General features: G+C 70.1%; 50 protein-coding genes and 1 tRNA gene (2 of these 51 only partly in view). 24 read left to right on the top strand and 27 right to left on the bottom strand.

The features are described 5' to 3' along the window. Together MLE42_RS07220 and thrC are read left to right on the top strand one after the other, a co-directional pair. On the top strand, positions 1-592 hold the 3' portion of the coding sequence (locus MLE42_RS07220) for a homoserine kinase (RefSeq protein WP_243287208.1). Its footprint begins 422 nt before the window's first position; 592 of the gene's 1014 nt are visible here — the last part of the coding sequence; its start codon lies off the left edge, out of view; it ends in the stop codon at positions 590-592. Further along, entirely contained in the window at positions 589-1881 is a 1293-nt protein-coding gene (gene thrC, locus MLE42_RS07215; protein WP_243287207.1) for a threonine synthase, read from the top strand. Before MLE42_RS07220 ends, thrC begins: the two co-directional genes overlap by 4 nt. A 15-nt stretch (positions 1882-1896) precedes the next feature. Here thrC and MLE42_RS07210 read toward each other — a convergent pair whose 3' ends face one another. The 3 genes from MLE42_RS07210 to MLE42_RS07200 form a co-directional block, all read right to left on the bottom strand. After that, positions 1897-2319, bottom strand: a complete 423-nt coding sequence (locus tag MLE42_RS07210; protein ID WP_243287206.1) for a c-type cytochrome — start codon at positions 2317-2319, stop codon at positions 1897-1899. A gap of 198 nt (positions 2320-2517) precedes the next feature. After that, entirely contained in the window at positions 2518-3000 is a 483-nt protein-coding gene (locus MLE42_RS07205) for a hypothetical protein (RefSeq protein WP_243287205.1), read from the bottom strand. Beyond that, the gene (locus MLE42_RS07200) at positions 2990-3664 is read right to left on the bottom strand and encodes a glycerophosphodiester phosphodiesterase (RefSeq protein ID WP_243287204.1); all 675 of its coding nucleotides are present in this window, start codon (positions 3662-3664) and stop codon (positions 2990-2992) included. Before MLE42_RS07200 ends, MLE42_RS07205 begins: the two co-directional genes overlap by 11 nt. 81 nt (positions 3665-3745) lie before the next feature. On the opposite strand from MLE42_RS07200, the gene MLE42_RS07195 reads away from it, so the two are divergent. Next, positions 3746-4906: an MFS transporter gene (locus tag MLE42_RS07195; RefSeq protein ID WP_275975768.1), complete on the top strand. Its 1161-nt coding sequence runs from the start codon at positions 3746-3748 to the stop codon at positions 4904-4906. A 4-nt stretch (positions 4907-4910) separates the two neighbouring features. Here MLE42_RS07195 and nuoE read toward each other — a convergent pair whose 3' ends face one another. The 10 genes from nuoE to MLE42_RS07145 form a co-directional block, all read right to left on the bottom strand. Continuing rightward, on the bottom strand, positions 4911-5465 hold the full coding sequence (gene nuoE, locus MLE42_RS07190; protein ID WP_243287203.1) for an NADH-quinone oxidoreductase subunit NuoE: 555 nt from the start codon (positions 5463-5465) through the stop codon (positions 4911-4913). Beyond that, positions 5462-7225 (bottom strand): NADH-dependent [FeFe] hydrogenase, group A6, encoded by a 1764-nt coding sequence (locus MLE42_RS07185; protein WP_243287202.1) that lies wholly within the window; start codon positions 7223-7225, stop codon positions 5462-5464. The genes nuoE and MLE42_RS07185 overlap by 4 nt, the downstream gene beginning before the upstream one ends. Positions 7226-7234: 9 nt before the next feature. Then, positions 7235-9415, bottom strand: a complete 2181-nt coding sequence (locus tag MLE42_RS07180) for an NADH-ubiquinone oxidoreductase-F iron-sulfur binding region domain-containing protein (protein WP_243287201.1) — start codon at positions 9413-9415, stop codon at positions 7235-7237. Positions 9416-9536: 121 nt separating this feature from the next. Further along, complete coding sequence (gene hydE / locus MLE42_RS07175; RefSeq protein ID WP_243287200.1) at positions 9537-10637, bottom strand: [FeFe] hydrogenase H-cluster radical SAM maturase HydE; 1101 nt, start codon at positions 10635-10637, stop codon at positions 9537-9539. Continuing rightward, complete coding sequence (hydF, locus tag MLE42_RS07170) at positions 10621-11838, bottom strand: [FeFe] hydrogenase H-cluster maturation GTPase HydF (protein ID WP_420843086.1); 1218 nt, start codon at positions 11836-11838, stop codon at positions 10621-10623. Before hydF ends, hydE begins: the two co-directional genes overlap by 17 nt. A 1-nt stretch (position 11839) precedes the next feature. After that, positions 11840-13237: a [FeFe] hydrogenase H-cluster radical SAM maturase HydG gene (gene hydG, locus MLE42_RS07165; protein WP_243287198.1), complete on the bottom strand. Its 1398-nt coding sequence runs from the start codon at positions 13235-13237 to the stop codon at positions 11840-11842. Between the two features lie 98 nt (positions 13238-13335). Beyond that, positions 13336-14208, bottom strand: a complete 873-nt coding sequence (locus MLE42_RS07160) for a DMT family transporter (protein WP_243287197.1) — start codon at positions 14206-14208, stop codon at positions 13336-13338. A gap of 29 nt (positions 14209-14237) precedes the next feature. Beyond that, positions 14238-15029: a cupin domain-containing protein gene (locus MLE42_RS07155; RefSeq protein WP_243287196.1), complete on the bottom strand. Its 792-nt coding sequence runs from the start codon at positions 15027-15029 to the stop codon at positions 14238-14240. Then, entirely contained in the window at positions 15026-15646 is a 621-nt protein-coding gene (locus MLE42_RS07150) for an RNA polymerase sigma factor (RefSeq protein ID WP_243287195.1), read from the bottom strand. Before MLE42_RS07150 ends, MLE42_RS07155 begins: the two co-directional genes overlap by 4 nt. Further along, positions 15643-16866, bottom strand: coding sequence for a sensor histidine kinase (locus tag MLE42_RS07145; RefSeq protein WP_243287194.1), 1224 nt, complete (start codon positions 16864-16866; stop codon positions 15643-15645). The genes MLE42_RS07150 and MLE42_RS07145 overlap by 4 nt, the downstream gene beginning before the upstream one ends. Positions 16867-16912: 46 nt before the next feature. Here MLE42_RS07145 and MLE42_RS07140 point away from each other — a divergent pair, with 46 nt between their 5' ends. Together MLE42_RS07140 and MLE42_RS07135 are read left to right on the top strand one after the other, a co-directional pair. Further along, positions 16913-18394, top strand: coding sequence for a sensor histidine kinase (locus MLE42_RS07140; RefSeq protein ID WP_243287193.1), 1482 nt, complete (start codon positions 16913-16915; stop codon positions 18392-18394). 84 nt (positions 18395-18478) lie between these two features. After that, the gene (locus tag MLE42_RS07135; protein ID WP_243287192.1) at positions 18479-19693 is read left to right on the top strand and encodes a DegT/DnrJ/EryC1/StrS family aminotransferase; all 1215 of its coding nucleotides are present in this window, start codon (positions 18479-18481) and stop codon (positions 19691-19693) included. 13 nt (positions 19694-19706) lie between these two features. On the opposite strand, the gene MLE42_RS07130 is transcribed toward MLE42_RS07135, so the two are convergent. The 8 genes from MLE42_RS07130 to MLE42_RS07095 all read right to left on the bottom strand — a co-directional run bounded on the left by MLE42_RS07130 (position 19707) and on the right by MLE42_RS07095 (position 27015). Further along, the gene (locus tag MLE42_RS07130; RefSeq protein WP_243287191.1) at positions 19707-21176 is read right to left on the bottom strand and encodes an HAD-IG family 5'-nucleotidase; all 1470 of its coding nucleotides are present in this window, start codon (positions 21174-21176) and stop codon (positions 19707-19709) included. 29 nt (positions 21177-21205) lie between these two features. Then, positions 21206-22546, bottom strand: coding sequence for an FAD-binding oxidoreductase (locus MLE42_RS07125; RefSeq protein ID WP_243287190.1), 1341 nt, complete (start codon positions 22544-22546; stop codon positions 21206-21208). 12 nt (positions 22547-22558) lie between these two features. Continuing rightward, positions 22559-23263 carry a UMP kinase gene (pyrH, locus tag MLE42_RS07120; protein WP_243287189.1) on the bottom strand — a complete coding sequence of 235 codons (705 nt, stop codon included), beginning with the start codon at positions 23261-23263 and terminating at the stop codon, positions 22559-22561. 80 nt (positions 23264-23343) lie between these two features. Next, on the bottom strand, positions 23344-23994 hold the full coding sequence (tsf, locus tag MLE42_RS07115) for a translation elongation factor Ts (protein ID WP_243287188.1): 651 nt from the start codon (positions 23992-23994) through the stop codon (positions 23344-23346). Positions 23995-24082: 88 nt separating this feature from the next. Beyond that, positions 24083-24835, bottom strand: coding sequence for a 30S ribosomal protein S2 (gene rpsB, locus MLE42_RS07110; protein WP_243287187.1), 753 nt, complete (start codon positions 24833-24835; stop codon positions 24083-24085). A 153-nt stretch (positions 24836-24988) separates the two neighbouring features. Beyond that, a complete protein-coding gene (gene rpsI, locus MLE42_RS07105; protein WP_243287186.1) occupies positions 24989-25381 on the bottom strand; it encodes a 30S ribosomal protein S9 in 393 nt (130 codons plus the stop codon). Between the two features lie 13 nt (positions 25382-25394). Then, positions 25395-25829 (bottom strand): 50S ribosomal protein L13, encoded by a 435-nt coding sequence (gene rplM / locus MLE42_RS07100; protein WP_243287185.1) that lies wholly within the window; start codon positions 25827-25829, stop codon positions 25395-25397. 106 nt (positions 25830-25935) lie between these two features. Beyond that, positions 25936-27015: a hypothetical protein gene (locus MLE42_RS07095; protein ID WP_243287184.1), complete on the bottom strand. Its 1080-nt coding sequence runs from the start codon at positions 27013-27015 to the stop codon at positions 25936-25938. Positions 27016-27133: 118 nt separating this feature from the next. Between MLE42_RS07095 and MLE42_RS07090 the strand changes: the two genes are divergently transcribed. Beyond that, positions 27134-27859, top strand: a complete 726-nt coding sequence (locus MLE42_RS07090; protein ID WP_243287183.1) for a DUF4190 domain-containing protein — start codon at positions 27134-27136, stop codon at positions 27857-27859. A 3-nt stretch (positions 27860-27862) separates the two neighbouring features. On the opposite strand, the gene MLE42_RS07085 is transcribed toward MLE42_RS07090, so the two are convergent. Both MLE42_RS07085 and MLE42_RS07080 read right to left on the bottom strand, forming a co-directional pair. Beyond that, positions 27863-28444 carry a gamma carbonic anhydrase family protein gene (locus MLE42_RS07085; protein ID WP_243287182.1) on the bottom strand — a complete coding sequence of 194 codons (582 nt, stop codon included), beginning with the start codon at positions 28442-28444 and terminating at the stop codon, positions 27863-27865. Between the two features lie 20 nt (positions 28445-28464). After that, entirely contained in the window at positions 28465-29418 is a 954-nt protein-coding gene (locus MLE42_RS07080) for a YeiH family protein (protein WP_243287181.1), read from the bottom strand. A gap of 80 nt (positions 29419-29498) precedes the next feature. Here MLE42_RS07080 and MLE42_RS07075 point away from each other — a divergent pair, with 80 nt between their 5' ends. The 5 genes from MLE42_RS07075 (at position 29499) to MLE42_RS07055 (ending at position 33326) form a co-directional block, all read left to right on the top strand. Continuing rightward, complete coding sequence (locus tag MLE42_RS07075) at positions 29499-30422, top strand: LysR family transcriptional regulator (RefSeq protein WP_243287180.1); 924 nt, start codon at positions 29499-29501, stop codon at positions 30420-30422. A gap of 8 nt (positions 30423-30430) precedes the next feature. Then, positions 30431-31645 carry a pyridoxal phosphate-dependent aminotransferase gene (locus tag MLE42_RS07070; protein WP_243287179.1) on the top strand — a complete coding sequence of 405 codons (1215 nt, stop codon included), beginning with the start codon at positions 30431-30433 and terminating at the stop codon, positions 31643-31645. Between the two features lie 82 nt (positions 31646-31727). Beyond that, positions 31728-31802, top strand: a tRNA-Val gene (locus tag MLE42_RS07065). A 79-nt stretch (positions 31803-31881) separates the two neighbouring features. Beyond that, positions 31882-32448, top strand: coding sequence for an elongation factor P (gene efp, locus MLE42_RS07060; protein WP_243287178.1), 567 nt, complete (start codon positions 31882-31884; stop codon positions 32446-32448). Between the two features lie 203 nt (positions 32449-32651). Then, positions 32652-33326, top strand: coding sequence for a Crp/Fnr family transcriptional regulator (locus MLE42_RS07055; protein WP_243287177.1), 675 nt, complete (start codon positions 32652-32654; stop codon positions 33324-33326). 47 nt (positions 33327-33373) lie between these two features. Here MLE42_RS07055 and MLE42_RS07050 read toward each other — a convergent pair whose 3' ends face one another. After that, on the bottom strand, positions 33374-34498 hold the full coding sequence (locus tag MLE42_RS07050; RefSeq protein ID WP_243287176.1) for a molybdopterin molybdotransferase MoeA: 1125 nt from the start codon (positions 34496-34498) through the stop codon (positions 33374-33376). Positions 34499-34561: 63 nt separating this feature from the next. On the opposite strand from MLE42_RS07050, the gene MLE42_RS07045 reads away from it, so the two are divergent. The 4 genes from MLE42_RS07045 to MLE42_RS07030 all read left to right on the top strand — a co-directional run bounded on the left by MLE42_RS07045 (position 34562) and on the right by MLE42_RS07030 (position 38585). After that, the gene (locus MLE42_RS07045; RefSeq protein ID WP_243287175.1) at positions 34562-36346 is read left to right on the top strand and encodes a sensor histidine kinase; all 1785 of its coding nucleotides are present in this window, start codon (positions 34562-34564) and stop codon (positions 36344-36346) included. Further along, a complete protein-coding gene (locus tag MLE42_RS07040; protein WP_243287174.1) occupies positions 36321-36953 on the top strand; it encodes a response regulator in 633 nt (210 codons plus the stop codon). The genes MLE42_RS07045 and MLE42_RS07040 overlap by 26 nt, the downstream gene beginning before the upstream one ends. A 123-nt stretch (positions 36954-37076) precedes the next feature. Then, the gene (locus tag MLE42_RS07035; protein WP_243287173.1) at positions 37077-38222 is read left to right on the top strand and encodes a tellurite resistance/C4-dicarboxylate transporter family protein; all 1146 of its coding nucleotides are present in this window, start codon (positions 37077-37079) and stop codon (positions 38220-38222) included. A gap of 9 nt (positions 38223-38231) precedes the next feature. Then, positions 38232-38585, top strand: a complete 354-nt coding sequence (locus MLE42_RS07030; protein ID WP_243287172.1) for a hypothetical protein — start codon at positions 38232-38234, stop codon at positions 38583-38585. Positions 38586-38600: 15 nt separating this feature from the next. Here the strand turns inward: MLE42_RS07030 and MLE42_RS07025 are convergent, their stop codons facing one another. The 3 genes from MLE42_RS07025 to MLE42_RS07015 form a co-directional block, all read right to left on the bottom strand. Beyond that, entirely contained in the window at positions 38601-40106 is a 1506-nt protein-coding gene (locus MLE42_RS07025; protein ID WP_243287171.1) for an MFS transporter, read from the bottom strand. 21 nt (positions 40107-40127) lie between these two features. Next, positions 40128-41678, bottom strand: a complete 1551-nt coding sequence (locus tag MLE42_RS07020) for an MFS transporter (RefSeq protein ID WP_243287170.1) — start codon at positions 41676-41678, stop codon at positions 40128-40130. Between the two features lie 101 nt (positions 41679-41779). Then, on the bottom strand, positions 41780-42265 hold the full coding sequence (locus MLE42_RS07015) for an RrF2 family transcriptional regulator (RefSeq protein ID WP_243287169.1): 486 nt from the start codon (positions 42263-42265) through the stop codon (positions 41780-41782). Positions 42266-42603: 338 nt separating this feature from the next. On the opposite strand from MLE42_RS07015, the gene MLE42_RS07010 reads away from it, so the two are divergent. From MLE42_RS07010 to MLE42_RS06970, 9 genes are all read left to right on the top strand, one after another. After that, entirely contained in the window at positions 42604-43425 is an 822-nt protein-coding gene (locus MLE42_RS07010; RefSeq protein ID WP_243287168.1) for a c-type cytochrome, read from the top strand. Positions 43426-43540: 115 nt separating this feature from the next. Next, the gene (locus MLE42_RS07005; protein WP_243287167.1) at positions 43541-47242 is read left to right on the top strand and encodes a nitrate reductase subunit alpha; all 3702 of its coding nucleotides are present in this window, start codon (positions 43541-43543) and stop codon (positions 47240-47242) included. A gap of 10 nt (positions 47243-47252) precedes the next feature. After that, complete coding sequence (gene narH / locus MLE42_RS07000; RefSeq protein WP_275975767.1) at positions 47253-48749, top strand: nitrate reductase subunit beta; 1497 nt, start codon at positions 47253-47255, stop codon at positions 48747-48749. A gap of 2 nt (positions 48750-48751) precedes the next feature. Beyond that, entirely contained in the window at positions 48752-49285 is a 534-nt protein-coding gene (locus MLE42_RS06995) for a nitrate reductase molybdenum cofactor assembly chaperone (protein WP_275975766.1), read from the top strand. Beyond that, positions 49275-49949, top strand: coding sequence for a respiratory nitrate reductase subunit gamma (gene narI, locus MLE42_RS06990; protein ID WP_243287166.1), 675 nt, complete (start codon positions 49275-49277; stop codon positions 49947-49949). The genes MLE42_RS06995 and narI overlap by 11 nt, the downstream gene beginning before the upstream one ends. A 2-nt stretch (positions 49950-49951) precedes the next feature. Further along, positions 49952-50530 (top strand): cytochrome c3 family protein, encoded by a 579-nt coding sequence (locus tag MLE42_RS06985; protein WP_243287165.1) that lies wholly within the window; start codon positions 49952-49954, stop codon positions 50528-50530. Positions 50531-50539: 9 nt separating this feature from the next. After that, entirely contained in the window at positions 50540-53452 is a 2913-nt protein-coding gene (locus MLE42_RS06980; protein ID WP_243287164.1) for a 4Fe-4S dicluster domain-containing protein, read from the top strand. Beyond that, complete coding sequence (gene nrfD / locus MLE42_RS06975) at positions 53442-54842, top strand: NrfD/PsrC family molybdoenzyme membrane anchor subunit (RefSeq protein WP_243287163.1); 1401 nt, start codon at positions 53442-53444, stop codon at positions 54840-54842. The genes MLE42_RS06980 and nrfD overlap by 11 nt, the downstream gene beginning before the upstream one ends. Beyond that, positions 54829-55640 carry the 5' portion of a quinol:electron acceptor oxidoreductase subunit ActD gene (locus tag MLE42_RS06970; protein WP_243287162.1) on the top strand. Its footprint extends 373 nt past the window's final position, so only the first 812 of its 1185 coding nucleotides appear in the window; the start codon lies at positions 54829-54831; its stop codon lies beyond the right edge, outside the window. The genes nrfD and MLE42_RS06970 overlap by 14 nt, the downstream gene beginning before the upstream one ends.

Raw genomic sequence — 55640 nt, 5'->3', positions numbered from 1 at the left:
GCGGGCCGAGGGCAGCACCAGCGGCGGCATCCACCTGGACAATGTGGCGCCCTCCCTGCTGGGCGGCCTCCAGCTGACTGTTCCGGGCCGGGACGGGAAGCCCGCGGCCCGGCGCCTGCCTTGGCCCACCGACCTGCTCCTGGTGGTGGCCCATCCGGAGTTCCAGCTGCCCACGGCGCAAAGCCGGGCGGCCCTGCCGCCGCGCCCGGCCTGGGCCGACACCGTGGATTTCGCGGGCAACCTCGCGGGCCTCGTGCACGCCCTGCACACCGGCGATCGGGCCCTGCTGGCCCGCTGCCTGCGCGATCCCCTGGTGGAGGCCCACCGCGCCCCCCTGGTGCCGGGCTTCCGGGCCGCCCAGACCGGGGCCCTGGCCGCCGGGGCCGTGGGCTGCACCCTGTCGGGCTCCGGGCCGTCCGTCTTTGCCGTGGCCGGGGACGAGGCGGATGCGGGCGCCGTGGGGGCGGCCCTCCAGCATGGCTTCGCCCAGGCCGGCCTGCCCAGCCGCGCCTGGATCTGCGCCCTGGACCTGGAAGGCGCCCGCCTCCTCTCGCCCGTGCCCCGCCCCCTCTTCCTCGAGGCCCAGCCATGAAGCTCGCCAGCACCCGGACTGCCGCCATCCAAGCCACGTTCCTGGAGGCCGCCCACCAGGGGCTGGCCCCGGACGGCGGCCTCTTCGCCCCGGTCGAGATCCCGCGCTTCGCCGACGTGGCGGATCTGCTGGAGCTGGACTTCCAGACGCGGTCCGTGGAGATCCTCCACCGGTTCCTGCGCGAGGAGCTGTCCCGCGCCGAGGTGGAGGGCCTGGCGCGCGCCGCCTTCACCTTCCCCGCGCCCCTGGTGCCCGTGCGGCCCGGCATTTCCGCCCTGGAGCTGTTCCATGGCCCCACCCTGGCCTTCAAGGATTTCGGCGCCCGCTTCCTGGCCCGGGTGCTGGCCCTCGATGCGGAGGCGAAGCCGCGCACCGTGCTGACGGCCACCTCCGGCGACACGGGCGCGGCCGTGGCCAGCGCCTTCCTCGGCGTGCCTGGCGTCCGGGCCGTGGTGCTCTACCCCGCGGGTCGCGTGTCACCCCTGCAGGAACGCCAGTTCGCCACCTGCGGCGGCAACGTGCTGGCCCTGGCCGTGGACGGCGCCTTCGACGACTGCCAGCGCCTGGTGAAGGGAGCCTTCGAGGATCCTGATCTGGTCGAGGGCCTGGGCCTCACGTCCGCCAACAGCATCAACATCGCCCGGCTCCTGGCGCAGCTGCTGTACTACTACGAGGCCGCGGCCCAGGCGCTGGTCCAGGCGCCGGTCCAGGCTCAAGGGGGTGGCCCCCTCGTGGTGGCCGTGCCCAGCGGCAACTTCGGCAACCTCTATGCGGGGCTCCTGGCCCAGGCCACGGGCGCGCCCATCGCCCGCTTCGTGGTGGCCACCAACGCCAACCGCGTGGTGCCGGACTACCTGGATACGGGCGAGTACCGCCCACGGCCCTCCGTGGCCACGCTCTCCAACGCCATGGACGTGGGCGCGCCCAGCAACTGGGAGCGCATCCACGCGCTGTTCCGCGGCGACCACGACGCCATGGCCGCGGCCCTGCGCTGGGGCAGCCGCACGGACGCGGAGACGCGGCAGATGGTCCTCGACCTCGACCGCGAAGGCTACCTGGCGGATCCCCACGGCGCCGTGGCCTGCGGCGTGCTCCAGGCGCGGCTGCGCGCGGGAGAGCAGGGCATCTTCCTCGCCACCGCGCACCCCGCGAAGTTCCGCGAGTCCCTGGAGCCCACCCTGGGCCGGGAGATCCCGCTGCCCAAGGTCCTCCGTGACCTGCTGGAGAAGCCCCTGCTCAACGAGCCCCTGGCCGCGGACCAGGCGGCGCTCAAGCGGCGGCTGGGCTGAGCGACCTGCGCGAGGTCACTTGGCCTGAAGGCTCTCGATGTGCCGGGCCAGGTTGGCCACGCGCATGCGGACGACCGGTTCCTGGCTGTTGTTCAGGCTTCGGAAGACGGGGCCCCACACGGGCATGTTCTGGAGGCCATGGGTCCCGGCGCTCTCTTCGCCGCAGATGACCTGGGACACGTGGTCCTTGGGGAAGGTCCCCTGGTTCCGTTGGTTCAGGGTGGTCAGGTCGGGGACGGGGTGCTTGAGATGGACCGCCGCGGGCCCGTCACCCAGGCCCTTGGATCCGTGGCAGCTGGCGCAGTAGGCCCGGTACATCTCGGGCCCCGAGGCGGGTGAGGTGTAGCGCGCGGGGACGCTTTGGATGGCCGGTTCTTGGGCCAGGGCGGGCAGGGCGAGGGTGGCGACGCAGATGAACGAGGCGGCGCGAGAGAGCATGGGCTTCTCCTGGAGCTTGGGTGGAACGGGACATGCGTCCGCCCTTCGGGGCGGAGCGGGCACTCGGCTGCAGCCGCGGCCCAGGCCAGGCATGAAGATAGACCCCGGGATGATTCAAACAAGACCTTTGGATCATGTTCGACGGGAAGGGCGGCCGTACCCGAGGTCAGGCTCACAAAGCGTCAAGTCCGACGGGCTTCACCAGAGAGCGTAGGGGACCTCGCGGTGCCACTGGCCGCCGGGGAGGCCGTGACGCGTGATCTCGTGGGAGGCCAGATCGAACGTGTAGGCCTGCCGGAAGGGCTGGAAGCGGCTCGTGCAGTAGAGGCGCAGGTAGCGGGCCCGGGCCAGGGCTGCCCCGCGCATCAGGATCCAGGTCTTGTCGAAGCACGCAGCGTGGACCAGCACCTGTTCCCCCAGGGCCGGGTCTTGATCCACCAGCCGGTACTGGGGGTCGTCGAGGATGGCCTGGAGCACTTGGGCATAGGGCCGCGTGGCCTTCAGAGCCTCATGATCCGCCATGGCCTGTTTGACTTGGCTGCGGCCGGCCTCGGTGTCGGCCAGGGTGGAGAACCAGAGGTTCCCCAGCCAGCCGAAAAGCCAGAGATCCGCCAGGCTCCGCCAGAGCGAGCGCAGGCCCTGACCGCCCTCGACGACGCGGAAACCAGCTTCAGACGCCATCGGTGATGAGCACGGCCGGCATGAAGGGCAGGTCCTTCGCCTCGGCGGGGGTCTTCATGCCCCAGATCGCCAGGCGCTCGGCGTAGGGCTGCCAGAGGCGGGGCTGGGCCTTCACGGCCTTGAGGGGCGGGTGCAGCCAGAGGGCCTCCGGCAGATCGGCCAGTTCCTCGGGTGTGAGATCCATGGCCTCGTCCGCCTCCCACAGGAAGCCGCAGCGGGCGGTCTCGCAGGCGGCCCAGAGCTGGAGCACCTCGCTGTGCTCGAAGCTGCTGAAGAGTACGCGGTCCAGGGCCTCGGCGGCCTCCACCGTGGCCAGGGCCTGCTGCCAGCCGGGCTCTCCCTTCAGCTCCACGTTGATGAGCTTCGCGGGCAGCTCCAGCGCGTCCGCCAGGCGGGGCACGGGCTCGCCGTTCTTCAGGGCGGGCAGCTCGGCGGCCCTCATCTTCCGCAGGGTCCCCGAGCCGTTCGCGGTGCGCGCCAGGTCGTCATCGTGGAGGATGGCGCAGACGCCGTCGCGGGTGGGCTGCACGTCCAGCTCGAAGCCGTCCATGCCCGCGGCCAGGGCCGCTCGGAATGCCTCCAGGCTGTTCTCCAGGTGCTTCGAGGAGAGCCCGCGGTGACCGAGGATGAGGGGGCCGAGAGTGGAAGAACGTGGCGCGGCCATGGCGACTCCAGAGGACGGACCCAGCATAGCGGAGCCGCGCAAGCCCGCCGCCCGCCGAGCGGGGAGGGCTATGCTGGGAGGATGTCCCGCGACCCGTTCTCCAGGCTCCAGTGGCTGGTCTTCGCCCTGGTCAGCGCGGTGTTCACCACGGTCTACATCCCCCAGCCGGTGCTGCCGGTGCTGAGCCGGACCTTCGGCGTGGGCGAAGGCACGGCCTCGCTCACCGTGTCTGCCGTGGTGCTGGGCATCGCCCTGGCGAACCTGCCCTTCGGCGCCCTGGCGGATCGCATGGCCATCCGGCCCATCCTGCTCACGGGTGGCCTGGTGGTGGCTGCCGCCGGGGTGGCGTCGGCCCTGGCGCCGACGCTGCCCCTGCTCGTGGCCGCCCGGTTCGTCCAGGGGCTCTTCGTGCCGGCCCTCACCACCTGCCTGGCCGCCTACCTGGCCCGGGAGATGCCCGCGGAGCGGCTCAACGTGGTGATGGGGTCATATGTCTCCGCCACCGTGGTGGGTGGACTGTCAGGCCGCCTGCTGGGTGGGTTCGTGCTGCCGCCCGCCCATTGGCGCTGGGCCTTCCTCGTGGCGGCGATCCTGCTGCTGGCCGCCACCCTGGCGGCCCATGCGGGCCTGCCGAGGGAGGATCGCGGGGCGGTCCATGGCGCGGAGACCGTGCGCTTCCGCGACGTGCTGTTCCGCCACGACCTGTTCCGCATCTACTGCGTGAGCGGCGGCGGCTTCTTCGTGTTCTCCTCGGTCTTCAACTACATGCCCTTCTACCTCCACGGGGCGCCCTTCCACTGGTCCACGCGCGCCGTGACGCTGCTCTACCTCTCTTACATCGTGGGGGTGGTGGCCGGGCCCCTGGCGGGCCGTCTCAGCAACCGCATCGGCAATGGCACGGCCATGGTGGTGGGGTCGCTGGTCTTCGGGGCGGGGCTCGCCGTCACCCTGGCGCCCCGGGGCTGGGCCATGGCTCTGGCCCTGGCCCTGGTCTGCGCGGGCTTCTTCACCATCCACGCCTCGGCGGCCGGAGCCCTGAACCGGAGGCTGGCCGCCGGCCGGGGAAGGGCCAACGCCTTCTACGTGCTCTTCTACTACCTGGGCGGGGCCGCGGGCATCACCCTCAGCGGCCACGCCTACCACCTGGCGGGATGGCACGGGGTGGTGGGCCTGGCGGCGGGCGTGCTCCTGGTGCCGCTGAGCACCGGGCTCGTGGAGATGCGGGCCTCGGGGAGGCCGTGACCCTTCAGACCTTCGCCATCTCCTCGGCGGCGCGGGCGAGGTAGCTCTCCAGCAGGGCGGGGACCTGGCCGGGGGTGAGTGGACCGTGGACCTCCTCGCCGATCATCACCACCGGCGCCAGGCCGCAGGTGCCCACGCAGCGGGTGCTCTCCAGGCTGAAGATGCCGTCCTTGCTGGTCTCGCCGAAGTGGATGCCCAGTTCGTCCATGAGCTTCTGCGCCACCTTCTCCGCGCCCTTCACGTAGCAGGCGGTGCCGAGGCAGACATTGATGAGGTACCTCCCCCGGGGCTGGAGTCGGAAATAGTGGTAGAAGGTGGCCACGCCCGTGACCTTGGCCAAGGGGATCTGCATGAGCTGGGCCACGGCCTCGAGGTGGCCGGGGCCCAGGTGGCCGAGGTGGTCCTGGACCATGTGGAGCGTGGCGATGAGCAGGCTCTCGCTGTGCGGTTCGCCCCGGTGGGCGTCGATGAAGGCGAGGACGTCCTCCGGGAGCATGGCGCGGTAGCCCCGCTCCAGCTCGGGCCAGTTGTCGGTGGGGCAGTGCGGGCAGGCGGTCATCGGATCCCCCTAGGGGTGCGGGCGGTGTAGTGCGTGTGGAGCAGGGCGTGCGCGGTGGGGCTGAGGGGCTCGCCCAGGAACGCCTCGTAGAGCTTCTGCACGTCGGGATTGTCGTGACTGCAGCGGAGGGTCTTGCCCGAGTCGATGCCGTAGAGGGCGCGGGCGCGGCCCTTCGCCAGGTCCCGGTTCATGGTGTAGCTGCCGATCGGAGGATAGGGCTGGCCGCCGCCGCAGATGCAACCCCCGGGACAGGCCATGATCTCGATGAGGTGGTACTGCTTCTCGCCCCGCTTCACCGCGTCCAGAAGGACCTTGGCGTTCTGGAGGCCGTTGGCCACGGCCACGTTGAGCGTCCTCCCGGCCAGGGTCACCGAGGTCTCGCGGATCTCGCCGGCGGCGCCGCGCACCTCGGTCAGCTCGAGATTCCCGAGGTTCCGGCCGGTGAGCTTGTAGGCCGCGGTGCGCAGGGCCGCCTCCATGACGCCGCCGGTGGCCCCGAAGATGTCGGCGGCCCCGGACGAGGTGCCCAGGGGATGGTCGAACTCGCCGTCGGGAAGCCGGGTGAAGTCGATGCCGTAGGACTTGATCATCTGGGCCAGCTCGCGGGTGGTGACGACGGCATCGGTGGTGGGGCGGCCGTCGAGGGTGTGCTCGGGCCGGGCCGCCTCGAACTTCTTGGCCACGCAGGGCATGACCGAGACCACGTAGATGTCCTTGGGGTCGAGCCCCTTCTGTTGGGCGTAGTAGCTCTTGATGAGGGTGGACTGCATCTGCATCGGGCTCTTGCAGCTCGACATGTGGGGAATCATCTCGGGGTAGAACTTCTCCAGGAAGCTGACCCAGCCCGGGCTGCAGGAGGTGAGCAGGGGCAGGGGGCCGCCGCCCTCCATCCGCTTCAGCAGCTCGTGGGCCTCCTCCATGACGGTGAGATCCGCGCTGAAGTTGACGTCGAAGACCGCATCGAAGCCCATGCGGCGGAGGGCCGTCACCATCTTCCCCGTGACCGGGGTTCCGACCGGAAGTCCGAAGGCCTCACCCAGGGCCGCGCGGATGGCCGGCGCGGTGGTGGCCACCACGTGCTTCTCCGTGCGGGGATGGCCCAGGGCCTCCCAGACCCGCTCAGTGTGGTCCTGCTCCAGGAAGGCGGCGGTGGGGCAGACGCTCACGCACTGGCCGCACTGGATGCAGGCGCTCTCGTCCATGGGGGCCAGGTTCGCGGGACCCACCACCGTGGTGAAGCCGCGGCCGTGCTGGCTGAGGTTGGCCACGCCCTGGATCTCATCGCAGACCCGGATGCAGCGGCCGCAGAGGATGCACTTCTCGGCATTCCGCACCACCGAGGCGCCGCTGTCGTCGACGGGAAACTGCTTGCGCCGGCCCTCGAAGTGGCGCTCCCGCACGCCCAGCCGGTAGGCCAGGTTCTGCAGCTCGCAGACGCCGTCGCGGTCGCAGGTCTGGCAGTCCCTGGGGTGGTTGTCCAGCAGCAGCTCCACGATGTCGCGCCGGGCCTGCCGGATGACCGGGCTGTTGGTCTGAACCTCCATGCCCTCCCAGGCCGTGGTGGCGCAGGAGGCCAGGCAGTGGTCGAATCCCTCCACCTGCACCACGCAGACGCGGCAGCTGCCTTCGAGGCTGAGGTTCGGGTGGTAGCACAGCCGCGGGATGTGGATGCCGAGCCGCTCCGCCGCGTCCATGACCGTGGTGCCGGCGGGGACCAGGATGGTTTCGCCGTCAATCGTGAGGTTGATCATCTCGGACATGGCGCGCTCCTACACCCGGTCGACCGCGGCGAACTTGCAGACGTCGAAGCAGTTTCCGCACTTCACGCAGGCGGCCTGGTCGATGACGTGGGCTTCCTTCCGGGCGCCGGCGATGCACGCCACGGGGCAGTTCCGGGCGCAGATCGTGCACCCGACGCACTTCTCCGGGTTGATCTCGTAGTGGATCAGGGCCACGCACTTCTTCGCCGGGCAGTGCCTGTCCACGATGTGGGCCAGGAACTCCCCGCGGAAGTGCTTGAGGCTGGACAGCACGGGGTTCGGCGCCGCGCGGCCCAGGCCGCAGAGGCTCGTGCGCTGGCACAGGCGGGCCAGGCGCTCGAGCTTGTCCAGGTCGGAGAGCTCCCCCTTGCCCTGGGTGATGCGCTCCAGGATCTCCAGGAGGCGCGTGGTGCCCTCGCGGCAGGGTGTGCACTTGCCGCAGCTCTCGTCCTGGCTGAATGCGATGTAGAACTTGGCGATGTCGACCATGCAGTCGTCCTCGCTCAGGACGATCATCCCGCCGGAACCCATGATGGAGCCGGCCTTCTGCAGGGGCTCGAAGTCCACTTCCATGTTCTGCATGGAAGCCGGGATGAACCCGCCGGCCGGGCCGCCGGTCTGGATGGCCTTGAGCTGCCTTCCGCCGGTCACGCCGCCGCCGATGTCGTTCACCACCCGCGCGAGGGGCGTCCCCAGGGGCACTTCCACGAGGCCCGTGTGGCGCACCTTCCCGGCCAGGGCGAAGACCTTGGTCCCGCCGCTCTTCTCCGTCCCGAGGCGGGCGTACCAGTCGCCGCTGTAGCGGAGGATGGCGGAGATGTTGGCGAAGGTCTCCACGTTGTTGATGACGGTGGGGTGGCCCCAGAGCCCGCGGTCCGTGGGATAGGGCGGGCGGACCCGGGGCTGCCCGCGCTCGCCCTCGATGGAGCGGATGAGGGCGGTCTCCTCGCCGCAGACGAAGGCGCCGGCGCCGAGCCGGATCTCCAGGTCGAAGTCCCACCCGGAATCCATGATGTTCCGGCCGAGGAGGCCGTGGGCGCGGCAGGTGTCGAGGGCCTGCTGGATGCGCCGGATGGCCAGCGGGTACTCGGCGCGGATGTAGAAGAAGCCCTTCTGGGCCCCGATGGCGAAGCCGCCGATGATCATGCCTTCGACGATGTTGAAGGGATCGCTCTCGAGCATGGAGCGGTCCATGAAGGCCCCGGGATCGCCCTCGTCGCCGTTGCAGATGATGAAGCGGGTGGCATCGGCCTGCCTCCGGGCCAGGGTCCACTTGGCCGCGGTGGAGTAGCCGCCGCCGCCCCGGCCCCGGAGGCGGGCCTTGGCCAGCTCGCCGATCACCCAGTCGGGGTCGCGCCGCTCGAGCACGTCGGCCAGGGCCTTGAAGCCGTCCATGTCCACGTACTCGTCGAGGCTCTCCGGGTCCACCACGCCGGCGTTGCGGAGCGCGACGCGGCTCTGGCGGTTGAAGAAGGCCACGTCGCCGTAGCGCTCCATGAAGGCCAGGGCGATGGGCTCCTCCTGGGCCCGCAGGCGCTCGACGACCTGTCCGCCGATCAAGTGGCCGTCGAGGATGGCCGTGAGGTCCTCCTCCCCGGTCACCCGGTAGAGCACCTTCTCGGGGCGCGCCAGCACATAGGTGGCCGGGCCGCCGGAGGCCAGGCCGCAGGCGCCGAAACAGCTCGCCGCGCCGATCCGGACGGACCCGCGGGAGACGCCCCGCGCCGCGAGCATGGCCGCGAAGCGCTCCCGCAGGCCGGGGCCGGAGCCGTGGCAGCGGGAGCCCTCGCAGAACAGCAGCTCGCGCTCCGGCAGGGGGCCCGCCTCGTGGTCGAGCACATGCTGGGCCACGGGGATGCCGCCCTGGATGTGCTCGGTGAAGATGCGATGGACCAGGTCGCGGTTCACCCGCTCGTACTTCACCGGAAGCCGGCCGGGGAGACGGACGCCGAGGATGGGCTCGCGGGAGCACCGGCCCGTGCAGCCGGTGCGGTGCAGGAGGATGTCCTTCCGGCCCGAGGCCCGGATGTGGCGGACCAGCTCGTCGGCCACGGCCTGGGAGCCGGCCGCGTGCTCGCAGGTGGCGGACCCGACCTGCACCACGATCTGGTGCTCGGCGTCCCGGGCGGCGAGGGTCCGGCCGACACGGTCGGCCATGGCCTGATAGAAGTCATGCACGGGCTGCGGCATGGAATCTCCTACCCCCGGCCGCGAGACCGGGGCGGATGTCAAAGGCGCGGGCGGATCAGGCTTGGGATCCTGAAGGCGGCAGCGCCGGCTGCAGGGAGTCTGGTCATTGACAACCTTCGTGTCAACGATGGGATGCGGATAACGTCCTTTCTTGACGAACTGTGCTAAGGCGCCCTCCGGGTCCCTTGGCGATGGCGCGTCCGAGGGCCTGGATGCGCTCCGCGAGGCAGTCCTGGCAGGCCTCCGCCGTCTCGCCCACGCAGGCCTTGCCGGGATAGATCTCGTAGCGCGCGCGGAAGACCGGGGGCGTCACGTTGGGCATCACCACGTTGGCGCCGCGCAGGAGCGCCAACTCCCGCCCCCGGGCGCGGTCCAGCGTGGCCAGGGCGGTGGTGCCGGGGATGTTCGCGTCGGGGCAGAGCAGGCGGCTCAGGGCCACGGCCTTGAGCGTGGTCGGCCCGTCGTTCGGCACCTGCACCGCCGGGGGCGCGAGGAAGGCCAGGGCGCCGGGGCCGCCGAGGGGTGTGCGGGGGCTGGGCAGGAAGGGGCCCACGCCGATCATGTCCAGGTCCAGCTCCCGGAACCGGAGGAGATCGGTGGCCAGTGTGTCCCAGGTCTGCCCCGGAAGGCCGACCATCACACCGGAGCCGGTCTCGTAGCCCATGGCCCGCAGCCGGTGGAGCTGGCCGAGGCGGTCGCTGAGGCGGCCCGGCAGGCTGGGATGGACCCGCCGGTAGAGCGCACGGTCCGCCGTTTCGAAGCGGAGCAGGTAGCGGTCGGCGCCGGCCTCCCGCCAGGCGAGCAAGTCCTCGTCGTCGCGCTCGCCGAGGGACAGGGTGACCGCCAGGCGCGTCTGGCGCTTGATGGACCGGATGACCTCCGCGATGAAGGTCTGGGTGAGGCCGGGATCCTCGCCGCCCTGGAGCACCACGGTGCCATAGCCCAGAGTTGCGGCCTCGCGGGCGCAGGCGAGGATCTCCCCGGCCTCCAGCCGGTAGCGGTCCAGGTCCTCCTCCGGGGCCCGGAGTCCACAGTAGAGGCAGCTCCGGACGCAGTGGCTGGACACCTCGATGAGGCCGCGGAGGTGCACCGCGTCGCCGACGTGCTCGCGCCGGACCCGGTCCGCCTCGGCCCACAGGCGGTCCAGCGCCTCGGGATCCTCCTCCCGGAGCCAGGCCATGAGGCCCGCATGGTCGAGGCGGAATTCAGGGCTGCAGGGCATGGGCCGGCTCCAGGACTCCGGGGAAGGGGCGCAGGGCGCGCTCGAGGATGCCGAGACTGTGCGCGATGGCCAGGCCGTAGTTGGTGATGGGGACGCCCGCGGCCTCGCAGCGGCGGATCCGGGAGCGCATCTCCCCCCGGTTGCCCATGCAGTTCCCGCAGTGCACGACGAGACGGTAGGGCGACAGGTCGCCGGGGAAGTCCCGGCCCTGGACCGTGTCGAAGCGCAGCGGGCCGCCAGCCTTCTGCGCCAGCCACCGGGGCAGCTTCACGCGGCCGATGTCCTCCCCGGTGGGGTGGTGGGTGCACCCCTCGGCCACCAGCACCCGGTCGCCCGGGCGCAGCGCATCCAGCACCAGGGCGCCCCGGGCCTGGGCCGGGAGGTCCCCCTGGAGCCGGCTCAGGAGGATGCTGAAGGAGGTCATGAGGATGGCCTCCGGCACGGCCTCCGCCACGGCGCGGAAGGCCTGGGAGTCGGTGACCACCAGGGCCGGCGGGCGGCGCAGGCAGGCAAGCGCCGCCGGCAGCTCCCGGGCCTGGACCACCAGCGCGAGGCCCGATCCGTCCAGGAGGTCGCGGATGGCCATGACCTGGGGCAGGATCAGCCGCCCCTTGGGGGCCGAGGCATCGATGGGCATGACGAGCACCGCCACCTCGCCAGGGGGCACCAGGTCCGCGATCAGGCGCTGGCTGGCCGGGGGATCGTCAGGCGCCGCCGCGAGGAGGGCGGACCTCAGCGCCTCCAGACCCTCGCCGGTCAGCGCCGAGACCGCCACGGCCGTCGCCCCGTCCAGGCCGGGAAGGGCGCCGCCCGGCACGAGATCGGCCTTGTTCAGGGCCACCACCACGGGGATGTCGCGAGCCCGCAGCTCGGCCAGCAGGCCGCGCTCGAAGGAGCCCCAGGCGCCCTGCTCGGCCACCAGGATGCCGAGGTCCACGCGGTCCAGCACGTTGCGGGAGCGGGCGGTGCGCGCGGCGCCCAGGTCGCCCTCGTCGTCCAGTCCGGCGGTGTCCACGAAGAGCACGGGCCCCAGCGGGAGCAGCTCCATGGGCTTCTCCACGGGGTCCGTGGTGGTGCCGGCCTGCGGCGAGACGAGGGCCACCTGCTGGCGGGTGAGGGCGTTCAGCAGCGAGGACTTGCCGACGTTGCGCCGGCCGAAGAGCCCGATGTGCAGGCGGAGCCCGCGGGGGGCGGGCGGCAGCTCAGCAGAACACATCGCGTTCCCCCTTCCGGACGAGCTCCACCAGGCCCTCGGCCCTCCGCCGGGGCAGGCCCTCCAGGCCCCCGAGGGTCGCGGCCAGCAATCGCTCCGCCGCCTTCCGGGTGGCCGGGCTGGCGTGGTCCTCCGCGTACTCCTGCAGGGTGGCCAGGGCGTTGGGCAGGCAGTGGGCCTTGATCTGCCCGGGCTTGGCGAGGTCCATGAAATCCGCGCCCGTGCGGCCCAGGCGGTAGCAGGCGGTGCAGAAGCTCGGGAGGAACCCGCTTCCGGCCAGCTCGCGTACCACCTCGTCGAGGCTCCGGTGGTCGCCGAGGGAGAACTGGGCTCCGGTCCCGGGAGCGTCCTCCTCGTAGCCGCCGGGGTTGGTGCGGCTGCCGGCGCTGATCTGGCTGACGCCCAGCTCCAATGCCTCGCGCCGGATCTCGGGCCGCTCCCGGGTGCTGAGGATGAGGCCCGTATAAGGCAGGGCCAGGCGCAGGATGGCGATGAGCTTGCGGAATGCCGCGTCGCTGACGGCCTGGGGCGGGGCCGCGCTGGTGGCCGAGCCCTCGGCGGGCTCGAGGCGCGGCACGCTGAGGGTGTGCGGGCCGCAGCCGAAGCGGTCCTCCAGGTGCCGGGCATGGCGCAGCAGCGCCAGCACCTCGAAGCGCCAGTCATGGAGCCCGAAGAGGGCGCCGAGACCCACGTCGTCGATGCCCGCCTGCATGGCCCGGTCCATGCAGCCCAGGCGCCAGTCGTAGTCGGCCTTCAGGCCGCGGGGGTGCATCCGGGCATAGGTGCCGCGGTGGTAGGTCTCCTGGAACAGCTGGTAGGTCCCGATGCCCTCATCCTTCAGGCGGCGGAAACCCCCCAGGTCCAGAGGCGCGATGTTGACGTTCACCCGGCGGATGCGGTCGCCCCCGTGGCGGGTGGCGTACACGGTGCGGATGGCCTTCAGGATGTAGTCGAGCCCGTCTTCTGGATAGGCCTCGCCGGCCACCAGGAGCACCCGCTTGTGCCCCCGGGCGAGCAGCTGGGCCGCCTCGGCGGCGATCTCCGCCGGGCCGAGGGCCCGCCGGGGCAGGGTGCGGTTCGAGGCGCGGAAGGCGCAGTACAGGCACTCGTTCCCGCAGAGGTTCGAGACGTAGAGCGGGGCGAACAGCACGATGCGGGTGCCGTAGATCTGCTCCTTCACCCAACGGGCCGTGGCGAAGAGCTCCTGCAGCAGCTCCGGGTCCTCCAGGGCCATGAGGGGCGGGAGGTCGGTCTCGTCGAGGCCCTTCAGCTCCCGGGCCTTGGCGAGGAGGTCGCGGATGCGTGGTCCGTCCGGCGCGGGCGCGCCCTCCAGGGCCGCGAGGAGGGATGCCTCGTCCAGGGGGAAGGCTTCAGATGGACCGCGCATGGAAAGAACCTCCGCCGGGGAGACCTGGGCCAGAAGATAACCCTTAAGTCATCTTTGTGCCACCCCCCGGCTTCCTCCATCCGGAGAGGGGTCCCGGATCAGGCCCGGGCCGGCCGGCGCCTTGGCGGAAGGCTGTACCAGGCGATGGTGCCGAGGATCATCGCGCCCCCCAGCAGGGCCCAGCCGGAAGGGCGTTCCCCGATGCCCAGGAACACCCAGATGGGGTTGAGGACGGCCTCCAGGGTGCCGGTCACCACGGCGGCGGTGGCGCTGAGGTGCTTCATGCCCGCGTTGAAGAAGAGGTAGGCCACGCCGATCTGGAACACGCCCAGGTAGAGCAGGATGCCCGCGTGGACTGGAGAGGGATGGAAATCCCGCAGGGCTGCCGGGGCGCAGAGGGCCGCCACCAGCAGGTTCCCGAGGATGATGGAGCTGATGGGATCCGCCTCCGGCCGGCGCTCCCGCTGCAGCTTGAGGGTGAGGGAGAAGAGGGCCAGGCAGAGGCCCGCGGCCATGCCGATGAGGTTGCCGGAGAGGGTGCCCGCGCCCAGGCGCCCCACGAAGAAGAGCGCCATGGCTCCGACGCAGATCATCACCGCCGTGAGGTCACGGCCCGCCACCCGGCGGCCGGCGAGGAACGGCTCGAGGAAGACGAGGTAGATGGGGGCCGAGAACTGGAGGAAGATCGCGTTCGCCGCGGTGGTGAGCTTGGTGGCGGCCACGAAGCAGACCAGCACCCCGGCGTACGAGAGGGCGCAGGCGAGGGCCAGGGCGTCCGGCCGGGGAAAGGGCCGCCCGCCCCGGAGCTTCACCACCAGGGCGATGGTGAGGGCCGCCACCAGGCTCCGGGCGAACGCGATCTGGAGGGCGCCCAGGGGCAGCACCTTGATGAAGAGCCCGCTGGAGCTCCACAACAGCGCCGCCAGGGCCACCAGGGCTGCGCCCTTCGTCCGATCAGCAGGTCCGGTCATGAGCCCATTGGACCATGACCCCGCATCCCTCAGCCCACGGTCCCCAGGACACGCCGCCAGCCGGTGAAGCGGATGCCGCCTTCGATGCGGAGGAGGGCCCAGCATTCAAGGCCCGGCTCCGTGCTTGGGCCGTGCTGCTGGCCTGGCCCGCAGGCCAGCCAGTCCCCGGGGCGGAGGTGGGCGGGGCCGTCCTGCATGGCGCCGGACAGGACCAGGGACAGCTCGGCTCCCCCATGGCTGTGGCGGGGCATGCTCATGCCGCCGGGCATGCGCGCCAGGTTCAGCGTGGCGCCGGTGGCGGGATCCTGCAGAAGCCGGGCCACCTGGGCGCCGCCGAGGCCCCGCCGGGTCCAGCGCCAGCGATCCTCGGCGGGGAGGTGGGGCCGGAGGAGGCCGAGAACATCCCGGCCGAAAGGGCCCGCGGCGGGGATGGCTTCGCTGGCGGGGTGCTGGCTTCGGCAGCTGTCGCAATGCCCCAGGTGCACCTTCAGCAGCAGCGCCGTGAGGGGGTCGCCGCCGGGCTCCAGCGCCTGCCAGGCCACTTCCTCCGGGTGATGCACGGGGCCGCGGGGCACCCGGCCCTGCCGCAGGGCGGCCAGGGCGCCATCCAGGGCGCGCTCGGCGGAGGGGACGGGGGGCTCGGGCCAGAGGCGCCGGAGCAGGCCCGGGGTGCGCTCGAAGCTGTCCAGGAAGGCCCGGCAGGGTGGGCAGAGACTCAAGTGCAGTTTGACGCCCAGCCAATCGAAGGGCCCCAGGGCCCCCTCTTCGTAGTCCGTGAGCAGGCCGACGACTTCCGCGCAGGTGGGCATGAGCAGCGTCATCGGTCCTCCGCCAGACGGGGGGCGAATTCCGGCAGCAGGGCCCGCAGGGCCAAGCGGGCCCGGTGGACCCGCTGGCGCACCAGCTCGCGCGTGATGCCCAGGTGCCGGCTGATCTCGTCGGTGTCCCAGCCCTCCAGGTCCCGCAGGACGAAGACGGCGCGCTGGTCGTCGGACAGCCGGTCCAGGCCCATCCGGACCCTGGCCTTCAGCTCATCCCGCTCGACCTTCATCAATGCCTCCGCGTCCTCGCTCCATTCGAGGAGCAGGTCCACGTCCTTGTGATGCCCGTCGTCGGCGAAACGTGGCATCAGATCCTCAATGGCATCCTCCCGGCGCCGGATCCGCTTCCGCCGGGCCATGAGGGCCTGGTTCACGCAGATGCGGTAGGCCCAGGTGCTGAACTTGCTGGCGCCCTGGAAGCCCGGCAGCTCCCGGAGGATGGTGAGGAGGGCGTCCTGCAGGGCGTCCTGGCTCTCGGCCTCGTTGCCCAGGATGCGGTCGATGACCCGGAAAAGCATGCCCAGGTGCGGGCGGACGAGGGTCTCGAAGGCCTCGGGATCCCCTCCGGCGGCAGCTTGGACCAGGACCGCCTCGGGGGGGGCGGGGGCTGGGTTCATGGGGCCTCCGGGAGGGTCCTGCGGGGCAGGCGGATGGTGAAAGCCGAGCCGAAGCCGGGCCCGCGGCTGGCGACGCGGACCTCGCCCCCGTGGCGGGTCACGATCTCCTTCACCAGGAAGAGGCCGAGCCCCGTGCCCGCCACCTGCCGGGTCATCTCATCACCCACCCGGAAGAACCGGTGGAAGACCCGGGGAAGGTCCTTGGCGGCGATGCCGTGGCCCTGGTCGCTCACCACGATGAGGGCGTCCTCGCCGTCGCCGTCGAGGGTGACGGTGGTCTTCCGGGGCTCGGCCGAGTACTTGTAGGCGTTGGACAGCAGGTTTTCCACCACGGTGCCCAGCGCCTTGGGGTCCGCCTCCACCCACAGGGTCTCGGGGGTGCATTCCAGCGTCAGGCCGAGGGCGCCGGGGCCCAGTCGATGATCCATCCCCTCGCAGACCGACCGCAACCAGGGCCCCAGCTCCAGAGGGCCCATGTGGAGGACCAGGCTTCCCGATTCGGCCCGCGCCACGTCCAGCAGGTTGCCCACCAGCTCGTTCAGCCGCTCGAGGTCCTTTTCCATGAGCCCGCGGATCCGCTGGCGCTGGTCCGAGCCCAGCTCGCGGGTGAAGAGGGTCTCCGTCCACACCCGCAGGGAGGCGATGGGCGTCTTCAGCTCGTGGGTGACGGCGGAGGTGAAGTTCCGCTGGCGCAGCTTGAGATCCAGTTCCTCCGCGAGCTTCCGGTAGAGGAGGACGAAGCCGAACAGCACCGCGAACACCATGAAGGCGCCCTCGGTGCTCGCCCGGAAGACGGCGTGCCAGCGCTGGTCCTTCAGCTCCCGGATGGGGCCGGGGCGCACCGTGAGGTAGGCGGTCCCGTCCAAGAGAAGGGGATCGTCCTGGGCCATGGGGCGCGGGACCAGCTCCACCTGGGGGTAGGCCGCCTGGATGGCCTGCCGGCGCTCGGCCAGGCTGGGCATGACCGGGAGCTGCCCCACCACCGCGCCGCCCGGGGAGGCGGGATCGCGCTGGGCGTGGAGCACGTCGAGCATCTTCTGGGTGTCCATCTGCCAGGCCTGGGCCCGCGCGGCCTGCAGGCCCTGGGTGCGCACCTCCAGCAGCCGGCCGGAATCCCGGATCTGCAGGCGGATCCACCAGCCCACCTGGAGGCACAGGACCACGGACACGGACAGGAAGATGATCCGTTGCAGAGGGAAGGTCTGGGCACGAGGGGCCATGCCTCCATCTTGGCAGTGTCGCCCCATGAGGCCATCCTGGAGTCCGATGCCCTCCTCATCCCCGCCTTCCGGCCCCAAGCCGACCCCGCCCCCCACCAGGACGGATTCGGGGGCCAAGTCCACGCCCCTCGGCTCGGCCGCGGGTTCCGGACCCAAGCATGCCCCCGCGAGCCAGGCCCCGCGGCCTCAGGGCGCGGAGCTGCTGGCGGAGCTGATGCAGGCCCAGCGGCAGTTCACCGTCGCCATGCACGAGGTGCGGGAGCTGCGCGCCAAGCTGAACCGCCGGTCGCACCAGATGCAGGTCCTCCAGCACGTGTCCGAGATCCTGGCCGCCACCTCCAAGGGAGGGCAGGTGGTCAGCGTGGTCCTCGATGTGCTGGTGCAGGAATTCCGCTGCCCCCGCGCCGTGGTGTGGACGCTGGAGGACGGGGGCTCCAGCTACCTGCCCAAGGAGGCCGCCGGGCTCACCCGCACCGAATGGTCGGAGATGCGGCTCCCCGCCCCGAACCCCTTTCCCGAGATGCCCCTCGTGCTGTTCCAGAGCCAGTGGCTGGACAAGCCCTGTGGCGGGGCCACCCTGGCGCCGCTCCGGGGGCCCGATGGCGCCCTCCTCTACTTCGTCCCCTTCGAGCACCAGCTCCTCCTCATGGGCTTCGTGATCCTGGCGGTGCCGGCGGACCGTCGCGTGGAGGATGAGGAACTGGATTCCATCTCCATCCTCCAGCGGCAGACGGCCATCTCCCTCTACAACGCCTGGCTGTTCCGGGACCTGTCCGAGCAGCGGGACGCGCTGCAGAGCCAGACCCTGGAGCTGGAGCGCGTGAACGACGCCCTGCGTGAGGCCGACCAGCTCAAGAGCGAGTTCCTGGCCCTCACCAGCCACGAGCTCCGCACACCGCTCACGGGCATCCTGGGCTTCACGCGCCTGGTCATGGACGGCCTCTACGATGACGCCGAGGAGATGCGGTCCATGCTCCAGGACAGCTACAGCTCCGGGCAGCACCTCCTGGCCCTGCTGAACGACATCCTCGACCTCGCCAAGATCGAATCGGGGCGCCTGGAGGTCCATCCCGAGCCCTTCGGCCTCGACCGGCTGCTGGATGAGGTGAAGCCCATCGCGGAGGCCTACCCCCGCAAGCCCGGGGTGGAGCTGGCCTGGCCCGACGCCACCAGCCTGCCCGAGGTGATGGTGGATCCGAGCCGCCTGAAGCAGGTGCTCCTCAACCTGCTCTCGAACGCCCTGAAGTTCACGAAGGAAGGCAGCGTCGCCATCCAGGTGGAGCGGCGCCCGGGTGTCATCGCCCTCATGGTGGTGGACACGGGCATCGGCGTGAGTCCCGAAGGCCAGGCGCGCCTCTTCCAGAAGTTCGCCCAGGCCGAGGGCGGCCACGCCCGCGAGTACGGCGGCACGGGGCTCGGCCTCGTCATCTGCAAGCACCTCATGGGCATGATGAGCGGCACCATCCACCTCCACAGCGAGGGCCTCGGCAAGGGCAGCACCCTGACGATCACGATTCCGATCGCCTAGGACCTGGTGGACTGGCGGTCTGTGGTCGATCGCGGAGCTTCCCTCCGCGATGTGTGAAAATGATCGCTCGTGTACGGAGCATCCATGTCCTACGTCCGCCGCCTGCACTTCCTCCCCTTCACCCGCCCCATGGTCGGCGACGAGGAGATCGCGGAGATGATCGACACGATCCACAGCGGATGGATCACCACGGGGCCCAAGTCGGCGGCCTTCGAGGAGAAGCTGAAGGCCTACAACGGCGTGCCCCACTGCCTGGCCATGAACAGCGCCACCACGGCGCAGGAGATCACCATGCAGGTGCTGAACCTGCAGCCGGGCGACGAGGTGATCACTACTTCGCTGACCTGGGTGAGCACGCTCAGCACCGTGGTGCTGCAGGGTGGCGTGCCGGTGCTGGTGGACATCGACCCGGTGACGCTGAACCTCGATCCCGCGAAACTCGAGGCCGCCATCACGCCCCGCACGAAGGGCATCATCCCTGTGCACCTCACGGGCCTGCCGTGCCCCATGGACGCCATCTGGGCTATCGCCGAGAAGCACGGCCTCTGGGTCATCGAGGATGCCGCCCAGGCCATGGGCGCCCACTACAGGGGCACCAAGATCGGCGGCGATCCGCGATCGATCATGAGCGTCTACAGCTTCCACCCCAACAAGAACATGACCACGGGCGAGGGCGGCGCCATCGCCTTCTTCAACGACGAGTACGAGAGCCGCATCAAGCGCCTGCGTTTCCACGGCATCGACCGGGACGCATGGAAGCGCTTCGCCAAGGAGGGCAGCCCCCACACGGAGGTGTACGAGCCCGCCCGCAAAGCCAACTTCATGGACCTCCAGGCGGCCATGGGCCTGCACCAGATCGACAAGCTGGATGGCTTCAACGAGCGGCGCGGCGTGCTGTTCCACCGCTACCTGGAGCTGATGAAGGACATCGAGGAGGTGATGCTCCCCTGGCCCGGCGACGCCGATCACGGCCACTGCTTCCACCTCTTCGTGCTCCGCATCCACCCCGAGAAGATCGGCCTGGACCGCGATGCCTTCGTGGCGGCCCTCAAGGAGGAGAACATCGGCACGGGCATCCACTACCGTCCGGCCCACATCCACCCCTGGTACCGGGATTTCTACGCCGCGCACCCCCAGCACCTGCCCCAGGACGGCCTGCCGCACACCGAGTGGAGCGGCGAGCGCCTCATGAGCCTGCCCCTGTGGCCGGGCCTCAGCGAGGCCGATCAGGACCAGACCGTGGGCGCCATCAAGCACGTGATCGCCCAGGCCAGGGCCCGGAGCCGCGCCACGCGGTGAGCGGTCCTCCGGGTCAGCCCAGCCGCTCGTGGGGCAGGGTGGGCACCGGGGCGTACACCGTCATGTGGGGGTCGTACATGTAGAGGTTGGCCACGCGGCCGGTGTAGGCGCAGGCGAACTGCTGGAGCTGGTCCGCGAAGCGGGTCGGCTCGTCCCGGTCCCGGAACATGGGCCCCCAGGTGGGATTGAAGGCCGCTTCCACGGACTTCGTGAGGGTGTCCAGCTCGAGGCTGTGGATCTCGGCCCGCCGCTGGAGCGCCTCTGCGCTGCTGGCCAGGTGGGCGGCTTCATGGTCCAGGGCGACGGTGGCCTCGGCGCTGAGGCGGGGGCCCAGCACGTGCCGCCGCACCCGGTTGCGCTTCCACTGGTCCATGAGCACGGAGGCCCGGCGGAGCGTGCGGCGGCGGATGGTCTCCAGGCGGAGCATGTCCCGCATGTCGTGGTTCTTCGCCTCCAGCAGCTTGATCTCGTGCTCCAGCTCCGGCACCAGCAGCAGGGTCCGCCAGGAGGCGTTCTTCTTGGACCGGAGCACGTCGCCGTAGATGTGGTCGCCCACGTAGAGGATCTGCTCGCCCTCGGCCCCCAGCTGGGCCTCCAGCCAGGCGGCATGGCCACCGGTGAAGCAGCGGGGCTGCCCTTCGATGGCCGCGGGGAGCGGCGTGCCCAGGAAGAAATCCGGCTTCCGGCTGCTCACCACGATCAGGTCGAAGTAGTCGGTCCAGCGGGGCCGGGCTTCGTCCTGGCCGTCCAGCAGATGGCCCAGGACGCCCGCGGTGAAGCTCCACTCGCTGTTGGTCAGGAGGAAGAGCTTCTTCCCCTCGCGCTTGAGCCGATCCAGGGCCAAGGCGAGTTGGGGATCCCTCGGGATGAAGAAGTCGCGGTGTTCCAGGATCTCCCCCTTCATCTCCCCGTTCCGGTGGGCGGTGTCGATGGCCCAGCGCACGTCATGGAAGATCTGGAGGTAGTTCTCGGCCTTGAGGGTGCCCTGGTCGAAGCCGTCCACCATCCGGGCGTAGAGGTAGCCCTCGGGGATCTCGAACAAGGTGTCGAGGTTGCGGAAGCCCTTGGCGGAGGTGGATAGCCGGCGCCGGCCGTAGACGGCATCCAGCTCCGGCCGGGGCAGGATCCGGGTGCCGTGGCAGGCGCGGACCACCTGGCGCTCACGGTTGAGCTTGAGCACGTTGCCCCGCAGCCCGTCCAGCAGCAGGCCGCGTACGGCGAAGGCCGGGTCGTAGCCCATCTCCAGGAGCCACGGCGAGTAGCCGCGGTCCCGCGCCAGCAGGCGCACCGCCTTCTTGAAGGCCAGCTCGTCGATCTCCGGCGCCCGGTAGCGGGCCAGGGTGTGGTCCATGTCGAAGCCGATGGCCCTGATCTCGCCCAGAGGCAGGGTGCGCAGGGCGAAGAGCTTGTGCTCCGGCGGCAGCCGGTCCTCTCCGTCCAGCAGGGGCGGCGCGGCCAGCAGGTCGGGGTCCCAGGCGGTCATGGAGCGAGTCTACTCCCGGGGCCTCTCGATCAGATGACCTTGCCCGGATTGAAGAGGCCGCTGGGATCCAGGGCCCGCTTGAGGGCGCGGAGGGCCCGGATCTGCCCGGGATCGGACAGGGCCAGGAAGGCGTCCCGCTTGGCGAGGCCGATGCCGTGCTCCCCGCTGAGGGTCCCACCCAGGCTGAGGGCGAGGCGGAAGAGGTCCAGGAGCTGGCGCTCCAGCTGGGCCGGATCGGCGTCGCCGGCGCCCAGCAGGTTCACGTGCAGGTTGCCGTCGCCCAGGTGGCCGTAGGTCACGCTGGGAATGGCCAGGCGCTCCAGCCCCGCGAAGAACTCGCGCAGGCGGCTGCGGGGCACGACGATGTCCTCGCTCACCTTTCCAGGGTGGCGCTCCTTCAGGAAGGCGCTGGTCATGCGGCGCACGGCCCAGATGCCCGCCCGCTGGCGCGCGTCCGAGGCGATCTCCAGGTTCTCCGCCACCGGGCCCAGCAGGTCCATGAGGCCTTCGAGGAAGGCGGAGGACGTGCAGCCCCGGTCGTCGAACTCCAGGATGGCCAGGGCCTCACCCGGCAGGCGGCGCGCTTCCTCGGGGCCGTGAGCCCGCAGCTCCGCCAGCACGGCGGGATCGAAGAACTCGAAGGCGCTGGGCAGGTAGCCCGCGCCCACGAGGCGGCCCGGCAGATCGAGCAGGTCCTCCCAGCGCTTCACGGGCAGCAGCAGGGTGGCGTACTCCCGGGGCAGGGGGGTGAGACGCAGGGTGGCGCCCAGGATGAACCCGAAGATGCCCTCGCTGCCGATGAGCAGCTGGCCCAGGGCCGGGCCCGCATTGGCCTTCACGCTGTGGATGCCGAAGGTGTGCACCTCGCCGTCCTCCAGCAGCGCGTCCACGGACAGCACCCAGTGGCGGGTCATGCCGTACTTGCAGGCGTTGGGGCCGCCGGCGTTGGTGGCGAGGGTGCCGCCCAGGGCGCAGCTCTCCCAGGAGTTGGGGTCCGGCGGGTAGAAGAGGCCTGCGGCTGCGGCCGTCGCCTTCACCTCCCGCAGGGGGGCGCTGACGGGGGCGCTGAGGCAGAGATCCTGGGGCGACAGCCGCAGCTCGCCGCGCCAGGCTGAGAAATCCACCACGACGGCCCGGCCGCCCGCGGGCACGCAACCGCCCGCCTTGCCCGTGCCCGCGCCCCGGGGCACCAGCCCGAAGCCCTCGGCCTTGGCCAGACGCACCAGCTCCTTCAGGGCCGCGGGGCCCTTGGGCAGCACCACGGCCAGGGGCAGGCTCCCCCGCACGTGGGACTCATCCCGGCGATAGGGTTCCAGAGCCTCCGGATCCGCGAGGACCGTGGCATCGGGGAGATCCGGAAACCGGGTCATGGGCCTGGGGGATCAGGAGACCAGCGTGCCCACGGGCTCGCCCTGCACGGCGGCCACGAGGTTGCCGGGCTTGTTCATGTCGAAGACGAGGATGGGCAGCCTGTTTTCCATGCACAGGGCGATGGCGGAGGCGTCCATGACCCGCAGGCCCTTCTCCAGGACGTCCTGGAAGCAGATGCGGTCGAAGCGGGTGGCGGTGGGATCCTGCTTGGGGTCGGCGGTGTAGATGCCGTCCACGTTGGTGGCCTTCATCACCACCTCGGCGGCGATCTCGTTGCCGCGGAGGGCGGCGGCGGTGTCCGTGCTGAAGTAGGGGTTGCCGGTCCCGGCGCCGAAAATCACCACGCGGCCCTTCTCCAGGTGGCGGGTGGCCCGGCGGCGGATGTAGCTCTCGGCCACCTTGGGCATCTCCAGGCCGGACAGGGTGCGGGTGTTCACGCCCTTGTGCTCCAGGGCGTCCTGGAGGGCCAGGGCGTTGATCATGGTGGCCAGCATGCCCATGTGGTCGGCGGTGGTGCGGTCCATGCCCTTGGTGGCGCCCGCCACGCCGCGGAAGATGTTGCCGCCCCCGATGACGAGGCCCACCTCCACGCCCAGCTCCCGGATGGCCTTCACCTGGTCGGCGATCATGTTGACCACCGCGGGATCGATGCCGTACTTCTGCTCGCCCATGAGGGCTTCGCCGGAGAGTTTGAGGAGGATGCGCTTGAACTTCATGGGGACTCCGATCCGGGTGGGGGCGCAGCTACAAAAGGGGCGGCCGGAACGGCCGCCCCTTTTGTAGCAGGAAAAGGAACCTACTTGGCGGCGGCGACTTCGGCGGCGAAGTTCTCGCTGCGCTTCTCGAGGCCCTCGCCCATGATGTACTTCGTGAAGCGGCGGACGCTGAGCTTCTCGCCGATCTCGGCGGTCTTCTGGGACAGGTACTGCTGCACGGTGAGGTCGGGGTTCATGATGAAGGGCTGCTCCAGGAGGCAGACCTCCTTGAAGATGCTGTTCATCTTGCCCTCGACGATCTTCTCGACGATGTTCTGGGGCTTGCCGGTGGCCAGGGCCTGCTCGGTGGCGATGCGCTTCTCGGTGTCGAGGAAGTCCTGGGTGACCTCCTCCTTGGTGACGAAGCGGGGCGCGGGATCGGCGGCCGCGATGTGCATCGCGATCTCCTTCACCAGGCGCTGGAAGGCCTCGTTGCGGGCCACGAAGTCGGTCTCGGAGTTCACTTCGACCAGCACGCCCACGCGGCCGCCGGGATGGATGTAGGCCTCCACGATGCCTTCGGCGGCGATGCGGTCGGCTTTCTTGGCGGAGGCGGCCAAGCCCTTCTTGCGCAGCCACTCGATGGCCTGCTCCATGTCGCCGTTGTTCTCTTCCAGGGCCTTCTTGCAGTCCATCATGCCGAGGCCGGTCTTCTCGCGCAGCGTCTTCACATCATTGGCGGTGAATGCCATGGGATCTCCTGAAATCGGGTGGGGTCTTCAGACCATCAGCCATCAGCGGGCGGACCCTCTGATGGCTGACGAATGGGGCGGAGAGGGACTAGCCCTCGACTTCCATCTTTTCGGCCATCATCTTCTTCATCTCGTCGCTGTCGCCCTTGTCGCGGAAGGACTGGCGGCCCTCGAGGATGGAGTCGGCCACGCGCTCGGAGAAGAGCAGGATGGAGCGGATGGCGTCGTCATTGGCGGGGATCACGTAATCGACCATGTCGGGGTCGCAGTTGGTGTCCACGATGCCCACCACCTTGATGCCCAGCTTCTTGGCTTCGGTGACGGCGATGTCCTCGCGATGGGGATCGATGACGAAGAGCACGTCGGGCAGCGAGCGCATGTCGCGGATGCCGTGGAAGGAGGCCTCCAGCTTGAGGCGCTGCCGGTCGAGGTTCAGCAGCTCCTTCTTGGAGAGCATGGCCGTGCGGGCGGGATCCGCCAGGGTGGCTTCGATCTCGCGGAACTTCTCGAGGCTCTTCTTGATGGTGGCGAAGTTGGTCAGCATGCCGCCCAGCCAGCGGTTGTTGACGTAGAAGGCGCCGCAGCGGGCGGCCTGCTCGGCGATGAGCTCCTGGGCCTGGGGCTTGGTGGCCACGAAGAGGAAGTTCTTCCCCTCGCTGGCGGCCTTGGTCAGGAAGTTCGCGGCGGAGTTCCAGAGGCGCAGGGTCTTCTGGAGGTCGATGATGTAGATGCTGTTGCGGGCCCCGAAGATGTACTTCTTCATCTTGGGGTTCCAGCGCTTGGTCTGGTGCCCGAAGTGGGCACCGGCCTCGAGGAGTTCCTTCATCTGGATGGCAGCCATGCTGGCCTCCCTGGTCAAGCGGCGGAATGGGTGAAGGCGCCGCGGGTGGGATGAAAGGCTCGGGGTTGGATCCCTTCGCCCGAATCGCCCACGGCATCCCGTGGACCGGAAAAACGGAAGGGGGACCCGAAGATCCCCCTTCCAGAGAAACGACTAGCGCTTGCTGAACTGGAAGCGGCGACGGGCGGCCTTGCGACCGGGCTTCTTGCGCTCCTTCATGCGGGGATCGCGGGTCAGGAGACCAGCGCCTCGCAGGAGGGACTTCAGCTGCTCGTTGTAGCCCAGTAGGGCGCGGGAGATGCCCATGCGGATGGCCGAGGCCTGGCCGGCGGGGCCGCCGCCGACGACGCTGATGACCATGTCGAACTTGCCGTCGAGGTCGGCCAGCACCAGGGGCTGGTGGACCATCATGCGGAGCACGGCGTTCGGGAAGTAGCTCTCGAGGCTGCGGCCGTTGACGGTGATCTTGCCGGTGCCGGGGCGGAGGAAGGCGCGGGCGGCCGCGCTCTTGCGGCGACCGGTTCCGTAGTTCTGGGAAATGGCCATGGGGTCCTCGCCTCTACTTCTGGATGGTCAGGATCTGGGGCTGCTGGGCGGCCTGCTCGTGCTCGGGGCCGGCATAGACCTTCAGCTTGCGGTACATCGCCCGGCCGAGGGGGCCCTTGGGCAGCATGCCCTTGACCGCGCTCTCGATGATGCGCTCGGGGTAGGTGGCCTTCATCACCTCGGCCTTGACTTCCTTCATGGAGCCAGGCTGGGTGGTGGTGCGGCGATAGAACTTCTGCACGCCCTTCTTGCCGGTCAGGACGGCCTTCTCGGCGTTGATGACGACGACATGGTCGCCGGTGTCGAGGAAGGGGGTCCAGGTCGGCTTGTTCTTGCCGGAGAGGACATCCGCCACGGCGGTGCTCAGGCGGCCCACGGGAATGCCGGTGGCATCCACCAGGAACCACTGGCGCTTCAGATCATCGGCTTTCGGGAAGTACGTGCTCATGGCCTGCTCCGGGATCACATCGGGCTGCGAAGACACCACCCTACGGGCGGCGAGTCCACAGAAGGGAAAGCTTATCGTTGGAGGCCGGTGGGGTCAAGCCGGGATTTCAGCCCTGGGGCGCGGCCAACCGCCACAGCTCCTGCGCGATGCGCGAGGCGCCCAGGCCGTCCACCAGGGCCATGCCGTCGCGCACCTGCTCCTGGCGGTTGTCCTGGCCCTCGGGACCCAGCCATTGCGTCAGGGCTTCCCGCACGATGCCGAGGTCGGCCTCGGGGCCCACGCCCAGGTCGAAGCAGCCGTTCGCCATGGCCAGATCCGCCAGGATGCCGTGCTGCCGGTCGTTCTGGCCCCAGACCGTGGCGGGGACGCCCATGCAGAGGGCCTCGGCCAGTGTCACGCCGGCGGAGCACCAGATGGCGTCGTGGTCCTGGATGCGCCGGGTGAGGGCCGGCAGGCTCCTGGCCACGGTGCAGCCCGGGAAGGGGTCGCCCTGGATGCCGTTGGGGGCCAGCAGCGTGCAGGCGCCATGCCAGCGGTCCTCGGAGGCCAGCCTGGCCAGGGTGTCGAAGGCCTTCTGCGCCAGGTTGGGGCCGTCGCTGCCGCCGAAGGTGACCAGCAGCTTGTGGACGGCCAGAGGCTGGAGGGGCACCCGCTTGGGACGCAGCTCCAGCGCGGCCTTGTCCACCACGATGAAGTTGGCGCCGCGCACCACGCGGCAGGCGCCGGACGTGGTCTCGTAGGGCCGGACCTTGCGCCCGTCCACCACCTTCACGGGGTGGTCCGGCCAGCGGACGCCCTCCAGGAAGGGCTGGAAGAGCAGGTCCGCCACCTCATGGGCGTCCGTGTCGTCCTCCATGACGGCCACCCTCAGGGGGCGCAGGGCCTGGAGGAACTCGGTGCTGGTATCCCACTGGTCCACGAGCGCCACGGCGGCGCGGGCCTTCAGCTCCGCCGGCAGGGGCGCGTGGATCGCCTCGCCCAGGTAGATCGCCTCGCAGGGCAGGGCCTGATCCAGGAAGGGGTGCCGGCCGCCGCCCACCCGGCGGGCGCGATCATCCCCCGAGGCGGCGATGCAGGCCGTGCCGCCGAGGGCGCGCCAAGCCTCCTGCAGGGCGAGGGCGCGGGCCACGTGCCCCAGCCCGAGGCGCAGATCGGCGTGGACGCGGAGGATCAGCAGGGGGGACATGATCCCGAGAGTCTAGCCCAGCCTGTCAATCGGCGGGAGGGACGATCTTCCGGAACGCTCCGCCTTCTGGGAAGCCCCGTCTTCTGGGAAGCTGGATGCATCCCCATTGGAGATGCCCATGTCCGACGCCTCCCCGACGTCCACCCCCGTTCCGGCCCCCGGCGCCCAGGCCGCCAAGGTCTGCGGCATCCTCTCCATCGTCTTCGCCCTCACCTGCGTGGGCCTCCCCGTGGCGCTCGTCCTGGGCATCGTGGCCCTGGTGCAGCAGGCCAAGGCGAAGCGCCTGGCGAAGGCGGACCCCCGGAGCTACGCGCCCGTCCCCTCCACGGGCCTGGTCACCGGTATCATCGGCCTCGTGCTGGCCGCGCTGATGCTCCCCGTCATGGGCATCGCGACCGCCATCGCCATCCCCTCCGTGATGCTCCAGCGGGAGCTGGCCCGGGAAGCGGCCGTCCAGCACCACCTCGACCAGGCGAGGGCCAAGGCCGAAGCCGCCGTCCTGGCCTGGCAGGCCCGGAACCCCGGCCAGCCCGTGCCCCAGGACACCCTCATCCGGGACCTCCTCCGGGACCCGGAGCTGGCGGCCCTGAAGAATCCCTTCGATCCCAAGAGCCCAGCCTTTCTGGGCGGCGAGACCGGCCCCGGCGGCGCGGTGATGATCCATCCGGATCGCAGCGAGGAAGGGGGCGTCACCACCTGGTCCGTGAAGTTCCGGGCTGAGATCCCGCGACGGAACGAGCAGCGCGTGCTGACGGCCGAGGTCGTCACCCACGCCCAGGAGCAGGTGCAAGGGCGCACCGAGGATGGCTGGGAGGTGGTGAACCCGCCGGCGGCCCAGAACTGAGGGTCAAGGAAAGGGGTGGCCCTCGGCGAATCCCGGCCGGGGGACGGAGATCGACGGAGCCTCCGCCACGGGCCAGCCGTCGGCGAAGTAGGCCTCCTTGTACCGCACGTAGCGGGTCCAGACGCTGGCCACGAGCTCGCGCTGCTTCTCGCTGAGGGGACCCTTCACCCTGGCGGGCCAGCCGGCCACCAGGCTGTGGGGGGGCGCCTGGAGGCCCTCGCGCACGAGGCTGCCCGCGGCCACGAGGCAGCCTTCGCCGATCTCGGCGCCGTCCATGATCGTCGTGCTCATGCCGATGAGGGCGCCCTTCCGGATGGTGCAGCCGTGCAGCATCACGTTGTGGGCGATGCTCACCTCATCCTCGATGAGCAGGGGCCACTTCCCATTGGTGACGTGCAGGCAGCAGGCATCCTGGATGTTGGTGCGGGCGCCGATGCGGATCCAGTTCACGTCGCCGCGGATGGCGCAGTTGAACCAGATGCTGGCGTCGTCGCCGATGGCCACATCGCCCAGCACCAGCGCGCTGTCCGCCAGGAACACGCGCGAGCCGAGCTTGGGAACCATGCCTTGGAAGGGGCGGATCATGCGGCCTCCAGAGGCTGAGTCTAGCCGACCGTCAGCAGGCCCAGTTTCACCGCGCCCAGGCCCAGGGATCCCACGATCAGCCAGAGGGCCAGTCCCTGGAGGAAGGGGCGCAGGCCCACGCCGCGCAAGGCCTCGCGGCTGAGGCCGGCGCCGATGAGGAAGAGGGTGAGCACCAGGACGCGCCGGGCGGCCGCGGCCACCAGGTGGCCCGGCACCTGGAGGGCGGGCACGAAGGTGACGAGGGCCGCCATGGCCAGGAAGCCGGCGATGAACCAGGGCTTCTTCACCGGCGCGGCGTCGGCGGAGGCCGGTTCGCGCCGGGACATGACCCAGCCGATGCCGAAGGTGAGCGGCACGATCCACAGGGCCCGGGCCAGCTTCACGGTGGTGGCCACCTCCAGGGCCCTGGGGCCGTAGGCGAGCCCGGCGCCCACCACGGAGCTGGTGTCGTGGATGGCCAGGGCCGACCAGAGGCCGAAGGCGTCCTGGCCCAGCCCGGCGGCGTGGCCCAGGGGGGGGAAGATCACCAGGGCCGCAGCGTTGAGCAGGAAGACCGTGGCCAGGGCCACGGAGATGCCGTGGTCCTTGGCGCGGATCACCGGGGCGACCGCGGCGATGGCGCTGCCGCCGCAGATGGCGGTGCCCACGGAGATCAGCAGGCCGGCTTCGCGATCCACCTTCAGCGTCCGCGCCAGCCAGAGGCCCAGGGCGAGCACGAGCACGAGGCTCAGGGCCGTGTAGCCGAGCCCGTGCAGGCCCGCCTTGGCCACCGCCCGCAGGTTCATGTCCGCGCCCAGCCCGATGACGGCCAGGGGCAGCAGCCGGTGGGTCCATCGGCGGGTGAGGCTGGCGGCCGGATTGCCCAGGGTGAGGGCCAGCGCGGCGCCACCCACCAGGGCCGCCGCGGCGGGGGTGAAGGGAGCCAGGGCCAGGAGGGCGCCGAGGGGAAGGAGGAGGGAGGCGAGGCGCTTCATGGACATCGAAGATAGGTTGATTCGATCCGAAAAAATAATAGTCATAATGAATGACTCATCAGAAAAATGGATGGATTCCGATGCGTGATGACCTCGATCCCCGCCGCCTGGAGACGTTCCGGGTCGTGGCCCAGGCGGGCCGGATCTCCGCGGCCGCCAACCTCCTGAACCTGTCACAGCCGGCCGTGACGGCCCAGATCCGGCAGCTGGAGTCGGATCTGGGCCGCCCCCTCTTCACCCGCCACGCCTCCGGAGTGCAGCTCACCGGGACGGGCCGCCTCCTGCTGGATTGCGCCCGGCGGGTCCATCGCCTGCTGGAAGAGGCGGTGGAGCGGCTTCAGGCGGAGGAGCAGCCCACCGGGGAGTTGCGTCTGGGCGCGAGCACCACCGCCGCCGCCTACATCCTGCCCCCGGTGCTCCAGGCCTTCGCCGCCAGCCACCGGCCCGCGCCGCTGGTCCTGGAGGTGGGCAACACGGACGAGGTGCTGGCCTGGGTGCGGGAAGGGCGCGTTCCCCTGGCCCTGGTGGAGGGGCTCACGCGGGCCCCGGGGCTGTCCCTGCAGCCCTACCTGAAGGACGAGCTGGTGGCCGTCCGGGCGGCCCGGGCGCCGGATCCGCTGAAGGCCGTGCGCACGGCGGCGGACCTGGCCGGGGTCCCGCTCGTCTGGCGCGAGCCGGGCTCGGGCACGCGGGTGGTGGTGGAACGCGTCCTGCGGAGGACCCGGCGGATCCAGGGCCCCCGGGCCACGGACCTGGTGGTGGGGGATACCGAGGCCATCAAGTCCTGCGTCCTGCTGGGGCTCGGCATCGGCTTCCTGTCGCGCTGGAGCATCCAGCGGGAGCTGCAGCGGGGGACCCTGGAGCTGATCCCCCTCCCGGACCTGAGCATCCCCCGGACTTTTTCATGGGCCCAAGTCGGCGGGGGGCTCGCGGGCCAGCCTGCGGCCTTCCTGCGCCATGCCCTGGCGCATCCTCCCGCGCCGTCCGGGGGGCTGGGACGGTAGGCTAGAGCATGACCGAGCAGCTCATCCCCACCCGGCGCGACTTCCCCGCGGACGATCCCATCTTCGCCTTGAACACCGAGGCCCAGGCCCGGAAGGCGGCGGGCGAATCCATCCTCAACGCCACCGTGGGCGTCCTGCTGGACGAGGCCGGGCAGCTGGTGGTGCACGAGACGGTGATGGACCTCTGGCGGGAGCTGGGCGCCATGGACGTGGCCCCCTACGCGCCCATCGCCGGGGATCCGGCCTTCCTGAAGGCCCTGGTGCAGCGCCACTGGCCCGCCCTGGATGGCGCGGGCGCGGCCTGTGCCACACCCGGCGGCAGCGGGGCCCTTTCCCTCTCCCTGCGGAACTTCCTCGAGCCAGGCCAGGCGCTCCTCACCACGGCGCCCTACTGGGGCCCCTACGCCACCATGGCGGGCGAGAACGGCATGCGGGTGGAGACGGCCCCCTGGCCGGCGGCGGGACAGGCGCTGGACGCGGCGGCCTGGGACCGGGCGCTGAGGGCCCAGATGAAGGCGCAGGGCCGGGTCATGGTCTGGCTCAACGATCCCTGCCACAACCCCTCGGGTCGCAGCCTCTCCGCGGCGGATCGCGCGACGCTCGCGGGCCTGCTGCGGGACGCGTCGGTCCTGGGGCCCGTCACCCTGATCCTGGATCTGGCTTATCTGGACTACACCTGCGAGCCCGAGGCCGTGACCGCGGCCCTGAGGGACTATGCGGCCCTGGGGGCCGGAGGCCGGGTGCTGGTGGGGGCCGCCATGTCCCTCTCCAAAGCCATGACGCTCTATGGGGGCCGCGGCGGGGCCCTGGCCTTCCCCTGGTGTGACGATCCCGCCCTTCAGGCGGCCCTCACCCAGGCCTGCCGGGGCACCTGGTCCAACTGCGCCCGCGCCCCTCAGGCCCTGCTCCTGCGCCTCGCGCGGGACGGCAAGGCCCAGGCGCGGCTGGCGGCGGAGCACCGCCACTGGTCCGAGGTGTTGGCCGCCCGGGCCCTGGCTTTGGATGAGGCTCTGGAGGCCGAAGGCATGGCGGCCTTCCGCTGGAGCGGAGGGTTCTTCGTCACGGCCCCCGCGGCGGATCCGGAGGCGGCTTGTGGGGCCCTGAAGGCCGAGGGCGTGTTCACGGTTCCGCTGCCGGAAGGACTGCGCGTGGGCCTGTGCTCCATGCGGAGGGACGAGGCCTCCCGGCTCGCCCGCGCGCTGCGGAAGGTGGCTGTCCGCTGATCTCCCCGGCCACGCAGACGTGGCCTGGGATCCGACGTCGGGCTTGGAAACGGACGGATCCTGGGTTATCCTGGTCGACCGCGGGCGTATAACTCAGCGGTAGAGTGCTACCTTCACACGGTAGAAGTCCCAGGTTCGAATCCTGGTACGCCCACCAAAAACCCCTCGCCGGGGTCCCGGCGAGGGGTTTTTGAGCGGAAGTCCGAACCCGTCTTTCCTCCCTCACGGAGTCCCCCATGCCCTTCATCAACGCCACCCAGGTCCGCGCCGGGATGATCGTCAACTTCGAGAACGAGCTCTGCCGCGTCATCAGCGTCGAGCACCAGACGCCCGGCAACCTGCCGGCCCGCGTGGTGGTGAAGATGAAGCGCCTGAAGGACGGCATCAACCGCGAGAACCGCTTCGGCAGCGCCGACAAGGTGGACAAGGCCAGCCTCGAGCAGCACATGCTCGAGTACCTCTACGAGGACGGCGACCACCTCGTCTTCATGAACAACGAGACCTACGAGCAGATGGACGTGAGCAAGGAGCTCCTGGGCGACGACCTGGTCTTCCTCGAGCCCAACATGCAGGTGGAGATCGAGTTCTACGAAGGCCAGCCCATGGGCGCCACCCTGCCGGCCAGCGTGGTGCTGGAGATCGTCGAGACCGATCCCGTCATGAAGAACGCCAATGCCACCGGCTCCTACAAGCCCGCCAAGCTGAACAACGGCATCACCGTGGGCGTGCCGCCCTACATGGAAGCCGGCCAAAAGATCCGCGTGAACACGGTGGACCGCACCTTCATGGAGCGGGTGAAGTAGACGCATTCTCATCGACTGGGTTTGTTCGGCACACCCAAGGCCCCGGTAGGCAGATGCCGCCGGGGCCTTGTTCTATGTGAATTTGGCCAGACGAAATTCCAACCTCGCGGTAAAGTACTGGTCGTTCGGTTCCCGTCTACGTGACCAGGATCACAATCCGATGGAAATGTGCGATAACTGACCTAGCGCCTTGGTGGAGCCCCATGCCTCAAGCAGTCCTCAACCTGAGAAGGATCGAGTTCCTGGCGGGGCTGCCCATGAATGCTGCCGAGGAACTGGCCAGCATCGCGGAGATGCGGCGGTTCCCCGACGGCGCCCGGGTCTACACCCAGGGCGACCAGGTTCCGGGCGTCTATGTGGTGGTGAAGGGCGGCCTCAAGGTCTTCCGCACGGACGGGCGCGGCCGGGTCCAGGTGCTCCAGTTCCTCAAGGTCGGGGACTGCGTGGGTGAGGTGGCCGTGTTCGACGGCGCCTCCATCGCCTCCAGCGCCGAGTCCCACGGCGAGACCGAGTGCTGGCTGATCCCCTCCGCACCGCTGCGCCAGATCGTCCACCGCCATCCCGAAGTGGCGGAGATGCTCATCCACCACTTCGCCGCCAAGGTGCGCCACCTGGTGACCCTGGTGGAGACCCTCAGCCTGCACAGCGTGCCCGAGCGCGTGGCCCAGCTGCTGCTGGAGGCCCACGAGTCCCATCCCATGCGCTCCCTCGTGGAGTTCCAGGAGACCCAGGAGGACCTGGCCCAGTGCATCGGCGCGAGCCGCGAGGCCTTCAGCCGAGCCCTGCGTCTGCTGACCGACCTGGGCCTCATCCAGAGCACCTTCCCCGTGGTGCGGATCCTGGACCTGGGGAAGCTGCAGCGGTACGCGAAGGGCTGAGGGGCAGCTATCAGCTGCCGGTTCTCAGCTCTCATCTGGCAGCGGGACTATAGAACCGTCAGGTAGCGGACCTTGGCTCCCGGCTCCTCGCCGGGGGCCTCGATCCACGCGAAGGCGTCGGCCCGGGCGAGGGTGACGAGGTCGGCGGAGCCCTTGCCGGGCAGGGGGTGGAGCTGGCCCTCCGCGAGGCGGCAGGGGTGCAGCAGGGGGCGGTCCCCCTTGTGGCGCACCGCGGCGGCCAGCCGGGCGCGGCGCCAGGGATCGGGCAGGGCGCGGCCCTCCAGCCTCGCCAGTGCCACGGGCAGGAACAGCAGGGCGTTGAGGTAGGCGGACACGGGATTGCCCGGCAGGCCGAGCACCAGCAGGTCGCCGAGCTGGGCCGCCAGCATGGGCTTGCCGGGCTTGAGGCGGATCTTGTGGAAGAGGATCGTCGCGCCCAGGTCCTTCAGCACGGAGGGCAGGTGATCGTGCTCGCCCATGCTCACGCCGCCGGAAGTCAGCAGGATGCGGGCGTCGCCGGGGCTCCGCAGGGCCGCGGCCAGGGCCCCGGGATCGTCGGGCAGGGCGGGGCGCCGCTCGACGTCGGCCCCCAGGGCGTGAGCCAGAGCGGCCAGCATGGGGCCGTTGGAATCCCGGATCTGGTGGGGCCGGGGATCGGCCACCAGCTCGTCGCCGGTGGACGCCACGGCCACGCGGATGCGGGCCGGGAGCGGGACGGGCTGGCCCACCCAGGCCCGCAGGGCCCGGCGGGCCACGTTGAGGGGCTGGTCCGCGGGCAGCAGGAGGTCCCCGGCGTGGGCCTGGCCCCCCTTCCGGCGCACGTGGCCGCCGGGCTCGGGATCCGACAGGGGGTGGATGAGGCCCTCCGCTTCGCGCAGCTCCTCGACCGGCACGATGGCATCGGCCCCCGCGGGCAGGGCGGCGCCGGTCATGATGCGCACGGCGGTGCCGGGCATGACGGTGAAGGCCCCGGGGTCATCGCCGGCGTAGAGGGTGCCCAGGAGGCGGCGCGGGCCGCGGCCTTCCTCCGAGCGCAGCGCGACGCCATCCATGGCCGCCAGGTCCGCGGCGGGATCGTCCCGGTCCGCTCGGACTTCGGGGAAGGAGGGCGAGGGCAGGGCCGCCACGAGACGGGCGAGGGCTTCATCGAGGGGCAGCAGGAGGTCGGCCATCCTGAAATCCTGTCATAGGTTCCGGAGCCCGGCCTACGATAGGCGAAAGGATCCCCCCGTTTCATGACCTGGTTCCCGGCCTCTCTTCGGACGCTTCGGCTCCACCTGCCCCTGCTGGCCCTGGCGGCGACCCTGCCCACCTTCCTGCTCGTGCTGCTGCTCGCCAGCCGGGAGCGGAGCGGGGCCCTGCGACACGCCGAAGCCGAGGCCCGCATGATGGCGGGGATCGCCACCCGGGAGCACGCCCATCAGGTGCTCGGCGCCCAGCGGCTGCTGCTCCAGCTCGGCCGCGGCGAGGTCCACGAGGACATCCGGCCGCTCCTCCCCGGCCTGCTGAAGGCCAATCCCGCCCTCGCCAACCTCGGCCTGCTGGACTCCGAGGGGCGGCTGGTCTACAGCGTGGTCCCTCCGGAGGGCCGGGTGGACATGAAGGACGAACCGGCCTTCCTGGGCGCCAGGGCCCGGCCCGGCGTGGCCCCCAGTGTGGCCGTAGGCCGCTACCGCATCGGCGAGATCGTCCACCGCCCCATCCTCATCCTGGCCACGTCCCTGGTGGGAAACCCCTCGGAGGTGCTCTACGCCGCCCTGGATCTGGCCTGGCTCGAGAACCTGGGGCCCCAGGCCCAGCTCCCCGCCGGGACGGCCCTCTTCATCACCGACCGCGCCGGCGGGGTGCTGGCCCGGGGCGGCGAGGCGGCCGGAGGGCCGGCGGTGGGCCAGCGGCTGCCCGCCTGGGAGCGCATGGCCGGGCGCGGGCAGGGCATGACGGAAGCGGTCATGCCCGATGGGCGGAAGCGCCTGTTCGTCGCCGCCTCCCTGCCCGAGGTGCCCGACCTCTTCGTGGCGGTGGGCCTGCCGGAGGCCGCCGTGCTCCGGGAGGCCAACCTCGCCTTCCAGCGCACCCTGGTGGTGCTGGCGCTGCTCCTGCTCCTCACGGTGCTGGGCTCCCTGGTGGCGGCGGAAATCTCCGTGCTGCGGGACCTCCGCCTCCTGGCAGGCGCCACCCGCCGCTTCGGGGCCGGGGACCTCCAGGCCCGGGCCCCGCAGCCCACCACGCGCGGGGAGATCCAGGACCTGGCCGCCGCCTTCAACGCCATGGCCGAGACCCTGGCGCGCAAGCATGACGAGGCCCAGGACGCCCAGGCGCAGCTCCGGGCCCTCTCGCGCCGCCTGCAGGCCGCGCGGGAGGAAGAGGGGGCCCGGATCTCCCGGGAGCTCCACGACCAGCTGGGCCAGGATCTCACCGCCCTGAAGCTCGCCGTGGGGGCCTTGAGGCTCAAGGCCCAGGCGCCGGAGGCCGGACCTCAGGCCCGGGACCTGTCGCGATGGTGTGACGAGGCGGGCGCCCAGATCGACGCCGCCATCGATTCCGTCCGCCGGATCGCGGGCGAATTGCGGCCCAGCGTCCTGGACCGCCTGGGCCTGCTGCCGGCCCTGGAGTGGCTCGCCGGGGAGTTCCAGCGGCGCAGCGGCGTCGCCTGCCGGGTGCGGGCGGAGGGGCTGGAGGGCGCCCTGAGCCCAGAGCAGGCCACGGCCTTCTTCCGCATCACCCAGGAGGCCCTCACCAATGTGGCCCGCCACGCCGGGGCGGAGGCCGTGGAGATCACACTCACGGTGGACGAGGCCCAGGCCGAGCTCTGCATCCGAGACGACGGCCGGGGGTTCGGGGAGGCCGGTCCAGGCGGCCACCTGGGCATCCTCGGCATGGAGGAGCGGATCGGCCTTCTCGGGGGGCGCCTGCAGCTGGGGCGGGCGCCGCAGGGGGGCGTCGAACTGTGCGCGATCCTCCCCCGTGGCATCCTGCCAGGGGAGGACGGAGGCCATGTGGCGCATCCTGCTGGCGGATGATCATGCCCTGCTGCGGTCGGGCCTGCGGCGCATCCTGGAGGAGGCCCTCCCCGGCGTGCACGTGGGCGAGGCGGGCACCGCGGAGGAGGCGCTGGCCGCCCTGCCGGACGGGGCCTGGGATCTGCTGATCCTGGACATCTCCATGCCCGGGCGGAGCGGCCTGGACATCCTCCCGGACCTCAAGGCCCTGCAGCCCTCCCTCCCGATCGTGGTGCTCTCCATGTTCGGGGAGCAGCAGTTCGCCATCCGCGCCCTGAAGGCAGGTGCCTCGGCCTACCTCACCAAGGAGCGGGCCCCGGAGGAACTGATCCAGGCGGTCCGCACGGTGCTCGGCGGCCGGCGGTACATCGGCACCTCCCTGGCGGAGGCCCTGGCGGCCCATGTCTCAATGGACCGGGAGGGCGCGCCCCACGAGCGGCTCAGTCCCCGCGAGTTCGAGGTGCTGCGGCTCATCGCGGCAGCGAAGACGGCCAGCGAGATCGCGGAGGAGCTGGGCCTGAGCGTCAAGACCGTGAGCACCTACCGGGCGCGCATCCTAGAGAAGATGCGGCTCTCCACCAACGCCGAACTCATGCAGTACGCCCTGCGGCACGGCCTGATGGCGTAGGCGCGCCCTCGCCGGGCAAGGCAGGCACGTGGCGGTTGTAGGACAGACACCGACACGGCCCTTCCGCCCGGCCCGCTACCGCGCCCCTGCTCGGAGCCGGATGCTGGGGAGCGGAGGAATCCCATGGCGACGGCCCATCCCAGCCAGGCGACGCGAGCGAGCCTGCTCCGGGTCTGCGCCGGAGAGGCCCGGGAAGGGCTCGCGCGGCTGAACCCCGCCTACTTCTCGCTGGTGATGGCCACGGGCATCCTCGGGACCGCCTGCCACCTGCTGGGCATCCCCATCCTCCCGAAGCTCCTCCTCTGGATCAACCTGCCGGCCTACGGCCTTCTCTGGCTCCTCACGCTCCTGCGGCTGGCCCTCCAGCCGCGGGCTTTTGCGGCGGACTGGGCCGACCACGGCCGGGGGCCGGGCTTCTTCACCACGGTGGCGGCCACCAGCGTGGTGGGCGTCCAGCTGCTGGCGACCCACCGCTTCGAGGCCGCGGTGCCGCCCCTCTGGTGGCTGGCGCTGGTCCTCTGGGGCGGATGCATCTACGGCGTCTTCGCGGCGCTCACCGTCAAGGAGGGGAAGCCCGGCCTGGCGGAGGGCATCAACGGCGGCTGGCTCTCGGCTGTGGTGGCCACGCAGTCCGTGGCGGTGCTGGGCACGCTGGCGGGCCCGCGCCTGGGCCTGGACCCGGAGCTGCTGGACCTCCTCCTCGCGAGCTTCTGGCTCATGGGGGGCATGCTCTACATCTGGATGATCTCCCTGATCTTCTACCGCTACACCTTCTTCCGGTTCCAGCCCACGGACCTGCTCCCGCCCTACTGGATCAACATGGGCGCCATGGCCATCTCCACCCTGGCCGGGGCGCTGCTCGTCCGCCGGGCGGAGGGCTCCGCCCTGCTGGCGGGCCTCCTGCCCTTCCTGAAGGGGTTCACGCTGCTGTTCTGGGCCACGGCGACCTGGTGGATCCCCATGCTGGCGGTGCTGGGCGTCTGGCGGTACTTCCTGCGCCGGATCCCCCTCCTCTACGATCCCCTCTACTGGGGGGCCGTGTTCCCCATGGCGATGTACACCGTGGCCACCTGGCGGCTGGCGGAGGCCTTCCGACTCCCGGCCCTCGTCGCCGTGCCCAGGGCCTTCGTGGCCCTGGCCCTCACCACCTGGTTGCTCACCTTCCTCGGGCTCGTCCTGAGCCTGCTGCGGGGGCTGCTCCGTCTCCTGAGGCGGCGCGCCTACCGGCCGTCCGGGGCCGGGCTCCACCCCGCACCTTCCCATTCCTAGGAGGCCCCCATGCCCAGCCGACACACCCATGCCCTGAAGCCCTCGGATGCCCTGGCCCTCGCCCGGGAATCCCAGCGGGCCGTGGCCCGCGTCCGCGAGCGCGGCCGCCGCTGGATCCTCTCCGGCTGGGCCATCAGCCTGGTGGGCGTCTTCCTCTACTGCCGGGCCCTCTTCGCCGCGGAGGCGGACGGGGACCTGGCCACCCTGCTGAGCCACACGGGCGTCTCGGGCTGGGCGGCCCTGCTCCTCATCGCCATCGGCGTGGTGTTCTGGCTGTCGGGGAACCTCGTCTACTTGAAGGACGCGCTGGATTCACAGGAGATGGGCCCCGACGGGAAACCCCGGGACCACGGGACCCTCTAGGCGCGGCCGCAGGCCTCAGCAGCGCACCTCGGCATCCTTCCGCACGTAGTACCACCAGTTGAGGGCGAGGCACAGCACGTAGAAGGCGGCGAAGCCGTAGAGGGCGTTCTCCACGGTGACGGCCCCGGGCTTGATCTGGCTCTTGAAGACCGTGGGGATGATGAAGCTGCCGTAGGCCGCGGCGGCGCCGGTCCAGCCCAGAACGGGCCCGGCGAACTGGGGTTCGAAGATGAAAGGGACCATCTGGAAGGTGCTGCCGTTGCCGATGCCGCTGCCGAGGAACAGCAGCATGAAGCTCGCCATGAAGGCCGCGAAGTGGACGGAGGGATCGGGCGCGGCCACCGCGGCCTTCACGTAGTGGGCCACCAGGAGGGCGCCGGCGATCTGGATCGCGGTGGACCACTGGGTGACCACGCTGCCCCGCAGCTTGTCCGAGAGCCAGCCGCCCACGGGACGGATGAGGCTGCCGAGCAGGGGGCCCAGGAAGGCGTAGGCCGAGGGGTCCTTCTTGAACACGATCTTGATGAGCAGGGGGAAGGAGGCGCTGTACCCGATGAAGCTGCCGAAGGTCATGATGTAGAGCACGGTCATGACCCAGTTGTGCTTCATGCGGAAGATGGCGAACTGGCGGTCGAGGCTGGCCTTCACCTTGCCGGGGAAGAGCTTCATGGCCCCGAGGCACAGCGCCACCACCAGCAGCACGAGGCCCAGCTGGAGGCCCAGGGGGAGGGCGGGGTTCTTCACGAGGATCCAGGCCCCGACGCCGCTGACGGCGAGGCCCACGCCCTGGAGGGCCAGGATGCGGCCGACGGCGGCGCCGGTGGGTTCGCTGTCGTGGGCCGGCAGGTTGTTCATGCCGAACCACGAGGCCGCGGTGAAGATCACCAGCAGGGGCACCCAGACCAGGGCGCCGTTCTGGATGTAGAGGGCCTTCCCGGCGGCGGTGAGGTGCGGCGCGCCCGCGAGGCCGCCGAAGAGCGCGCCGGCCATCACCACGGGCACGAGGAACTGCATCACGGACACCCCCAGGTTGCCGATGCCCGCATTGAGGCCCAGGGCCAGGCCCGCGAGGCGCTTGGGGAAGAACCCGGTGATGTTGGACATGGAGGACGAGAAGTTGCCGCCGCCCACGCCCGACAGCACGGCCAGGGCCGCGAAGGTGGCGAAGGGCGTGCTCCGGTCCTGCAGGGCGACGCCGGCGCCCAGGGCCGGCGCGATGAGGAGGGCTGTGGTGATGCCCACCACGTTGCGCCCGCCCGCCAGGGCCACGAGGAAGCTGCTGGGGATGCGGAGGGTCGCCCCCGCCAGCCCTGCGATGCCCACGATGGTGAAGAGCTGGGCATCGGTGAAGGGGAAGCCCGCGTCCTTCATCTTGGCGGTGAGGATGCTCCAGAACATCCAGACGCTGAACGCGCAGAGCAGGCTGGGCACGGAGCAGGTCAGGTTCCGCCAGGCGACCCGGCTCCCGCCGGCGCGCCAGGTCTGGGCGTCCTCAGGTTTCCATTCGGTGAGCTTGGCCATGGGGTCTCTCCAGTGAACGAATCAGGCGGGTTCGGCGGCGTCGGCGCCGGCAAAAGCGGGGGCAGGGGCCGGGGCGTGAGCGGACGCGGGGCGTTCGAAGCGGGTGAAGAGGGTCTCATTCTGCTCGCGGGTCAGGCGCCGCACCACCGTGTGCAGCCAGACCAGGCAGATGACGGACAGGGCCGCGAGGAACAGCCACATGGTGGTCCACAGGCCCGTGGCCTTGAGCAGGTAGCCGAAGAGGATGGGGCCCACGAAGCCGCCCAGACCGCCGATGACGCCCACGATGCCGCCCACCACGCCCACCTCGTCCGGGAAGTAGTCGGGGATGTAGCGGTAGACGGCGGCTTTGCCGAGGCCCCACACGATGCCCACCACGAAGACCAGGAAGGTGAAGATCCACACGTTGGCCTGGAAGAACACATGGGTGGTGCCCGAGGCCAGCAGCTGCTTCTTCTTCACACGGTCGCCCAGCTTCACCGCGGGCGTCTGCCAGAAGCGGCTCTGGGGGAGGACCAGGAGGCGCTCGTTCTGCGCCTCCGGTTCCGCCCCCTTCGTCCGGAAGGCATAGGCCGTGTCCCCCACCACGATGCGGCCGGGGGCCACCTCGGTCACGACACCGCCCACCTGGGCCAGCACCGAAGGCCCCGGGCTCTCGATGGACATGCGCGGCACCATGAGCGCCGCGCAGGCGAAGATGCTGAGGCCGAAGGTCCAGTACATCACGGCCCGGGCGCCGAAGCGGTCCGACATCCAGCCCCCCGCGGCGCGGATGAGGCCCGAAGGCAGGCTGAAGAGGGAGGCCAGGAGGCCGGCCATGGCGAGGCTCATGCCGTAGACGCCCACATAGTAGGGGATCAGCCACTGGGCCAGGGCCACGAAGCAGCCGAAGACTAGGAAGTAGTAGAGGCCGAAGCGCCACACCCGCACGTGGCGGAGGGGGGCCAGCATCTGGACGAAGGTCTTGCCCTGCGCGCCCTCCGCCTTCTTTTCGTGGGTGAGCAGGAAGAAGGCCACGGCCATGACCAGCAGGATGACCGCATAGAGCTTCGGCAGCATGCGCCACGCCTCCAGGTTCGCGCCGCCCGCCGTGAGCTTCTTCAGGAGGAAGGGCGCGCCCATGCTGGTGAGGGCCGAGCCCGCGTTGCCCGCGCCAAAGATGCCGAGCGCCGTGCCCTGGCGCGCCTTGCTGAACCACACGCTGGAGTAGGCGATGCCCACGGCGAAGGCCGCGCCCGACAGGCCGAAGCCGAGCGAGGCGAGCAGGAATCCCCGGTAGCTCTGGACGCTGCCCAGCAGCCAGGTGGGCAGCGCGGCCAGCAGGAGCAGGATGGTGTAGACCTTCCGCCCCCCGAAGCGGTCCGTGAGCAGGCCCACGGGCAGGCGCATGACCGAGCCCGTGAGCACGGGGATGCCGATGAGCCAGCCGATCTGGGCCGTGTCCCAGCGGAAGAGCCCGTTCTCCACCAGGAAGGTGACGAGGACGCCGTTCAGCGTCCACACGGCGAAGCAGAGGGTGAAGGCCAGGGTGCTCATGGCCAGGGCGGTGGCGGCTCGGGAACGATCCGACATGGGGGGCTCCGGGGGGAGGGATATAAAACAGATTTAAATATCCTAAAATAGATCGAGAGACGGACCGGAGATCGTGATGGGGATCACGTGCTCTTGAATATCTATACGGGGGCGGCCACCGAGAGATCCGGATCCTCCGGCTGGACCGGCGCGGACCGGGCCGCCTGGAGATCGCGGAGGGAGGTCTGGGCCAGAACCCGGGTGAGAAGCGTCTGGAGGACGTCCCAGGCGGGGCGGATGGGGCAGTGGCAGTCCTCGCCCACCGCCGCGTGGCCCAGCAGGCAGTCCTCGAAGGGCTCCGGCCCCTCCATGGCCAGCACCACCTCCCGCAGGGTGATGTGCTCTGGGGCGCGGGTCAGGCGGAAGCCCCCCGTGGGACCCCGGAGGGATTCGAGGAGGCCCGCGTGGCAGAGGGCCTGGAGGATCTTGGCCAGGAAGGGGCCGGGCAGGCCCAGCTCCGTGGCCAGATTCCGGGCCAGCCGGTAGGTCCCATCCCCGGGCATCCGCACGAGGGCCTGCAGCGCGTAGCGCGTGGGGGCGTGGAAGAGGCTGCGCGGGTGGGGACAGCCGGGCTGGGGATGGTTCATGGACCTTCCGGGGGAGAGTTAAAAGGAATTAGTAGTCTGAATATAAAACGCCTGTGAAAAGGCGCCATGCCTGAATTTTGCGATTTTGAGATCGCCCCGACCGAGGATGCCCCTGGTCCGCGTTCTTGGGGAAGATGGAGTCTCAAGATAGCGACAGATGTGGATATGTATTATTAAATATTGATAATAAATAAATTAATAAAAACAAAAAATTCACCTATTTCTGATGTGACCCCCCTTGCGCGGGCCGGGAAGGCGGAGTCATACTTGGCCGAATTTCAGAACAATCATTCCTAAAAGTGCCGTGCCCTTGCCGGCCGCTCCCCCGAGGAGGTGTTGTGTTCCCCAGGATCACGCCACGACAGGTGCTCGCCTGGGCCGTCCTCGCGGCCCTGGCCCCGATGTTGGCTCCAGCCCTGGCCGCTCAGGACGCCGAGGCCCAGTTCCGCAAGAGCTGCATGAGCTGCCACACCATCGGCGCGGGCCGGAAGGTGGGCCCCGACCTCAAGGGACTGGGCCAGCGCCGGCCCCATGAGTGGTCCACCAAGTTCATCCAGATGCCCTCCGCTCAGCTGGATGGGGGCGACCCCACGGCCGCCGCGCTCCTCCGGGAGTTCAACGGCACCCGCATGCCGGACCTGGGTGTCACCGCCGCCGAGGCCCAGGCCCTCGTCAAGCTCATCGACGACTACACCGCGGCGGGGAAGACCCTCGGCACCGCGGCCATCGCCCGGGCCGCCACCCCTGCGGACATCCGCCGGGGCCAGCAGCTCTTCATGGGCTTCACCCGATTCGCCTCCGGGGCGCCCGCCTGCATGTCCTGCCACAGCGCCCAGGGCCTGGGCGGCTTCGGGGGCGGGCGCCTGGGCCCCGACCTCACGGGGGCCTCCGGGAAGCTGGGCGTCGGCTTGGTGTCGGCCATCGAGAACCCCGCCTTCCCCACCATGCAGGGCGTGTTCCAGAAGACGCCCCTCACGGCGGAGGAGGCCTTCCAGGTGGGCAGCTTCATCAAGAGCCTGGCCGCCCAGCCCCCGGCCCCCACGGACATGGCCTTCCCTGTCCTGGGCGTCGTGGGCCTCGTCTCCGGCATGCTGCTGGCCGGCCGGTTGGGCCGCCGGCGCTTCCGGGGCCTTCGCAAAAACCTGAAACCCCGCTGTTGACATGATCCGGGGGGGACCGCCTGCTCGCTCCGCTCGCGATGTCCCCCCCGGAACCCCCCGCGCAGAACCCAGGCACAGCCTGGCTTCTGCGCCCCCGATGCCAGAAGGACGAAACATGACCGAGCGCAAGCAGAGCCACTGGATCACCGACATCGTCGATCCCGAGACCCGCTCCTGGGAGGAGTTCTACCGGAACCGCTGGGCCCACGACAAGGTCGTGCGCAGCACCCACGGCGTGAACTGCACGGGGAGCTGCGGCTGGAACATCTACGTGAAGGAGGGCATCGTCACCTGGGAGATGCAGGTCGTCGACTATCCCCTGCTCGACGAGAAGGTGCCGCCCTACGAACCGCGCGGCTGTCAGCGCGGCATCAGCTTCAGCTGGTACCTCTACAGTCCCCTGCGGGTGAAGTTCCCCTACATGAGGGGCGCCCTCATGGACCTCTGGGAGGAGGCCAAGGGCAGGCACCAGGATCCCGTGGCAGCCTGGGCCAGCATCCAGAACGACCCCGACAAGCGCTCGCGCTACCAGCGCGCCCGGGGCAAGGGCGGCTTCCGCCGGGCCTCCTGGGACCAGGTGGGCGAGCTCATCGCCGCCGCCAACATCCACACCATCAAGACCCACGGGCCCGACCGCATCGCGGGCTTCAGCCCCATCCCCGCCATGTCCATGTTGAGCTACGCCGCGGGCTCGCGGTTCATCCAGCTCATGGGCGGCACCAACCTCAGCTTCTACGACTGGTACTGCGACCTGCCGCCCAGCAGCCCCGAGATGTGGGGCGAGCAGACGGACGTGCAGGAGAGCGCGGACTGGTACAACGCCAAGTTCCTGGCGGTCATGGGCTCGAACCTGAACATGACCCGCACGCCCGACTGCCACTTCGCCGCCGAGAGCCGCCACAACGGCACGAAGATGGTGGTTTTCAGCCCCGACTTCAACCAGGTGGCCAAGTACGCGGACGAGTGGATGCCCGTCCACCAGGGCCAGGACGGCGCCTTCTGGATGGCGGTGAACCATGTGATCCTCACGGAGTTCCACCATCAGAAGCAGGTGCCCTTCTTCCTGGACTACCAGAAGACCTACACGGACGGGCCGTTCCTGGTCGAGCTGGTGGAAGCCGAGGGTGGGTTCCGACCCGGCCAGCTGCTGCGCGCGGGACGCCTCTCGAAGTACGCGGAGGAAGAGCACGGCGAGTGGAAGTTCCTCATGTGGGACGAGGGCAGCGGCGCGCCGAAGATGCCCAAGGGCTCCGTGGGCCACCGCTGGGGCACCAAGCAGGGCCAGTGGAACTTGCTGCTGCAGGACGGCCAGGACGACAGCCCCATCACGCCGGCGTTGACGTTTCTTGGTGCTGCGGGCGGCTCCGCCGACCAAGGCGCGGGGGCGCGGGGGGACGCAGAGGGAGCGCAGCGACCGGGCGGTCCCACCGCAGTGGCATTGGTCGAATTCGATGACTTCGCGGGCGGGAGCATCTGCCTGCGCGGCGTGCCCGTGCGGCGCGTGAAGCTGGCGGACGGCACCGAGGCCACCGTCACCACGGTCTACGATCTGCTCATGGCCCAGTTCGGCGTGGAGCGCGGCCTGGGCGGGGCCTATCCCAAGGATTACAACGACGAGGCCGCCGTCTATACGCCCGCTTGGCAGGAGCGCATCACGGGCCTGTCGCGGGAGAACGTGCTGCGCTTCGCCCGCGAGTGGGCCCGCACCGCGGAGCTCACCCGGGGCAAGTGCACGGTCATCATCGGCGCGGGCATCAACCACTGGTACCACAACAACCTCATCTACCGCGCCGCCCAGCATGCCCTGGTCTTCTGCGGCTGCATCGGCACCAACGGCGGCGGTCTCGCCCACTACGTGGGCCAGGAGAAGCTGGCGCCCGTGGCCTCCTGGTCCGCCATCGCCATGGCCCGGGACTGGGTGCCCGTGAACCGCCTGCAGAACGGACCCAGCTGGCACTACGTCAACTCGGACCAGTGGCGCTACGAGCGGGAGTTCAAGGCCTACAACACCGTGCCCGACGGCAGTTCATTGGTGGAAGGCCACTGCATGAACATGCAGACCCGCGCCGTGCGCAGCGGCTGGCTGCCCTTCTACCCGCAGTACAACGAGAATCCCATGGCCGTGGTGGCCGACGCGCGCAAGGCCGGCGCCCGGGACGAGGCCGCCATCATCGCCAGCACCGTGGAGCGCCTCAAGAAGAAGGATCTCCGATTCTCCGTGGAGGACCCCGATGCCCAGGAGAACTGGCCCCGCGTGTGGTTCATCTGGCGCGGCAATGCCATTGGCACCAGCGCCAAGGGCCACGAGTTCTTCCTCAAGCACTACCTCGGCACCCACAGCAATGCCATCGCCGAGGAAGTGGCGGAAGGCACCCTCAAGGACGTGACCTGGCGGCCCACCGTGACCGGGAAGATGGACCTGGTCATCGACATCAACTTCCGCATGGACACCTCGGCCCTCTACAGCGACCTCGTGCTGCCCACGGCCACCTGGTACGAGAAGACCGACCTCAACTCCACGGACATGCACAGCTTCATCAACCCGCTGTCCGCGGCCGTGCCGCCCTGCTGGGAATCCAAGAGCGACTGGGACATCTTCAAGGACATGGCCAAGCGGGTGAGCGAGCTGGCCGCCAAGCACCTTCCGGATCCCATCGAGGACCTCGTCTCCTCGCCCCTCACCCACGACAGCCCCGCGGAGATCGCCCAACCCCACATCCGCGACTGGATGGCCGGCGAGTGCGAGGCCATCCCCGGCAAGACCATGCCCGGCCTGAAGGTGGTCACGCGGGACTACAAGACGGTCCACGAGAAGTTCATCTCGCTGGGCCCCCTGGTGCGCGAGCAGGGCCTGGGCGCCCACGGCGTGAAGTACCCCATCGAAGACATCTACGACCGCATGCTGGAGACCCACCCCACCGTGGAGGTCGGCGGCCAGAAGCGGCCTAGCCTGGAGGAGGACCTCCACGCGGCCAATGCGCTGCTGCATCTGGCACCGGAGACCAATGGCGAGCTGGCCTACCGCGCCTACCAGTTCATGGAGGGCCGCACCGGCCTGCCCCTGAAGGACCTGGCCGAGCCCTACCGGGGCGTTCGGCGCACCTTCAAGGACCTGCTGTCCCAGCCCCGCCGCGTCATCAACAGCCCCTGCTGGTCCGGCCTGGTGGATGACAAGCGCCCCTACTCCGCCTTCACCTACAACGTGGAGCGCATGGTGCCCTGGCGCACGCTCACGGGCCGCCAGCACTGCTACCTGGACCACGAGGGCTACCTGGCCTTCGGCGAGCACCTGCCCACCTACAAGCCCACGCCGCCGGCCCAGGTGCTCGGCGACCTGCGCTGTTCCAAGCGCGAGGGGAACACCCTGGCCCTGAACTTCCTCACGCCCCATGGGAAGTGGCACATCCACTCCACCTACGGCGACACCGAGCGCATGACCACCCTGTCGCGGGGCCAGGATCCCCTCTGGCTCAGCGAGGAGGATGCGGCCTCCATCGGCCTCAAGGACAACGACTGGGTGGAGATCCACAACGACAACGGCGTGGTGGTGGTGCGCTGCTGCGTCAGCGCCCGCATCCCGCGCGGCGCCTGCATCCAGTACCACGCCACGGAGCGCACCTACAGCGTGCCCAAGTCCCCCCTGCGGGGCATGAAGCGGGCCGGCATGAACAACAGCCTCACCCGCGCGCGCCTCAAGCCGAACCTCATGGTGGGCGGCTACGGGCAGTTCACCTACCACTTCAACTACTGGGGACCCACCGGCGTGAACCGCGAAACGGTGGTCTACGTCCGCAAGCTCGGCCAGCTGGTCTGGTAGGAGGACCGTCATGGATATCCGCTCCCAAGTGGCGATGGTGTTCCACCTGGACAAGTGCATCGGGTGCCACACCTGCTCCATCGCCTGCAAGAACGTGTGGACGGACCGCAAGGGCGCCGACTACATGTGGTGGAACAACGTGGAGACCAAGCCCGGCACCGGCTACCCCACCCAGTGGGAGAACCAGGAGGAGTACAAGGGCGGCTGGGTGGTGAAGGACGGCAAGCTCCAGCTGCGCCTCACCTCCAAGGGCAAGTTCCTCCAGAAGATCTTCCACCAGCCGTCCCTGCCCACCATGGACGAGTACTACGAGCCCTGGACCTACCGCTACGAGGACCTCTTCAACGGTCCCGAACAGGACGACCAGCCCACGGCCATCCCCGTCAGCAAGGTCACGGGCCAGTACATCGACATCGAGGCCGGGCCCAACTGGGACGACGACCTGGGCGGCTCGCCCCTCTACGCCCGCAACGATGTGAACCTCGCGGCCCTCAGCGAGGAGCAGCGGCTCCAGCTGCTCTCCATCGAGACGCTGGTGATGTTCTACCTGCCGCGCATCTGCAACCACTGTGCGAACCCGGCCTGTGTCGCGGCCTGTCCCAGCGGCGCCATCTACAAGCGGGGCGAGGACGGCATCGTCCTCATCAACCAGAACGTCTGCCGCGGCTGGCGCTACTGCGTGTCCGCCTGCCCCTACAAGAAGGTCTTCTACAACTGGAGCACGGGCAAGTCCGAGAAGTGCCTGCTCTGCTACCCCCGCGTGGAGACGGGCCAGGCGCCCGCCTGCTTCCACTCCTGCGTGGGTCGCATCCGCTACATGGGCGTGCTGCTCTACGACGCCGACAAGATCGAGGCCGCGGGCCTGCGCCCGGACGCCGAGCTGGTGACGGCCCACCGGGACCTGCTGGCGGATCCCAATGACCCGGCGGTGATCGAGTCCGCCCGGAGGAACGGCGTCACCGAGCAGGTGCTCCAGGCCGCGCGGAAGAGCCCCGTCTACCGCTTCGTGAAGGACTGGGGCCTGGCCCTGGCGCCCCACCCCGAGTACCGCACCTTCCCCAGCCTCTTCTACGTGCCGGCCCTGGGCCCCGTCACCTACTCCATGGAAAACGGCGTGGCCCTCAACCCCACCTCGACCGAGGAGATCTTCGCGCCCCTGGACCAGGCCCGCCTGCCCATGTCGTACCTGGCCAGCCTCTTCGGGGCGGGGCAGGAGGCCCCCGTGCGCTACGCCATGAAGAAGATGCTGGCCATCCGCACCTGGAAGCGCGCCACCGAGGTGGGCGACGTGGACCTGAAGGTGGCCCTGGCGGGCCTCCGTGAGGCGGATTGCGATCCCGAGCAGGCCGAGGCCATCTACCGCCTCACCAGCCTGTGCAGCTTCGAGGACCGGTTCGTCATCCCGGCCTCCCACCGCGAGCAGGCGGTGGAGGTGCTCACCAATCCGCTGGAACGGAAGGGTGCCGCAGGCTTCGGCTTCCGCGAGGCGCCCCAGAGGGGGTTCTGATCATGCGCATTCCGACTCACATCATTCCCGGCATCGCCGCGCTGCTGCGCTATCCCGACGAACGCACCCAAACCCTCGCGGGCTCCCTGGCGGACGCGGCCATGGCCACGGGCCACCCCTGCCAGGAGCACCTGGAGGCCTTCGCCCTGGTGGCGCGGGGCCTGGATCTGCGCGAGCTCCAGGAGCTCTACACCCGGGCTTTCGACCTCACCCCGGAGTGCACGCTGGACATCGGCTGGCACCTCTTCGGCGAGACCTACCAGCGGGGCCAGTTCATGGCCATGATTCGCTACCACCTGCAGGCCCACGGCCTCGAGGAGGGGGGGAACCTGCCGGACCACCTGCCGAACCTGCTGGATCTGGGCATGCGGCTGGAGCGCCAGGACGCCATGGACCTGGTGGACGACTGCCTCCTGCCGGCCCTGGAGAAGGTGATTCCGGCCCTCAGGGAGAGCCCCTACCACCACGTGCTCCAGGCCCTCTTCCTCATCTTCACGGTCAATCGCAAACCGGCGGAGGCGTCCTGTGCTGACTAACTTCCTCTTCGTGGGCTTCCCCTACGTGGCCCTGGTGCTGGCCATCGTGGTGAGCATCCTGCGCTTCACCTGGCGGCCCTTCAGCTATTCCAGCCTCTCCAGCCAGTTCCTGGAGACCGAGTCCCTCTTCTGGGGTTCCAGCCTCTGGCACTGGGGCATCCTCTGGGTGCTGTCAGGGCACCTCTTCGCCTTCTTCCTGCCCGAGGCCATCCTGGCTTGGAACGCCCGCCCCCTTCGGCTCTACCTGCTGGAGATCACCGGGCTCTCCATGGCGCTGCTGGCCCTGGTGGGCGTGGTGGCCCTCATCGTCCGCCGCTTCACGGACCGGCGGGTGAAGGTGGTGACCAGCCCCCTGGATGTCGTGCTGCTGGCCGTGCTGCTCTACCAGGTGGCCAGCGGCATCGACGTGGCCATCCGCTACCGCTGGGGCAGCGCCTGGTTCTCCACCAACGCAGCGCCCTACCTCTGGAGCCTCCTCAAGCTCGCGCCCCGGCCCGAGCTCATCGCGCCCCTGCCCTGGATGGTGAAGCTCCACTTCCTGAGCGGCTTCCTGGTCATCCTCCTGCTGCCCTTCACGCGGCTCGTCCACTTCCTGGTGGTGCCCATCTTCTACTACTGGCGCAGGCCTCAGGTGGTGATCTGGAACCGGAAGGGGCTCCGGTGAGGATGCGGACCGTCGCCATCACGGGCGCGGTGGCCTTCGGCGCCTCGCTCATGATCTTCGCCCTGAGCCTGGACACGCGCCTGCTCGGGGACCAGAGCGGCTACAAGCCCGCCCAGCCCATCCCCTATTCGCATGCCCTCCACGCCGGTGAGCTGAAGATGGACTGCCTCTTCTGCCACACCTCGGCGGAGAACAGCCGCCACGCGGGCATCCCGCCCCTCAGCACCTGCATGAAGTGCCACGAGACCGTGCTGGACCGGGCCGGCACGCCCATGGGCAAGTCGGACCCCAGCCCGGAGATCCAGAAGCTGCGGGACGCCTACGCCAGCGGCCGGGGCTTCGCGTGGATCCGCATCCACCGCCTGCCCGCCCACGTCACCTTCCCCCACAGCCGCCATGTCCGCGCCGGTGTGGCCTGCCAGTCCTGCCACGGCGAGGTGCAGGGCATGGAGCGCGTGGAGCAGGCCATGGCCCTGACCATGGGCGAGTGCCTCGCCTGCCACCGCCTTGAGAACCAGAAGCAGCAGCTTGCCGGAAAGCCCGCCCAGGCGCCGACGGACTGCTCGGCCTGCCATCACTGAGGAGATCCCATGAAGACCTGGAAGAGCCTCGGGGAACGGCGCGGGATGGTCCGGTCGCGGAAAGCGGAGTTCGAGGAGGAGCTGCCCGTGGGCGAGAGCGTCCGGCAGATCAGCCGGCGCGACTTCTTCCGCTTCTCCGGCCTGGGCTTCGCGGCGGGCCTGGCCCTGGGCTGCAAGAGCAAGGTGGTCGAGAAGGCCATGCCCTACCTCAACGCCCGGGAGGGGCTGACTCCCGGCGTGGCCCAGTGGTACGCCACCACCTGCGGCGGCTGCGCCGCGGGCTGCGGCGTGCTGGCCCGCAGCCGCGACGGCCGCCCCGTGAAGCTGGAGGGGAATCCCGATCATCCCGTGAGCCGCGGCGGCCTCTGCGCCATCGGCCAGGCCCAGACCCGGGGCCTCTACGATGAGGACCGCCTGCGCGGCCCGAAGCTGGCCGGGAAGGCCGTGGACTGGACCGTGCTGGACGCGGATCTCCAGCGGCGCTTCGCCGATCTGAGGGCCTCCGGTGGTGCCGTCCGGGTGCTGGCGGGCACGATCCTCAGTCCCACCCTGCGCGCCGCCGCGCAGGGCTTCCTCGGAACCTTCAAGGACGGCCGCCTGGTGGAGGCGGACACCCTCAGCGCTGCGGCCCTGGCCGCCGCCTACGAGCGCACCCACGGTCAGCGGATGATCCCGCACTACCGCCTGGAGGAGGCGGACCTCCTCGTGGGCCTGGAGGCGGACTTCCTCGGCACTTGGATCGATCCCGTGGGCTTCACCCGCGCCTATGCCGAGCGCCGCGGGCCCGACAAGCCCCGGCCCATGTCGAAGCACATTCAGGTGGAGAGCGGCCTCTCGCTCACAGGCAGCAACGCCGACGAGCGGGTGCGCCTCGCGCCGTCCGAGGCCGTGCCTTTCCTGGAGGCCCTGGCCCGGCACCTGGGCCTTGCCGTGGAGGGAGGAGCCCTCCCGACGGCCCTGGCGGCGAAGGCGCGGGGCATCGCCCACGAGCTGGAGGCGCACCGGGGCCACGGCCTCCTGCTCTGCGGCCTAAATGATCCGCGGGCCCAGGAGCTCGTCGCCCGGATCAACCATGCCCTCGGCCACGAAGGCACCACCGTGGATCTGGCCCGCCCCAGCCTCCAGAAGCGGGGGGATGACCGCACCCTGGAGGCCCTGGTCCGCGAGATGGCCGGAGGCAAGGTCGCCGCCCTGGTGCTGCTGGGCTGCAACCCCGTCTACGAGCAGCCCGCGGCCTTCACCAGCGCCTTCGCCAAGGTGCCTCTGCGGGTGTCCCTGGCCCTGACCGAGGACGAGAGCGCCGCCGCCTGCACCCACCTGGCCCCGGACCACCACTGGCTGGAGGCCTGGCGGGACGCGGAGCCCGTGGCGGGCGCCGTCTCCCTGGCCCAGCCGCTCCTCCAGCCCCTCTTCGCCACGCGTGATGCCGTGGAGAGCTTCGGTGCCTGGGCCGGACGGCCGGTGCCGGCGCTCCAGGCCCTGCGCGAGCACTGGAAGGCGGCCGTGTTCTCCCGTCAGAAGGCGGTGGGGGACTTCGAGACGTTCTGGAACGAGGCGCTGCAGAAGGGCGCCGCGCAGGTGGAATCCGGGCCCGCGCCCCGGTACCGCGAGGGCCGCGTGGAAGGCGCGCCGCGGGCCGCGCGCAAGGAGGGCTACGAGCTGCTGCTCTACGCCAAGGTGGGCCTGGGGGACGGGCGCCACGCCCACCTCCCCTTCCTGCAGGAGCTGCCGGATCCCATCACCAAGGCCACCTGGGACAACTACGCCCAGGTATCGCCCGCTGCGGCGGCAAAGCTTGGCCTGGAGCAGGGCGACCTGCTGCGCCTGCGGCCCGAGGGCCATGCCCTGGAGCTGGAGCTGCCCGTCGTCGTGCAGCCGGGCCAGGACGACCGCACCATGGCCGTGGCCCTGGGCTATGGCCGCACGGCGGGCGGCAAGTCGGGCCTGGGTGTGGGAAAGAACGCCTATCCCTGGCGAACCTTCGCGTCAGGCTTCCTGGCCGCCGAGGCCGTACCCCTCCAGGTGCGGCGGGGCCAGGGTCGCGTGGACCTGGCCTGCACTCAGGACCACCACAGCCTGGAGGGCCGCGAGCTGGTGCGGGAGATGGCCCTGGCGCCCTACCTGCGCGACCCCGCGTCGGCCCGCCCCCACGAGCAGCCGGGGCCTTCCGTCTACGGCGAGCATCCCCATGGCGCGCACCGCTGGGCCATGGTCATCGACCTCAGCGCCTGCACGGGCTGCTCCGGCTGCGTGGTGGGCTGCCAGGTGGAGAACAACATCCCCGTGGTGGGACGGGACGAGGTGCGGCGCAAGCGCGAGATGCACTGGCTGCGCATCGACCGCTACTACACCGGCTCCGAGGCCGAGCCCGGCGTCGTGCACCAGCCCATGCTGTGCCAGCAGTGCGACCAGGCCCCCTGCGAGAACGTGTGCCCCGTGCTGGCCACGGTGCACAGCGAGGAGGGCCTCAACCAGCAGGTCTACAACCGCTGCGTGGGCACCCGCTACTGCGCCAACAACTGCCCCTACAAGGTGCGCCGCTTCAACTGGTGGGAGTATCCCCACGCCAGCGAGCTGGAGCGCCTGGGCTTCAACCCGGATGTCACCGTGCGCAGCCGGGGCGTCATGGAGAAGTGCTCCTTCTGCGTGCAGCGCCTCATGGAAGCCAAGATCACGGCGAAGAACGAGGGCCGCGAGCTGAAGGACGGCGAAGCGCTGCCTGCCTGCATGCAGAGCTGCCCCGCCCAGGCCATCGTCTTTGGCGACATGCAGGATCCGGACAGCCGCATCAGCCAGGTTCTCCGCGATCCCAAGCGCTTCCTGGTGCTGGGCGAGCTGGGCATCGGCCCCGCCGTGAGCTACCTGACCAAGATACGAAACATCACGCCAGAGACGAACCAGGGAGGCCACCATGGCGCATGATGCCGACGTGCTGACCGCCAACGGGATCCCGGCCGCCGAGGCCGAGCGTTATGGCCACAACCTGCCCCTCATCGACGGGAACAAGACCTACCGTCAGGTCACGGAGGAGGTCTTCGCGCCCACGGAGCGTCGCCCGCCCCTGCGCTGGTGGCTGGTCCTGGCCGTCACCCTCTCGATGCTCTCCCTGGGCGCCTGGGCGGTCTTCCAGACCCTCACCCGGGGCATCGGCACCTGGGGCCTCAACCGCACGGTGGGCTGGGCCTTCGACATCACGAACTTCGTGTTCTGGGTGGGCATCGGCCACGCGGGGACACTGATCTCGGCCATTCTCTTCCTCTTCCGCCAGCGCTGGCGCACCTCCATCAACCGGGCCGCCGAGGCCATGACCCTCTTCGCCGTCATGTGCGCGGGCACCTTTCCCATCATCCACATGGGCCGGCCCTGGCTGGCCTTCTGGGCCACGCCCTACCCCAACACCCGCGGCTCCCTCTGGGTGAACTTCAAGAGCCCGCTGCTCTGGGACGTCGTCGCCATCTCCACCTACTTCATCATCTCGCTCACCTTCTGGTACATCGGCCTCATCCCAGACCTGGCCACCCAGCGGGACCGCGCGAAGACGAAGCTGAAGCGCACGATCCTCAACATCTTCTCACTGGGCTGGAACGGCTCGAACCGCACCTGGAGCCGCTACGAGACGGTCTACATGCTGCTGGCGGGCCTCAGCACGCCCCTGGTGGTCTCCGTGCACACCATCGTGTCCATGGACTTCGCCACCTCCGTGATTCCCGGCTGGCACGCGACGATCTTCCCGCCCTACTTTGTGGCGGGCGCCGTGTTCAGCGGCTTCGCCATGGTGCTCACCCTCATGATCATCGCCCGCTCGGTGATGGGCCTGGAGGAGTACATCACCACCCGCCACCTGGAGGCCATGACCAAGGTGGTGCTGGCCACGGGGATGATCGTGGGCATGGCCTACGCCACGGAGTTCTTCACGGCCTGGTACAGCGGGAACCCCTACGAGCGCTACGTCTTCCTCAACCGCGCCCTGGGCCCCTACCAGTGGGCCTACTGGACCATGGTGGGCTGCAACGTGCTCTCGCCCCAGTTCTTCTGGTTCAAGAAGGTGCGAACCACCCCCTGGATGATCTTCATCCTCACCATCTTCGTGAACATCGGCATGTGGTTCGAGCGTTTCGTCATCATCGTGACGAGCCTCCACCGCGACTACCTGCCCTCCAGCTGGGCCACGTACCGGCCCACCTTCATCGAGGTGGCCATCCTCATCGGCAGCTTCGGCCTCTTCTTCACGCTGTTCCTGGTGTTCACCCGGGTGCTGCCCATGATCGCGGCGAGCGAAGTGAAAGGAGTGCTGAAGAATGTCGAGCACTGAGCATCTCCATCGCAGCCGCTTCCGGGCCTCCTTCGCGGACCCGGAGCAGCTCCTCCGCGCGGTGAACCATCTGCGATCCGCCGGACATCGCGTGCTGGACACCTACACGCCCTTCCCGGTGCATGGCATGGACGAGGCCATGGGCCTGCGCCCCTCGCGGCTGCCCCGCGCCTGCCTGGCCTTCGCCGCCCTGGGCCTCGCCCTCGCCGCGGGCCTCCAGATCTGGACCTCCGCCGTCGACTATCCCCTGATCATGGGCGGCAAGCCCCTCCTGGCCATCCCCGCCTTCATCCCCGTGGCCTTCGAGCTGACGGTGCTGTTGGCGGGTCTGGGCGTGGTGGCCAGCTTCTTCCTCGTCGCGCGCATGCGCCCCCGCCTCCGCATCCCCGACCTCCATCCCGGCGCCAACGACAACCGCTTCATCCTCGCGGCGGAGCTGGCCGCCGATATCCAGTTCCCCGTCGTGGCCCGCGAGCTGGCGGGCCTGGGCGCCGTTGAATCCGGCCTGCTGGTGGAGGATCGCTTCCAGCACAGCGGCTCCTTCTGGGATCGCCCCGCAGGCGTCGGCGCCCTGCTGGTGGCCTGCCTCCCGGCCCTCCTCCTCCTGCTCCTGGTGCCCCTGCTCAACCGGGACTTCCAGCGCCGGAACCTGGCCTGGGACGGCGGGATGGGCGCGCCCTTCTCGGCCCAGGCCTTCGACGCCAGCGGCGTGCTGCCCGGCAGGAAGGTGCTGCAGGCGCCGCCCCCGGACACCCTGTCGCGCCGCGGCGAGCCGCCCCTGGCCTTCGGGCCGGGCAA

Origin of the sequence: Geothrix terrae (assembly GCF_022808775.1) — a bacterium.
GTDB classification, from domain to species: domain Bacteria; phylum Acidobacteriota; class Holophagae; order Holophagales; family Holophagaceae; genus Geothrix; species Geothrix terrae.
This window is presented reverse-complemented; position numbering and strand designations above follow the sequence as displayed.

Bases quoted from the DNA above. Each gene is read 5' to 3' on its own strand.
- thrC (WP_243287207.1), top strand. From the start codon at position 589: ATGAAGCTCGCCAGCACCCGGACTGCCGCCATCCAAGCCACGTTCCTG.
- MLE42_RS07210 (WP_243287206.1), bottom strand. From the start codon at position 2,319: ATGCTCTCTCGCGCCGCCTCGTTCATCTGCGTCGCCACCCTCGCCCTG.
- MLE42_RS07205 (WP_243287205.1), bottom strand. From the start codon at position 3,000: ATGGCGTCTGAAGCTGGTTTCCGCGTCGTCGAGGGCGGTCAGGGCCTG.
- MLE42_RS07200 (WP_243287204.1), bottom strand. From the start codon at position 3,664: ATGGCCGCGCCACGTTCTTCCACTCTCGGCCCCCTCATCCTCGGTCAC.
- MLE42_RS07195 (WP_275975768.1), top strand. From the start codon at position 3,746: ATGTCCCGCGACCCGTTCTCCAGGCTCCAGTGGCTGGTCTTCGCCCTG.
- nuoE (WP_243287203.1), bottom strand. From the start codon at position 5,465: ATGACCGCCTGCCCGCACTGCCCCACCGACAACTGGCCCGAGCTGGAG.
- MLE42_RS07185 (WP_243287202.1), bottom strand. From the start codon at position 7,225: ATGTCCGAGATGATCAACCTCACGATTGACGGCGAAACCATCCTGGTC.
- MLE42_RS07180 (WP_243287201.1), bottom strand. From the start codon at position 9,415: ATGCCGCAGCCCGTGCATGACTTCTATCAGGCCATGGCCGACCGTGTC.
- hydE (WP_243287200.1), bottom strand. From the start codon at position 10,637: ATGCCCTGCAGCCCTGAATTCCGCCTCGACCATGCGGGCCTCATGGCC.
- hydG (WP_243287198.1), bottom strand. From the start codon at position 13,237: ATGCGCGGTCCATCTGAAGCCTTCCCCCTGGACGAGGCATCCCTCCTC.
- MLE42_RS07160 (WP_243287197.1), bottom strand. From the start codon at position 14,208: ATGACCGGACCTGCTGATCGGACGAAGGGCGCAGCCCTGGTGGCCCTG.
- MLE42_RS07155 (WP_243287196.1), bottom strand. From the start codon at position 15,029: ATGACGCTGCTCATGCCCACCTGCGCGGAAGTCGTCGGCCTGCTCACG.
- MLE42_RS07150 (WP_243287195.1), bottom strand. From the start codon at position 15,646: ATGAACCCAGCCCCCGCCCCCCCCGAGGCGGTCCTGGTCCAAGCTGCC.
- MLE42_RS07145 (WP_243287194.1), bottom strand. From the start codon at position 16,866: ATGGCCCCTCGTGCCCAGACCTTCCCTCTGCAACGGATCATCTTCCTG.
- MLE42_RS07140 (WP_243287193.1), top strand. From the start codon at position 16,913: ATGCCCTCCTCATCCCCGCCTTCCGGCCCCAAGCCGACCCCGCCCCCC.
- MLE42_RS07135 (WP_243287192.1), top strand. From the start codon at position 18,479: ATGTCCTACGTCCGCCGCCTGCACTTCCTCCCCTTCACCCGCCCCATG.
- MLE42_RS07130 (WP_243287191.1), bottom strand. From the start codon at position 21,176: ATGACCGCCTGGGACCCCGACCTGCTGGCCGCGCCGCCCCTGCTGGAC.
- MLE42_RS07125 (WP_243287190.1), bottom strand. From the start codon at position 22,546: ATGACCCGGTTTCCGGATCTCCCCGATGCCACGGTCCTCGCGGATCCG.
- pyrH (WP_243287189.1), bottom strand. From the start codon at position 23,263: ATGAAGTTCAAGCGCATCCTCCTCAAACTCTCCGGCGAAGCCCTCATG.
- tsf (WP_243287188.1), bottom strand. From the start codon at position 23,994: ATGGCATTCACCGCCAATGATGTGAAGACGCTGCGCGAGAAGACCGGC.
- rpsB (WP_243287187.1), bottom strand. From the start codon at position 24,835: ATGGCTGCCATCCAGATGAAGGAACTCCTCGAGGCCGGTGCCCACTTC.
- rpsI (WP_243287186.1), bottom strand. From the start codon at position 25,381: ATGGCCATTTCCCAGAACTACGGAACCGGTCGCCGCAAGAGCGCGGCC.
- rplM (WP_243287185.1), bottom strand. From the start codon at position 25,829: ATGAGCACGTACTTCCCGAAAGCCGATGATCTGAAGCGCCAGTGGTTC.
- MLE42_RS07095 (WP_243287184.1), bottom strand. From the start codon at position 27,015: ATGTCCCCCCTGCTGATCCTCCGCGTCCACGCCGATCTGCGCCTCGGG.
- MLE42_RS07090 (WP_243287183.1), top strand. From the start codon at position 27,134: ATGTCCGACGCCTCCCCGACGTCCACCCCCGTTCCGGCCCCCGGCGCC.
- MLE42_RS07085 (WP_243287182.1), bottom strand. From the start codon at position 28,444: ATGATCCGCCCCTTCCAAGGCATGGTTCCCAAGCTCGGCTCGCGCGTG.
- MLE42_RS07080 (WP_243287181.1), bottom strand. From the start codon at position 29,418: ATGAAGCGCCTCGCCTCCCTCCTCCTTCCCCTCGGCGCCCTCCTGGCC.
- MLE42_RS07075 (WP_243287180.1), top strand. From the start codon at position 29,499: ATGCGTGATGACCTCGATCCCCGCCGCCTGGAGACGTTCCGGGTCGTG.
- MLE42_RS07070 (WP_243287179.1), top strand. From the start codon at position 30,431: ATGACCGAGCAGCTCATCCCCACCCGGCGCGACTTCCCCGCGGACGAT.
- efp (WP_243287178.1), top strand. From the start codon at position 31,882: ATGCCCTTCATCAACGCCACCCAGGTCCGCGCCGGGATGATCGTCAAC.
- MLE42_RS07055 (WP_243287177.1), top strand. From the start codon at position 32,652: ATGCCTCAAGCAGTCCTCAACCTGAGAAGGATCGAGTTCCTGGCGGGG.
- MLE42_RS07050 (WP_243287176.1), bottom strand. From the start codon at position 34,498: ATGGCCGACCTCCTGCTGCCCCTCGATGAAGCCCTCGCCCGTCTCGTG.
- MLE42_RS07045 (WP_243287175.1), top strand. From the start codon at position 34,562: ATGACCTGGTTCCCGGCCTCTCTTCGGACGCTTCGGCTCCACCTGCCC.
- MLE42_RS07040 (WP_243287174.1), top strand. From the start codon at position 36,321: ATGTGGCGCATCCTGCTGGCGGATGATCATGCCCTGCTGCGGTCGGGC.
- MLE42_RS07035 (WP_243287173.1), top strand. From the start codon at position 37,077: ATGGCGACGGCCCATCCCAGCCAGGCGACGCGAGCGAGCCTGCTCCGG.
- MLE42_RS07030 (WP_243287172.1), top strand. From the start codon at position 38,232: ATGCCCAGCCGACACACCCATGCCCTGAAGCCCTCGGATGCCCTGGCC.
- MLE42_RS07025 (WP_243287171.1), bottom strand. From the start codon at position 40,106: ATGGCCAAGCTCACCGAATGGAAACCTGAGGACGCCCAGACCTGGCGC.
- MLE42_RS07020 (WP_243287170.1), bottom strand. From the start codon at position 41,678: ATGTCGGATCGTTCCCGAGCCGCCACCGCCCTGGCCATGAGCACCCTG.
- MLE42_RS07015 (WP_243287169.1), bottom strand. From the start codon at position 42,265: ATGAACCATCCCCAGCCCGGCTGTCCCCACCCGCGCAGCCTCTTCCAC.
- MLE42_RS07005 (WP_243287167.1), top strand. From the start codon at position 43,541: ATGACCGAGCGCAAGCAGAGCCACTGGATCACCGACATCGTCGATCCC.
- narH (WP_275975767.1), top strand. From the start codon at position 47,253: ATGGATATCCGCTCCCAAGTGGCGATGGTGTTCCACCTGGACAAGTGC.
- MLE42_RS06995 (WP_275975766.1), top strand. From the start codon at position 48,752: ATGCGCATTCCGACTCACATCATTCCCGGCATCGCCGCGCTGCTGCGC.
- MLE42_RS06985 (WP_243287165.1), top strand. From the start codon at position 49,952: ATGCGGACCGTCGCCATCACGGGCGCGGTGGCCTTCGGCGCCTCGCTC.
- MLE42_RS06980 (WP_243287164.1), top strand. From the start codon at position 50,540: ATGAAGACCTGGAAGAGCCTCGGGGAACGGCGCGGGATGGTCCGGTCG.
- nrfD (WP_243287163.1), top strand. From the start codon at position 53,442: ATGGCGCATGATGCCGACGTGCTGACCGCCAACGGGATCCCGGCCGCC.